General features: G+C 61.3%; 56 protein-coding genes, 1 pseudogene and 1 riboswitch (1 of these 58 cut by a window edge). Of the genes and pseudogenes, 28 read left to right on the top strand and 29 right to left on the bottom strand.

Going from position 1 to position 55237, the window contains the following annotated elements:
- The 3 genes in view from mrcB to hslO are tightly spaced (at most 22 nt apart) and all read left to right on the top strand, a layout consistent with a single transcriptional unit that may run on beyond the window.
- A protein-coding gene (gene mrcB / locus WOB96_RS13825) for a penicillin-binding protein 1B (protein WP_341371887.1) crosses the window boundary here: on the top strand, nucleotides 1–1511 show its 3' portion. It extends 958 nt beyond the left edge of the window; 1511 of the gene's 2469 nt are visible here — the last part of the coding sequence; its start codon lies beyond the left edge, outside the window; its stop codon occupies nucleotides 1509–1511.
- Complete coding sequence (locus WOB96_RS13820; RefSeq protein WP_341371886.1) at nucleotides 1511–2305, top strand: tRNA 2-thiocytidine biosynthesis TtcA family protein; 795 nt, start codon at nucleotides 1511–1513, stop codon at nucleotides 2303–2305. The genes mrcB and WOB96_RS13820 overlap by 1 nt, the downstream gene beginning before the upstream one ends.
- A gap of 22 nt (nucleotides 2306–2327) precedes the next feature.
- Entirely contained in the window at nucleotides 2328–3218 is an 891-nt protein-coding gene (gene hslO / locus WOB96_RS13815) for an Hsp33 family molecular chaperone HslO (RefSeq protein WP_341371885.1), read from the top strand.
- Here the strand turns inward: hslO and WOB96_RS13810 are convergent.
- From WOB96_RS13810 to speD, 8 genes are all read right to left on the bottom strand, one after another.
- Nucleotides 3212–4045: a symmetrical bis(5'-nucleosyl)-tetraphosphatase gene (locus WOB96_RS13810; RefSeq protein WP_341371884.1), complete on the bottom strand. Its 834-nt coding sequence runs from the start codon at nucleotides 4043–4045 to the stop codon at nucleotides 3212–3214. The genes hslO and WOB96_RS13810 overlap by 7 nt on opposite strands.
- A gap of 1 nt (nucleotide 4046) precedes the next feature.
- Nucleotides 4047–4592, bottom strand: coding sequence for a UPF0149 family protein (locus WOB96_RS13805; RefSeq protein WP_341371883.1), 546 nt, complete (start codon nucleotides 4590–4592; stop codon nucleotides 4047–4049).
- Between the two features lie 20 nt (nucleotides 4593–4612).
- Nucleotides 4613–4915: a hypothetical protein gene (locus WOB96_RS13800; RefSeq protein ID WP_341371882.1), complete on the bottom strand. Its 303-nt coding sequence runs from the start codon at nucleotides 4913–4915 to the stop codon at nucleotides 4613–4615.
- A 10-nt stretch (nucleotides 4916–4925) separates the two neighbouring features.
- Nucleotides 4926–5396, bottom strand: a complete 471-nt coding sequence (locus WOB96_RS13795; RefSeq protein ID WP_341371881.1) for a hypothetical protein — start codon at nucleotides 5394–5396, stop codon at nucleotides 4926–4928.
- Nucleotides 5389–6129 carry an RNA polymerase sigma factor gene (locus WOB96_RS13790; protein WP_341371880.1) on the bottom strand — a complete coding sequence of 247 codons (741 nt, stop codon included), beginning with the start codon at nucleotides 6127–6129 and terminating at the stop codon, nucleotides 5389–5391. Before WOB96_RS13790 ends, WOB96_RS13795 begins: the two co-directional genes overlap by 8 nt.
- Before the next feature lie 105 nt (nucleotides 6130–6234).
- Nucleotides 6235–6591, bottom strand: a complete 357-nt coding sequence (locus tag WOB96_RS13785; RefSeq protein ID WP_341371879.1) for a DsrE family protein — start codon at nucleotides 6589–6591, stop codon at nucleotides 6235–6237.
- Between the two features lie 109 nt (nucleotides 6592–6700).
- The gene (speE, locus tag WOB96_RS13780; protein ID WP_341371878.1) at nucleotides 6701–7540 is read right to left on the bottom strand and encodes a polyamine aminopropyltransferase; all 840 of its coding nucleotides are present in this window, start codon (nucleotides 7538–7540) and stop codon (nucleotides 6701–6703) included.
- 102 nt (nucleotides 7541–7642) lie between these two features.
- Nucleotides 7643–8044, bottom strand: coding sequence for an adenosylmethionine decarboxylase (speD, locus tag WOB96_RS13775; protein WP_341371877.1), 402 nt, complete (start codon nucleotides 8042–8044; stop codon nucleotides 7643–7645).
- Nucleotides 8045–8503: 459 nt separating this feature from the next.
- On the opposite strand from speD, the gene WOB96_RS13770 reads away from it, so the two are divergent.
- The 3 genes from WOB96_RS13770 to WOB96_RS13760 all read left to right on the top strand — a co-directional run bounded on the left by WOB96_RS13770 (nucleotide 8504) and on the right by WOB96_RS13760 (nucleotide 9939).
- The gene (locus tag WOB96_RS13770) at nucleotides 8504–8914 is read left to right on the top strand and encodes a hypothetical protein (protein WP_341371876.1); all 411 of its coding nucleotides are present in this window, start codon (nucleotides 8504–8506) and stop codon (nucleotides 8912–8914) included.
- 65 nt (nucleotides 8915–8979) lie between these two features.
- Nucleotides 8980–9375, top strand: coding sequence for a hypothetical protein (locus WOB96_RS13765; RefSeq protein ID WP_341371875.1), 396 nt, complete (start codon nucleotides 8980–8982; stop codon nucleotides 9373–9375).
- An 84-nt stretch (nucleotides 9376–9459) separates the two neighbouring features.
- Nucleotides 9460–9939, top strand: coding sequence for a hypothetical protein (locus WOB96_RS13760; RefSeq protein WP_341371874.1), 480 nt, complete (start codon nucleotides 9460–9462; stop codon nucleotides 9937–9939).
- Between the two features lie 22 nt (nucleotides 9940–9961).
- Here WOB96_RS13760 and WOB96_RS13755 read toward each other — a convergent pair whose 3' ends face one another.
- The gene (locus WOB96_RS13755; RefSeq protein WP_341371873.1) at nucleotides 9962–10933 is read right to left on the bottom strand and encodes a TerC family protein; all 972 of its coding nucleotides are present in this window, start codon (nucleotides 10931–10933) and stop codon (nucleotides 9962–9964) included.
- A gap of 95 nt (nucleotides 10934–11028) precedes the next feature.
- Nucleotides 11029–11913: a protease HtpX gene (gene htpX / locus WOB96_RS13750; RefSeq protein ID WP_341371872.1), complete on the bottom strand. Its 885-nt coding sequence runs from the start codon at nucleotides 11911–11913 to the stop codon at nucleotides 11029–11031.
- Nucleotides 11914–12035: 122 nt separating this feature from the next.
- Between htpX and nhaR the strand changes: the two genes are divergently transcribed.
- Nucleotides 12036–12950: a transcriptional activator NhaR gene (nhaR, locus tag WOB96_RS13745; RefSeq protein ID WP_341371871.1), complete on the top strand. Its 915-nt coding sequence runs from the start codon at nucleotides 12036–12038 to the stop codon at nucleotides 12948–12950.
- An 85-nt stretch (nucleotides 12951–13035) separates the two neighbouring features.
- Here the strand turns inward: nhaR and WOB96_RS13740 are convergent, their stop codons facing one another.
- Entirely contained in the window at nucleotides 13036–13629 is a 594-nt protein-coding gene (locus WOB96_RS13740; protein WP_341371870.1) for an OmpW/AlkL family protein, read from the bottom strand.
- Between the two features lie 190 nt (nucleotides 13630–13819).
- Here WOB96_RS13740 and WOB96_RS13735 point away from each other — a divergent pair, with 190 nt between their 5' ends.
- Nucleotides 13820–16126 (top strand): sensor domain-containing protein, encoded by a 2307-nt coding sequence (locus tag WOB96_RS13735; RefSeq protein ID WP_341371869.1) that lies wholly within the window; start codon nucleotides 13820–13822, stop codon nucleotides 16124–16126.
- Between the two features lie 40 nt (nucleotides 16127–16166).
- Here WOB96_RS13735 and WOB96_RS13730 read toward each other — a convergent pair whose 3' ends face one another.
- Nucleotides 16167–16973, bottom strand: a complete 807-nt coding sequence (locus WOB96_RS13730; protein ID WP_341371868.1) for a carbon-nitrogen hydrolase family protein — start codon at nucleotides 16971–16973, stop codon at nucleotides 16167–16169.
- On the bottom strand, nucleotides 16970–20785 hold the full coding sequence (locus tag WOB96_RS13725) for a YhdP family protein (protein ID WP_423229751.1): 3816 nt from the start codon (nucleotides 20783–20785) through the stop codon (nucleotides 16970–16972). The genes WOB96_RS13730 and WOB96_RS13725 overlap by 4 nt, the downstream gene beginning before the upstream one ends.
- Nucleotides 20786–20877: 92 nt before the next feature.
- Between WOB96_RS13725 and glnE the strand changes: the two genes are divergently transcribed.
- The 4 genes from glnE (at nucleotide 20878) to waaF (ending at nucleotide 26188) form a co-directional block, all read left to right on the top strand.
- Nucleotides 20878–23811: a bifunctional [glutamate--ammonia ligase]-adenylyl-L-tyrosine phosphorylase/[glutamate--ammonia-ligase] adenylyltransferase gene (glnE, locus tag WOB96_RS13720; protein ID WP_341371866.1), complete on the top strand. Its 2934-nt coding sequence runs from the start codon at nucleotides 20878–20880 to the stop codon at nucleotides 23809–23811.
- A gap of 50 nt (nucleotides 23812–23861) precedes the next feature.
- Nucleotides 23862–24812: a branched-chain amino acid transaminase gene (locus WOB96_RS13715; RefSeq protein ID WP_341371865.1), complete on the top strand. Its 951-nt coding sequence runs from the start codon at nucleotides 23862–23864 to the stop codon at nucleotides 24810–24812.
- 13 nt (nucleotides 24813–24825) lie between these two features.
- A complete protein-coding gene (locus WOB96_RS13710) occupies nucleotides 24826–25038 on the top strand; it encodes a zinc-finger domain-containing protein (protein ID WP_341371864.1) in 213 nt (70 codons plus the stop codon).
- A gap of 76 nt (nucleotides 25039–25114) precedes the next feature.
- Nucleotides 25115–26188, top strand: coding sequence for a lipopolysaccharide heptosyltransferase II (gene waaF, locus WOB96_RS13705; RefSeq protein WP_341371863.1), 1074 nt, complete (start codon nucleotides 25115–25117; stop codon nucleotides 26186–26188).
- Nucleotides 26189–26221: 33 nt separating this feature from the next.
- On the opposite strand, the gene WOB96_RS13700 is transcribed toward waaF, so the two are convergent.
- Both WOB96_RS13700 and WOB96_RS13695 read right to left on the bottom strand, forming a co-directional pair.
- Nucleotides 26222–27310 (bottom strand): glycosyltransferase family 9 protein, encoded by a 1089-nt coding sequence (locus WOB96_RS13700; protein WP_341371862.1) that lies wholly within the window; start codon nucleotides 27308–27310, stop codon nucleotides 26222–26224.
- Complete coding sequence (locus WOB96_RS13695; RefSeq protein WP_341371861.1) at nucleotides 27258–27644, bottom strand: DUF6165 family protein; 387 nt, start codon at nucleotides 27642–27644, stop codon at nucleotides 27258–27260. The genes WOB96_RS13700 and WOB96_RS13695 overlap by 53 nt, the downstream gene beginning before the upstream one ends.
- Before the next feature lie 132 nt (nucleotides 27645–27776).
- On the opposite strand from WOB96_RS13695, the gene WOB96_RS13690 reads away from it, so the two are divergent.
- The 9 genes from WOB96_RS13690 to hldE all read left to right on the top strand — a co-directional run bounded on the left by WOB96_RS13690 (nucleotide 27777) and on the right by hldE (nucleotide 36824).
- The gene (locus tag WOB96_RS13690; RefSeq protein ID WP_341371860.1) at nucleotides 27777–28760 is read left to right on the top strand and encodes a glycosyltransferase family 2 protein; all 984 of its coding nucleotides are present in this window, start codon (nucleotides 27777–27779) and stop codon (nucleotides 28758–28760) included.
- Nucleotides 28761–28781: 21 nt separating this feature from the next.
- Nucleotides 28782–29591, top strand: coding sequence for a glycosyltransferase family 2 protein (locus WOB96_RS13685; RefSeq protein WP_341371859.1), 810 nt, complete (start codon nucleotides 28782–28784; stop codon nucleotides 29589–29591).
- Nucleotides 29581–30414, top strand: a complete 834-nt coding sequence (locus tag WOB96_RS13680) for a glycosyltransferase family 2 protein (RefSeq protein ID WP_341371858.1) — start codon at nucleotides 29581–29583, stop codon at nucleotides 30412–30414. Before WOB96_RS13685 ends, WOB96_RS13680 begins: the two co-directional genes overlap by 11 nt.
- Nucleotides 30404–31603: an O-antigen ligase family protein gene (locus WOB96_RS13675; RefSeq protein WP_341371857.1), complete on the top strand. Its 1200-nt coding sequence runs from the start codon at nucleotides 30404–30406 to the stop codon at nucleotides 31601–31603. Before WOB96_RS13680 ends, WOB96_RS13675 begins: the two co-directional genes overlap by 11 nt.
- A 103-nt stretch (nucleotides 31604–31706) precedes the next feature.
- Nucleotides 31707–32495 (top strand): glycosyltransferase family 2 protein, encoded by a 789-nt coding sequence (locus WOB96_RS13670; RefSeq protein WP_341371856.1) that lies wholly within the window; start codon nucleotides 31707–31709, stop codon nucleotides 32493–32495.
- Nucleotides 32476–33522 carry a lipopolysaccharide heptosyltransferase I gene (waaC, locus tag WOB96_RS13665; protein ID WP_341371855.1) on the top strand — a complete coding sequence of 349 codons (1047 nt, stop codon included), beginning with the start codon at nucleotides 32476–32478 and terminating at the stop codon, nucleotides 33520–33522. The genes WOB96_RS13670 and waaC overlap by 20 nt, the downstream gene beginning before the upstream one ends.
- A gap of 4 nt (nucleotides 33523–33526) precedes the next feature.
- A complete protein-coding gene (locus WOB96_RS13660; protein WP_341371854.1) occupies nucleotides 33527–34216 on the top strand; it encodes a tyrosine-protein phosphatase in 690 nt (229 codons plus the stop codon).
- Nucleotides 34217–34311: 95 nt separating this feature from the next.
- Complete coding sequence (gene rfaD / locus WOB96_RS13655) at nucleotides 34312–35310, top strand: ADP-glyceromanno-heptose 6-epimerase (protein ID WP_341371853.1); 999 nt, start codon at nucleotides 34312–34314, stop codon at nucleotides 35308–35310.
- A gap of 41 nt (nucleotides 35311–35351) precedes the next feature.
- Complete coding sequence (gene hldE / locus WOB96_RS13650) at nucleotides 35352–36824, top strand: bifunctional D-glycero-beta-D-manno-heptose-7-phosphate kinase/D-glycero-beta-D-manno-heptose 1-phosphate adenylyltransferase HldE (RefSeq protein WP_341371852.1); 1473 nt, start codon at nucleotides 35352–35354, stop codon at nucleotides 36822–36824.
- Here hldE and WOB96_RS13645 read toward each other — a convergent pair.
- Together WOB96_RS13645 and WOB96_RS13640 are read right to left on the bottom strand one after the other, a co-directional pair.
- The gene (locus tag WOB96_RS13645; protein ID WP_341371851.1) at nucleotides 36821–37195 is read right to left on the bottom strand and encodes a type II toxin-antitoxin system RelE/ParE family toxin; all 375 of its coding nucleotides are present in this window, start codon (nucleotides 37193–37195) and stop codon (nucleotides 36821–36823) included. The two genes, hldE and WOB96_RS13645, sit on opposite strands and share 4 nt — an antisense overlap.
- Nucleotides 37192–37473 carry a type II toxin-antitoxin system Phd/YefM family antitoxin gene (locus tag WOB96_RS13640; protein ID WP_341371850.1) on the bottom strand — a complete coding sequence of 94 codons (282 nt, stop codon included), beginning with the start codon at nucleotides 37471–37473 and terminating at the stop codon, nucleotides 37192–37194. Before WOB96_RS13640 ends, WOB96_RS13645 begins: the two co-directional genes overlap by 4 nt.
- A 199-nt stretch (nucleotides 37474–37672) precedes the next feature.
- Between WOB96_RS13640 and WOB96_RS13635 the strand changes: the two genes are divergently transcribed.
- The 5 genes from WOB96_RS13635 (at nucleotide 37673) to WOB96_RS13615 (ending at nucleotide 42159) form a co-directional block, all read left to right on the top strand.
- On the top strand, nucleotides 37673–37906 hold the full coding sequence (locus WOB96_RS13635; protein ID WP_341371849.1) for a type II toxin-antitoxin system Phd/YefM family antitoxin: 234 nt from the start codon (nucleotides 37673–37675) through the stop codon (nucleotides 37904–37906).
- Nucleotides 37903–38328 (top strand): type II toxin-antitoxin system VapC family toxin, encoded by a 426-nt coding sequence (locus tag WOB96_RS13630; protein ID WP_341371848.1) that lies wholly within the window; start codon nucleotides 37903–37905, stop codon nucleotides 38326–38328. The genes WOB96_RS13635 and WOB96_RS13630 overlap by 4 nt, the downstream gene beginning before the upstream one ends.
- Before the next feature lie 14 nt (nucleotides 38329–38342).
- Nucleotides 38343–39599, top strand: coding sequence for a lipid IV(A) 3-deoxy-D-manno-octulosonic acid transferase (gene waaA / locus WOB96_RS13625; protein WP_341371847.1), 1257 nt, complete (start codon nucleotides 38343–38345; stop codon nucleotides 39597–39599).
- 27 nt (nucleotides 39600–39626) lie between these two features.
- Nucleotides 39627–39725, top strand: a riboswitch (TPP riboswitch).
- Nucleotides 39726–39767: 42 nt separating this feature from the next.
- Nucleotides 39768–41669: a phosphomethylpyrimidine synthase ThiC gene (thiC, locus tag WOB96_RS13620; RefSeq protein WP_341371846.1), complete on the top strand. Its 1902-nt coding sequence runs from the start codon at nucleotides 39768–39770 to the stop codon at nucleotides 41667–41669.
- 64 nt (nucleotides 41670–41733) lie between these two features.
- Nucleotides 41734–42159 carry an ERCC4 domain-containing protein gene (locus WOB96_RS13615; RefSeq protein ID WP_341371845.1) on the top strand — a complete coding sequence of 142 codons (426 nt, stop codon included), beginning with the start codon at nucleotides 41734–41736 and terminating at the stop codon, nucleotides 42157–42159.
- Nucleotides 42160–42194: 35 nt separating this feature from the next.
- Here WOB96_RS13615 and WOB96_RS13610 read toward each other — a convergent pair whose 3' ends face one another.
- The 8 genes from WOB96_RS13610 to WOB96_RS13575 form a co-directional block, all read right to left on the bottom strand.
- Complete coding sequence (locus WOB96_RS13610; protein WP_341371844.1) at nucleotides 42195–42758, bottom strand: class I SAM-dependent methyltransferase; 564 nt, start codon at nucleotides 42756–42758, stop codon at nucleotides 42195–42197.
- Nucleotides 42759–42946: 188 nt separating this feature from the next.
- Nucleotides 42947–44515 carry a bifunctional phosphoribosylaminoimidazolecarboxamide formyltransferase/IMP cyclohydrolase gene (purH, locus tag WOB96_RS13605; RefSeq protein ID WP_341371843.1) on the bottom strand — a complete coding sequence of 523 codons (1569 nt, stop codon included), beginning with the start codon at nucleotides 44513–44515 and terminating at the stop codon, nucleotides 42947–42949.
- Nucleotides 44516–44614: 99 nt separating this feature from the next.
- The gene (locus WOB96_RS13600; RefSeq protein WP_341371842.1) at nucleotides 44615–44920 is read right to left on the bottom strand and encodes a helix-turn-helix domain-containing protein; all 306 of its coding nucleotides are present in this window, start codon (nucleotides 44918–44920) and stop codon (nucleotides 44615–44617) included.
- A gap of 203 nt (nucleotides 44921–45123) precedes the next feature.
- Nucleotides 45124–46026, bottom strand: coding sequence for a 50S ribosomal protein L11 methyltransferase (gene prmA / locus WOB96_RS13595; RefSeq protein WP_341371841.1), 903 nt, complete (start codon nucleotides 46024–46026; stop codon nucleotides 45124–45126).
- Entirely contained in the window at nucleotides 46023–47369 is a 1347-nt protein-coding gene (gene accC / locus WOB96_RS13590) for an acetyl-CoA carboxylase biotin carboxylase subunit (RefSeq protein WP_341371840.1), read from the bottom strand. The genes prmA and accC overlap by 4 nt, the downstream gene beginning before the upstream one ends.
- A 3-nt stretch (nucleotides 47370–47372) precedes the next feature.
- Complete coding sequence (gene accB, locus WOB96_RS13585) at nucleotides 47373–47843, bottom strand: acetyl-CoA carboxylase biotin carboxyl carrier protein (RefSeq protein WP_341371839.1); 471 nt, start codon at nucleotides 47841–47843, stop codon at nucleotides 47373–47375.
- Between the two features lie 22 nt (nucleotides 47844–47865).
- The gene (gene aroQ, locus WOB96_RS13580; protein WP_341371838.1) at nucleotides 47866–48351 is read right to left on the bottom strand and encodes a type II 3-dehydroquinate dehydratase; all 486 of its coding nucleotides are present in this window, start codon (nucleotides 48349–48351) and stop codon (nucleotides 47866–47868) included.
- A gap of 258 nt (nucleotides 48352–48609) precedes the next feature.
- Entirely contained in the window at nucleotides 48610–49371 is a 762-nt protein-coding gene (locus WOB96_RS13575) for a TerC family protein (protein WP_341371837.1), read from the bottom strand.
- 194 nt (nucleotides 49372–49565) lie between these two features.
- On the opposite strand from WOB96_RS13575, the gene WOB96_RS13570 reads away from it, so the two are divergent.
- Nucleotides 49566–51719 carry a SulP family inorganic anion transporter gene (locus tag WOB96_RS13570; RefSeq protein WP_341371836.1) on the top strand — a complete coding sequence of 718 codons (2154 nt, stop codon included), beginning with the start codon at nucleotides 49566–49568 and terminating at the stop codon, nucleotides 51717–51719.
- An 11-nt stretch (nucleotides 51720–51730) separates the two neighbouring features.
- Here WOB96_RS13570 and WOB96_RS13565 read toward each other — a convergent pair whose 3' ends face one another.
- Both WOB96_RS13565 and WOB96_RS13560 read right to left on the bottom strand, forming a co-directional pair.
- Nucleotides 51731–52138, bottom strand: a complete 408-nt coding sequence (locus WOB96_RS13565; RefSeq protein WP_341371835.1) for an SRPBCC family protein — start codon at nucleotides 52136–52138, stop codon at nucleotides 51731–51733.
- Between the two features lie 8 nt (nucleotides 52139–52146).
- Nucleotides 52147–52353, bottom strand: coding sequence for a type II toxin-antitoxin system VapB family antitoxin (locus WOB96_RS13560; protein ID WP_341371834.1), 207 nt, complete (start codon nucleotides 52351–52353; stop codon nucleotides 52147–52149).
- A 344-nt stretch (nucleotides 52354–52697) separates the two neighbouring features.
- Between WOB96_RS13560 and WOB96_RS13555 the strand changes: the two genes are divergently transcribed.
- Nucleotides 52698–52985 (top strand): XRE family transcriptional regulator, encoded by a 288-nt coding sequence (locus WOB96_RS13555; protein ID WP_341371833.1) that lies wholly within the window; start codon nucleotides 52698–52700, stop codon nucleotides 52983–52985.
- 128 nt (nucleotides 52986–53113) lie between these two features.
- Here WOB96_RS13555 and WOB96_RS13550 read toward each other — a convergent pair.
- Together WOB96_RS13550 and WOB96_RS13545 are read right to left on the bottom strand one after the other, a co-directional pair.
- A pseudogene (locus WOB96_RS13550) lies at nucleotides 53114–53701 on the bottom strand (PaeR7I family type II restriction endonuclease); the annotation flags it as partial.
- Nucleotides 53679–55049: an Eco57I restriction-modification methylase domain-containing protein gene (locus WOB96_RS13545; protein WP_423229752.1), complete on the bottom strand. Its 1371-nt coding sequence runs from the start codon at nucleotides 55047–55049 to the stop codon at nucleotides 53679–53681. The pseudogene WOB96_RS13550 and the gene WOB96_RS13545, both read right to left, overlap by 23 nt.
- Nucleotides 55050–55237: the final 188 nt, after the last annotated feature.

Genomic DNA, 55237 nt, shown 5'->3' with positions numbered 1-55237 from the left:
AGCTGGTGGCGGTCGGATATCTCGACAGCGCGCGTGCCGAACGTCTGAAACGCGGCTCCCTGGAAGTGGTGCGGGCCCGCAAGACCCTGGGACCGACACCTGCCTTCCTCGATCTGGTACGGCGCCAGCTGCGCCAGGTCTATGACGAGGATACCCTGACCGCTGACGGCCTGCGCATCTTCACCACCCTCGACCTGCCCACCCAGCGCACCCTGGAGGCGGCCATCGCCAAGGGACTGCCTGACCTGGAGCGGCGCCATCGTCTGCCACGAGGCAGCCTGCAGGGGGCGGGTGCCGTGATCCATCCCGCCACCGGCGAGGTGCTGGCCCTGGTCGGCGACCGCCAACCCGACTACGCTGGCTTCAATCGTGCCCTGGATGCGGTGCGGCCCATCGGCTCCCTGATCAAGCCGGCGGTCTATCTCACGGCGCTCTCGCGCCCGCCCCAGTACACGCTGGCGACCGTGCTGGATGACAGTCCGCTGGTCTGGAAGGTGGCCGATGGCGACTGGAAGCCGGAAAACTACGACCGCCGTTTCCGCGGTCCGGTGCTGCTCGAACGTGCCCTTTACACTTCCTTGAATGTGCCGACCGTACGGCTCGGGCAGGCGCTGGGACTGCCAGCGGTGTTCGATACCCTGCGGGCCCTGGGGGTGCGGCGCAACATGCCCGCTACCCCTTCGCTCCTGCTGGGCGCCCATGGCCTGACGCCCCTGGAGGTCGGCCAGATGTACCAGACCATTGCCAATGGCGGTTATCGCACGGCGGTGCGCAGCATCCAGGCGGTCTATACCGCTGATGGCAAGCTCGTGGGACGCTATCCTGCCAAGACCGTGGAGGCGGTTGACCCACGCGCGGTCTATCTCCTGAATGCCGCGCTCGAGCGGGTGATGCAGGTCGGCACCGGCGCTGCTGCTTCACAGTACATCCCGGTCGGTGCTGGTCTGGCAGGCAAGACGGGCACCACCAATGACATGCGGGACAGCTGGTTTGCCGGTTACAACCGGGACTGGCTGGGCGTGGTCTGGGTCGGTCGGGACGATAACCGGCCTGCCGGTCTCAGTGGCAGTGAAGGGGCGCTGCAGATCTGGGGCCGGATGGCCCGGGATCTTCGCGTACGACCCAAGCCATTGCGCCGTCCTGCCGGCATCGAGGTGCTGCCCATTGACCCGGCCACGGGCTTGCAGCCGGGCCCGAACTGTCTGGAGCAGCCAGCGCAGGTCACCGTCATGCCTGCCTTCAATCCCTTTGACACCCTGTTTGGCGGCCAGCCGGCCCAGCCCGAGGTGCGCGTCATCCATCCGGACTACGTGAACGTGCCCTTCATCACTGGCTCGGCCCCACCCCCGGCTGAACCCTGCCCGATCGTCACCACGGAATCGCAGCTACCTGCGGATGCTGGAGTCCCCGGCAATGAACCGCAGGCACCTGCGCCGGACCAGAACCAGAACCGCGATCCCATGGGCAACGCGATCCAGAATCTCATCCGCGGTCTGGGGAACATGTTCTGATGCATGTAGGGGCAGGCGCTGACGGTTTACCCGAACCCGGGCTGCGGCACCGGCCACCACTACGGCTGGCGCGCCTGGCCAGTCAGGCCATCCGCCATTACCACATGATCGAGCCGGGTGACCGGCTGCTGCTGGGCGTGTCGGGTGGCAAGGATTCGCTGACCCTGTTGCATGTGCTGCTGGATTTCCAGCGGCGCGCGCCGATTCCCTTCGAACTCGCGGCGGTGACCGTCGATCCGCAGAGCGAGGATTTCGATCCCGGCCCCTTGCGTGACTACATACCCCGGCTCGGCATCCCGTATTTCTATATGCAAAAGCCGATCGTGAAGATCGCCGAGCAGCACATGGACAAGCCCTCCTTTTGCAGCTTCTGCTCGCGATTGCGTCGGGGTACGCTGTATGAGTGCGCCCGTCGCGAAGGCTATAATGTGCTGGTGCTCGCGCACCATCTGGATGACCTGGCCGAGAGCTTTATGATGTCGGCCTTTCACAATGGCGAACTGCGCACCATGAAGGCGCACTATCGCATCAAGGATGGCGACCTGCGGGTGATCCGCCCCCTGGTCTACGTACGCGAGCGCCAGACCCGCGCCTTCGCCGAGCATGCCGGCCTGCCGGTGATTGCGGACAACTGCCCGGCCTGCTTCGCCAAGCCTACCGAGCGCGCGCGCATGAAGCAGATTCTGGCCATGCAGGAAACCAATCAGCCCCAACTCTTTCAAAACCTCTTGAGGACCATGCGGCCGCTGATGCAGGATGGGGATCCCCTGGTGGGGCAGCGGTCCAAGGCTTAGTGCCCATCGAGGAGGCCATGTAATGCCAGATTACCGACAGCGATTCACCTTCGAAAATACGCCGATTCGCGGCGAGCTGTGCCAGCTCTCCAGTGTGTACCAGCGAGTCCTGAAGCAGCACGACTACCCGCCCCTGCTCAAGTACTGGCTGGGTGAGATGCTGGCCGCGGTCAGCCTGCTTGGCAGCACCATCAAGTTCGATGGCAGCCTCATCATCCAGGTTCAGAGCGATGGCCCCCTGCGTCTGCTGGTGGGCGAGAGCGATCCAAAGGGCGGCATGCGCGCCTATGCCCGCTGGGATGAGGAGTCTGCCCGGCATTTTGAAGCCGCCGAACCAGACCTGCGGGCGCTCTGCCCTGGTGGGCTGGTCATCATCACCATCGACCCCGGTCCGGACATGGAGCGCTATCAGGGCATCGTGCAGCTCGAATCGACTCTGGCCCGCAGCATCGAGGAGTATTTCGAACGCTCCGAACAGCTGGCGACCCGGCTCTGGCTGAGAGCCGATCCCGAGCAGGGAGAGGCGGCGGGCCTGCTGCTTCAGCGCCTGCCCAACGCCGTGGGCGATTTCGACGACTGGGTGCGCGTCGGCATGCTTGCGGATACCCTGAGCGACGAGGAGCTGCTGCGGGAGGAGAGCAAGACCATTCTGCACCGGCTCTTTCACGAGGATGATCTGCGGCTGTTCACGCCGCAACCGGTTTATTTCGCCTGTCATTGCTCGCGTGAGCGGGTGGAAGGCATGCTGCGCAGCCTGGGAGAGGCGGAATTGCAGGATATCCTGCGCGAGAAGGGATTGATCGAGGTGCTGTGCGAATACTGCCAGGCCCCCTATCAGTTCGACCAGGTGGATGTGGCGGCCCTGCTGGCCAGCGAACACCCCGGCCTGCTGGGGTCCGATCAGGTTCAGTAGCGGGCGCGCGAGCCGGCCGAAGCGCAGTCCACCTGCCAGATGGGGGCGGGCGTGGTTGCGCTGTCCAGTTGGGCGGCAGTCAGTTGCCGGCCCCAGACGCAGCCACTGTCGAGCGCCAGCAGGCGCTCCTCACGCAAGAGCCCCTGGGCTGCCCAGTGGCCGCAGACGATGCGCGCCTGCGGGTGACGTGCGAGATAGAGCTGATGCCAGGGCCGGGACTTGCCTGCCGGGGCTTCCGAGGGCCAGTGAAAACGGTCCTGGGCCGTCATTAGGCGGGCCCGGGTGAAGACCGCCGCCCGGAAGCGCTGGCGCATGTCCTCGTCGCGGCAATCTTCCCAGCGCTCTGGCGCTGGCGCCGCCCAGAGCATGCGCAGGAAGTCCCGCCAGCCGTCCCCGCTCAGGGCATCATGCAGGTATCCTGCCTGCTGCAGCGCCGTATCCTCGTCCCAGTCCGGGTGAATCCCGGCATGCACCACCAGCCAGTCCGTGCCGGGCACCCGCGCCAGCCAGTCCTGCCGGCGCAGCCATTCGATCCACTGAGCGGCCTGCGGATCCGCGAGCACTGCCTCCAGGGTGTCGTCCTTTTTCGGGGGCAAGACGCCGGCGGCGCGGGCGAGCAGATAGATGTCGTGATTGCCGAGCACTAATTGACAGTGCTCGCGCAGGTCATGGATCCGGCGCAGGGTGCCGGCGCTGTCCGGCCCGCGGTTGACCAGGTCCCCCGCGAACACCAGCCGGTCCTGGCCGGGCTCGAAGCCAATTTTTTCCAGCAGGCGGTTTAGCGGGGCGGCACAACCCTGGAGATCACCGAAGGCGTAAACAGCCATTTCAGTGGGTCCCGGGTGGCGGGACTTCCTTCTCGTGGAGTTCCGTGTGAATCAAGGTCACACCCATGCGCACGAATTCCTCCAGCTCGGTAAAATCGGCCTCCTGGGCTTCCTCGGAAAGCTCTGGATCATAGCCTGCCTGGGTGATGGCCTCGAAGTCGCGCAGGATCTCCCGGGCATCGTCCGGTAACTTGCCAGGGGCGCTGAGCCGCAGGCCCATCAGGAATCCCCGGCACCAGTCGGAAAGTGCCGCGACCCGGTCCTGCAAGGGAGCACTGTCAGGCGGTAGCAGAAGCTGGAAGGAGAGGGCATTTTCACCGGCCAGATCCTTGCTGATCTGTATCAGCAGGCCGGCCAGTTGTTTCACCAATGCGGGGTGTTCTTCAGGTGCGCTGTCGCCAATCACGAGCGCCAGCCAGTCCTGTACGGGCGGTAATTGCCTGCCCGCCGCCAGGCCGCTAAGCAGCCCGTGAGTTTCCGCGGGGCCCGCAAGCGCATCCGCCTGCAACAGCAGGGGACTTAGCTTTTCCAGTGTGTCACCGGCCATGCTTGCCTCCCGGGTCTGGCTCAACCCCTTTCCCGCGACTGCCTTGCCCGAAACTCATCACGCAGGCGCTGTTTTTCGGCGGGGTCCAGCCGCTCGTACATCTCGCGTTTTTCCTTGATGCGCTCCCGTTTGTCTGCGGGCATGTCGCGCCATTCCTGCAGGCGGCGCTGCATGTCGGGATCGCGCTCATCGCCCCCGCGGGCGAGCTGCAAGGCAGTGCCTGCCTGGGCAGCGAACTCCGGATCCAGCGTGGAAGCCTGAGCCGGCGGCAGCAGGAGCAACAGGCCAAGCAGGCCGGCAGACAGGGGAAGCCAGTTCAACATCTCATTCTTGTCAGGCATCATGATGATTCTTCTGTAGTACTTCGGGGTGTTCCGCCAGCCACCGGTAGAATTCGAGATCGCTGAGCAGTTCCCGGGTGCCGGGATCCTGCAGGGCTTTCTGATCATCCATGGCGACATTGACCGGGGCCCGCTGCTGCGACTGCATCTGCCAGCCAAGGCCCGCAACCAGCACCAGGGTCGCCAGTGCCGCGCCGAAGCGATATACCGGGGCCATGCCGGGCAGCTTGCGAGGCGCAGCGCGCGGGCGCAGATGCGGGTGCGGCAGGCTGTCCAGGTGTTTCACCCAGAGCGAGGCCTGACTGCTTTGCTGCTGACATTGGCGACATTCCCTGACATGGTCCGCAACCTGCTGCGACAGCGATGGATCGAGGATCTCGGCCCGCCACTGGTCGAGCAGGATCTCGTCCGGGTGTGCGCCATCATGATCGGTATCCAGATGTTCAGATATGCTGCTAATCATGAATATCCTCCTCTCTCCCGTCCAGTTTGGCATTGTACGAGGATCCGGCTTCCTCGTCGCCGTTCCGGGGAGCAAAACCGGCGAGAAGCGTGCGCAGCTTGGCCAGTGCGCGGAAATGATGGGTCTTGACGCTCCCTTCGGAGCACTGCATGGCGATGGCGGTTTCCTTCACCGACAGGCCCTCCCAGTCGCGCAGGATGAAGGCCTGGCGCTGGCGCGGCGGCAGACTGGCCAGGGCGCTGTCGATGGCGACGGCGGTCTGCCGGCCGGATAGCCTGCCTTCCGGATTGGGTGCGGGATCGGGCACTTCGGGATAGAACGGCTCTTCATCCTCGGCGTCGTTGTGCCGCCAGGGCAGGACCAGCCCCAGAATGCGTTCGACCTTGCGGCGGCGCTGCCAGTCCACCATCCGGCGATTGAGGATGGTATAGAACAGCGGCGCCCACTCTTCAGCAGGCTTGTCGCTATATTTCTCGACCAGCTTGAGCATGCTGTCCTGCACCAGGTCCCGGGCGGATTCCTCGTCCCGGATGGCATACCAGACCATGCGATAGGCCCGGTGTTCCACCTGCCTGAAGAAGGCATCCATGTTTGCGGGAGTAGCCAAGGCGTATGTCTGCTTCCTGTTAGCCGGCCTGACCGGGTTGTGATAGGTAGCCAGGGCAAGCGGGGGCAATATCGCCAGGGCCTGTTCCGCCATGCCCGGGGTACGCGTGAAGTTGGAGGCTGTCATTGCCGATACTCCGCAGGTTGCGACCGGGCAATCCGCCCGTTAACCATGCAACGTAAAGGACCTGCAACGGTTTACCGGACAAGGGCGCGCATCCGGCATATCTGCTCAGAACGTCAACACCCGGTCCGAGTTACGAATGCTGGCGACCAGGGTCTTCATCGAGCCCTTGGCCACGCCGGGCAGCAGATCGCCCTCGTTCTTGCATTCGCGCGTCAGACACATGCCGCAGGCCTGCACGTTCATGCCGATCTCAATGTATTCCAACAGCATGTCGCGTTGCGCCTGGAAATGCTCGTCACCCTGGATATCGGGGGACTGCAGCGCCAGTTGCAGCGCCCCCTCGACCAGGAACAGGCAGACCTTCTCGCCGTCCGCCACGGCAGCTCCCGCCAGGCGCAGGGCTGTGAAGGCCGGATTTTGCGGTGCGTCCGGCGACGATTGAATGATGATGGTCCAGTGCATGCTTGCTCCCCTGAATCGGTGCGGGTGGCCCGGTTCCTGATCGGCGCCGACCACCCGCGCTGTTATTATAAACCATGCTTGGGCCGTCCGGGGAGCGGCCGGTTTTTTTCTAGCCGAGCAGGAACTCCGGCATGGCCAGCGCGCCGCGATGCAGGGCGGCGTTGTAATAGCGGGTGGGAAAGGCCTTCGCCTGGGCGGCCTGCTCGCGGAAATCGGCCAGATTCAGGCCCTTGCCCGCTAGGGTGGCGCTCCACCAGCCAGAAGGATAGGTGCACTGCGGGAAATGAATGGTGGCGACGTCGCTGGCCCCGGCTTCGCGCATACGCGCGCGGATACTGCGGATCAGGTCGGCATTGAAGAGTGGTGACTCGCTCTGGCCGACGAGCACGCCCCGATTACCCAGCGCACGCAGACAGTTCTGATAGAATTCGGTGGCGAAGAGGCCCGCTGCGGGCCCGACCGGATCGGTGGAATCCACCATGATCACGTCATAGCTGCCCGCCCTGGCGTCGGCCACCCACTGAATGCCGTCGGTGAAATGAAAGTGGGCGCGCGGGTCCTGGTTGGACTCGCAGAGTTGGGAGAAGTAAATTTCGGCCACGCGGGTGACGCGCTCATCGAGCTCGACCATGTCCACGTGCTCGACGCCGGGGTGCTTCAATACCTCGCGCAGGGTGCCGCAGTCGCCACCACCGATGATGAGCACGCGCTTGGGATCGGGGTGGGAAAACAGGGCCGGGTGGGACATCATCTCGTGATAGACGAAGTTGTCCCGGTCGGTCACCATGACCAGGCCGTCGAGCGTCATCAGGGTACCAAAGCTCTCCGTTTCGAAGATCTCGATGGTCTGGTAGGGGCTCTGCTCGCGGTGCAGGACGTTCAACACCTTCAGGCTGATGCCCGAGCGACCTTCTTCCCAACGCTCCGAATACCATAGTTCCGTGCTCATGCGGTGTCCCTCTGTGTCTGGATGGCGGCTCAGCCGATCTGACTGGTCCTGAAATGGAAAACCCGCCCGCTGGCTGGCGGACGGGTACAGGCTCGCGCGGATCTAGCCGTTGGCGGCCAGCTTGACCGTCACGGAAGCCGGGTCCACGCCCATCATGTCGACCTGGCCACGGTTCATCTCCATGGTGGAGACCTGCTGTGAACGCAGGGCTTCCTTGAGGAAATTCAGCCCCTTTTCCGGGAACACAGTGTCACCGCAGGTGAAGATGTCGACGGCAGCATAGCCGTATTCGGGCCAGGTGTGAATGGCCAGGTGTGATTCGGCGACGATCACTGCGCCGCTGACGCCATAGGGGGAAAAGTGGTGGAAGGTCTGGGTCACGATGGTGCAGCCGGTGCGGCGGGCCGCTTCCAGCATGGCGTCGGTTACCCGTTCAACATCGCTGAGGATGTTTTTGTCACAGTGGTAGAACTCTGCGACGATCTGATGTCCCAAAGAGCGCATCGGTCAAGCCCCCTCTCATTGAGTGCATGTCGGTATTGCGTACATGCGTCCAGTGTGGAAAGTAGCTCCCGTGCACCCCCAGACAGCCCTAGGTTCTGGATTTGGCCTGATCCCGAAGTTTCGCGCCTCTTCTACCGTGCGTGACGGATTTTGCCCCCGGTGCAGCTTTCGGTGCCGTGGAATTCAAGAAGGCGCGTATTCTAGGAAAGTATCGGGGCGAATACAAGCATTTTGCTGATACATGATTACGCACCGGAGCGCTGCCCTGCGACCCCGGCCGGGGGTCTCATTGCCAGAATCCGGAGCGAATCGTCGGGAACCCTGCAGTGCCCGACAGATCTTCCCTCTATCCCATGTTCCCGGTAGCTCCGTCCCGTGGTGGATGGCACTGAACCTTTGCCGCAAATCCGGCTCATTTCCTTATGGGTGCCCTGCAAACGGACCAGAAAAGGAGCGGGTATGAACAGGCACGTGATTGCCTTTTTCGATTCGGCACAAAGCGCGGACCAGGTACTGCCCAGGCTGCAGGCGCTGGGCCTATCATCGCAGGACATGCATGTCTACGGTCAGGATGAGATATTGGGACGCGGCGGCGAGCTGTTGCCGGAAGGGCCAGGGCCCTCGACCCATCTGCCCGATGCCCTGTTCGCTGGCATGCGGAACATGCTTGCCGGCCTCGGTCTGGTGAAGCATGGCCGCGCGCAGCCGGTCAGTGCCGAGGCAGCCGAACCCGAAGCCCCTCAAGCGGCTGGTTCGCGCCAGGGTGGCGTGGTGCTGGCCGTATCGGCCGATGCCGGCCGGGAGGCACAGGTCAGGGACATTCTGCGTGAAGCGGGCGGAATGCCCATGGACATTTCCGGCGAGGGCTGAGGCAGGATTGAACCGCAGTAGAAAACAGGATGTTCGCCCCGGGTACATATACACAGGAGGAAGACGTGGCCAACCGGATCGTCGGATTTTTCAAGGACCCTGGCCAGGCAGGCCAGACAATACTGGCGCTGGTCAATGCGGGCTATGCGCGCGCCGACATCGATCTTTTTTACGATGAGAACTTTTACGTGCCCAATACCGAGATGCATCTGGAGCAGGGCTCGCTGTCCGCCCACTATGGGGGTGCCCGGGTGGATCATCTGCCAAAACTGCTGGAGATTCCGGGTACCCTGGACGCCTATGAGGGCAAGCCCGTCCCGAAGGAGCAGGTCAACGCCTACGTCGCGGGAGTCCATCGGGGTGGTGCGGTGATCAGTATTGGTGTGCCCGAATTCAAGGTGGAACAGACCCTCGACCTGCTGCGTTCCCATGGCCTGTCCGAGGTGGAGCCGAGTCACTGAAACTACTTTCAAGTGGTTCCACCTGTCAGCCAGGGCGGCCAGACTTCGTTATCTATCCGATAACTTCCGTTTTGGAGGTGTGGCATGAACAGGCAATCAGGCGGATATGCGTTTCTGGGCGCCCTGCTGTGCATGGGGACCGTGATACCGGCCCAGGCCGGGGAAAGCCATGGCGGGGTGGTGATTCATCGTGCCGGGGGCTGGCAGACCGGAGGTCCTGCCTTTTCACAGGTGCCACCGGCTTTTCAGGTACCACCCGGTTACGTGGGCCGTATCGGCTGGGGCGGCGGCCTGACGCGTACCCCGGAAAATGCCGAGCGGCAGCATCAGCGATTTCACCAACACCAGCAGTTTCATCACAAGCAGTTTCACGAACACCGGCAGTTCCACGGTGAGCAGTCCGGCTATCTCTACGATTGGTCGGACTCGCAGTTCGCACCGGACTCCCATGCTGGCTGGCCGCATGCCGGTCAGGCCGCACCCGGGCAGGGTTATCAGCAGTTGCAGCGCGCCTGGGATCCGATGAATCAGCGGTCCTACTATTACTACGGACCCTCACGCTGATTTCGTAAGGCGTCGAGGCGGGCTAGGTGTCGCTGTCGGAAGACCTGTTGCGTGCCGGCAGGAGCAGGCTGGCCACCACCGAGGCGCCAATCAGCAGGGCGACTACAATCAACGCGAGCCCGATCGGGATCTTGTAGACTTCCACCAGCAGCATTTTCGCGCCGATAAAGACCAGCACCATGGCCAGGCCATATCTGAGCAGGTGAAAGCGTGCGGCGATGTCGGCGAGCAGGAAGTACATCGCGCGCAAGCCAAGGATGGCAAAGATGTTGGAGGTGAATACAATGAAAGGGTCGGTGGTCACCGCGAAGATGGCCGGGATGCTGTCCACCGCAAAGATGAGGTCACTCAGCTCGATCAGGACTAGGACCAGTACCAACGGCGTGAACCAGCGCCTGCCATCCTGCCGGATGACGAAGCGTTCGCCGTGGTAGCTGTTGGTGATCCGCAGGTGTCCTCGCATCCAGCGTAGCACCAGATTTTGGGACAGATCGGGCGCCTGTTCGGAAAAAGCCAGCATTTTCAGGCCGGTGAACACCAGAAAGGCACCAAAGACGTAAAATATCCAGTGAAACTGCGCGATCAGTACCGCGCCGACAAGGATCAGTACCGCACGCATGACGATTGCGCCGAGAACACCGTAGAGGAGTATCCGTTTCTGATATTCGAGCGGTACCGCGAAATAGCTGAAAACCATCAGAAAAACGAAGATGTTGTCGACGGCGAGTGCTTTCTCGATGAGATAGCCGGTCAGAAACTCCAGTGCTTTTTCGTTTGCCAGCGCGCGACCATGATGGCTGTCGAGGTAAAGCCACAACAGCAGATCAAAGAGCAGCGCCAGCCCGATCCAGAGTGCTGTCCAGGTACCGGCTTCCCGGGCGGAGATCCGGTGTGCCCCGTGGCGGTGCAGGGTAATCATGTCGATGGCGATCATCGCTGCGATAAAGACAATGAAGCCGGACCACATCCACCAGACGGCAATCGTTTGCGGCATGCTGTGTTCCCCGTGCTATCGCGCTCACTCGCTTAGACATTCTGGCAAAAAATAGGGGAGCCTGGGCTCCCCTGAAGTCTGAAGGCGGTTTGCAATCATTGCGCCCGCAGGGCCGCAATTCGCTCTTCCAGCGGCGGATGGGACATGAACAGCTTGTAGAGTCCGTGCGCCACGCCGCCCTTGATGCCGAAGGCTGCCATCTGCGATGGCATGTGTGAAGGCTCGTGGATGCTGCGCAGGCGCTCCAGGGCGGCGATCATCTTGCCGCGCCCGGCCAGGCCCGCGGCGCCAGCATCGGCGCGGAACTCGCGGCGGCGGCTGAACCACATCACGATGGCCGTGGCCAGGAAGCCCAGCAGGATCTCGGCGGCGATGCTGGTCACCCAGTAGCCGATGCCCGGCCCCTGGTATTCCTCGTCGTTGCCGGACAGGGCGCGGTCCACCACGTAGCCGACGATCTTGGCGATGGCGATCACGAAGGTGTTCACCACACCCTGGATCAGCGCCAGCGTCACCATGTCGCCATTGGCCACATGGCTGACCTCATGGGCCAACACGGCCTCGGCCTCCTCGGCGCTCATGGAATGCAGCAGGCCGGTGCTCACCGCCACCAAGGCATTGTTGCGGCTCGGCCCGGTGGCAAAGGCATTGGGCTCGGGCGAGTCATAGATGGCCACTTCAGGCGTCTTGATGCCGGCCTGCCGCGCCTGGCGCTGTACGATCTCCAGCAACCAGGCTTCGGTCTGGTTGCGCGGCTGTTCGATCACCTGGGCGCCGGTGGACTTTTTGGCCACCCACTTCGAAATCGCCAGCGAGATGAAGGAGCCACCCATGCCGAAGATGGCGGCAAAGGCGAACAGACTGCTCAGATCCAGGCCGGCGCTGCTGATGAAGCGTCCGACCCCGAGCAGGCTGACGGTGATGCCGAGCACCACCATGATGGCCAGGTTGGTCGCCAGAAATAGAAAGATGCGTTTCATGGTATTTCTCCTGAACGGCGCGAAGGCGCCTTTTTTTACATCGCCCAGTGTAATGCTGTCATGTCTATAATAAAATTCGATTGTTTGGTGGGCTGATCATCGGATAAACCGAAGGATCTTATATGCGCGGACTGAACTACAACCATCTCCACTATTTCTGGACGGTTGCCAAGGAAGGCAGCATCGTCCGCGCCAGCGAGGTCCTGCATCTGACGCCTCAGACCATCAGCGGCCAGTTGCGCCTGCTGGAGGAGGCCCTGGGCGGCAAGCTCTTCGCCCGCACCGGGCGCAAGCTGGTGCTGACCGACATCGGCCGGCTGGCCTTCAGCTATGCCGATGACATCTTTCGTCTGGGCGCGGAAATGGAGGATGTGCTGCAGGGGCGGGTGGGTGGCCAGCCGCTGGAGTTCGCGGTGGGGATCGTGGACGTGGTACCGAAGCTGGTGGCCTACCGCCTGCTGGAACCGGCGCTGAAGCTGTCCGAGCCGGTGCGCATCGTCTGTCGCGAGGGCAAGCTCGATGCCCTGTTGACGGATATCGCGGTGCACCGGCTCGACATGCTGCTGGCCGATACCCCGATCAGTCCCAGCGCGAACGTGCGGGTCTTCAATCACCTGCTGGGTGAGTGCGGCGTGAGTTTTTTCGCGGCCCGCGACCTGGCTGAACCGTACCAGGCCGGTTTTCCTGGTTCCCTGAGCGGCGCCCCGATGTTGCTGCCGGCCACCAACACGGCGCTACGTGGGGCGCTCATGCAGTGGCTCGACCAGCAGGGTGTTCGACCGCGCATCGTTGGAGAATTCGAGGATAGTGCGCTGATGACGGCGTTTGGGCAGGCCGGGGTGGGGGTGTTCATTGCGCCGAGCGTGATCGAAGCCGATCTTCTGCGAACTGGAGAACTGGCGGTGATCGGCCGCAGCGAGCGGGTGCGTGAAAGATTCTATGCCATTTCCGCCGAGCGCAGGCTGCGCCATCCAGCGGTGGTGGCGGTCAGTCAGGCCGCACGCGCGGCCTTGTTTACCGTTGCCGACACGGCTTGATCTTGATCCGGTGTGGCAAGTACTGGTTTCATGAGGCGGCGACCGGTGATGCTGGCTCACCGGCCACCTGACATGTCGCCGGGTTCTAGAAACGGTATCCCAGGCCGACGCCGATGATCCAGGGATTGATGTCGAGATCGGCGAGCTTGCTGCCGGCGGCGCTGACTTCCGTGCTCAGGCCGACGTATTTGACATCCAGGTTCAGGGACGCGCGTTGGGTGAGCATGTAATCCACGCCCGCCTGCGCCGCCCAGCCAAAGCCGTTCTCCAAATCCAGGTCTTTCATAGGCCCGCTTTGATCATAGAACCAGGTGTAGTTGACGCCCGCGCCGACATAGGGGCGCAACTGGGCTTCCGGCAGGAAATGATATTGCAAGGTGAGTACGGGCGGCAGAATCTTGGTGCTGCCCAGGCTTGCGCCATTGGCAGTCACCTCATGAGCGGCCGTGGCCAGTATCAGTTCAGCGGCAATGTTGGGCGTCAAGAAGCGGGTGATGTCGACTTCCGCAACAGTATCGCTTTTGACATCGATATTGAGTGCGGAAGATGAGGCATCGGGGGCGATATGAATCCCGCGGGCACGTATGATCCAGTCGTCTTCAGCGCCTTGCGCACTGCTGATGACGGCCAGCCCGGAGATCGCCAGGACGGTGGTGGCGGCGAGAATGCGTTTGTGCATGTTGTGTCTCCCTGTCGTGTTAGAAGATAAACAGACAATAATATATTTTTACATCGAAGTGCAAGTATTTCCGGTGTGGCAAGAGCAGGTTTGCGGCAATCTCGATCTGCGCAGGCCCGAAAGCCGCTCAGGGCTTGCGTTCAGGCATGCTTCTTCTGTTATCCTCCCGCAATGTCATCGAGGAAAGTTCGTGAAATTCTCCCCCATGGAACCCAAGTTTGCACAGTCCAGCTTGCTGGAGAGCCCTTATCTGGCCCGGGCCCTGCTCGAAAACAGCCCGGATTGTATCAAGAAGCTGATCCAGTCCGTCCTGGCGGCCAGCGAGGGGCGCTACCAGGCCGCGCTGGACCAGGCCGGGCTTGGGATCTCCCATGTGTCGCTGACCGGGCAGTACCTGCTGGTCAGTGACAGTTTCTGCGCGATGCTGGGGCGTGATCGCGCCAGCCTGTTGCGTCTGAGCTATTCCGAGGTCATCCATCCAGAGGATCTTCCGAGAAGCCTGGAGGTCTTTCCGAAGATGGTGAGCGGTGAACTGCAGAGTTTTGCCGCCGAAAAGCGTCTGCTGCACCAGAATGGCAGCTATTTCTGGGTCTGGAACCATGTCGGTCGGCTATGGGATCCGGTCGCGGAATCGCATTACTTCATCGTCATTTCCGAAAACATCGACCAGCGCAAGCGTCAGGAAACCTTGCTGAAAGCCGAACGCCGCTGTCTGGAGAAGATTGCCGGCGACGTGCCTCTGCCAGCCGTGCTCGCGGATATCGCCCTATCCCTGGAAGTACAGATGCCGCCGCAAAGCAGGATTTCCATCATGCTGCGGGACAGGGAAGGCCTGCGCCTGAGAATGGGGGCCGCTCCCAGCCTGCCGGCCGCCTACAACCAGGCGGCGGACGGCCTGGCGATCGGTCCGGCTTCGGGGTCCTGCGGCACGGCGGCCTTCCGGCGTGAAAACGTGCTGGTCAGCGACATTGCCACGAGCCCGCTGTGGGAGGGCTACCGTGAACTGGCGCTTTCCCATGGTCTGCGGGCCTGCTGGTCGGTACCCATTCTGAATGCCCGGCATGAACTGCTCGGCATCTTCGCCGTCTATTCCCCGCAGTCGGGAACTCCGGGTGTGGAGGTGCTGGACTTGCTGCGACGCGCCACGCATCTGGCGGGCATTGCCATCGAGCGGCGCCAGGCCGAGGAAACCATCACCCGCATGGCCTATTACGATGCGCTGACCGGCTTGCCCAATCGCGTGCTCTGTCAGGACCGTCTGGAGCATGCCCTGAAGCGGGCGCAACGTCAGCACGGTGGACTCACCCTGGTGTTCGTGGATCTGGATCACTTCAAGCTGGTCAATGACTCTCTTGGGCATGCCGCTGGCGATCAGGTGCTGCGCGAGATCAGCCAGCGTCTGCAGAGAAGCGTGCGCGAAGGTGATACCGTGGCGCGCCTCGGCGGGGATGAGTTCCTGCTGCTGGCCGAGGAGAATCTGGACGCATCCGCCCTGACCGCGCTGATTGGCCGCATGCGGCGGCTTTTTGAGCAGCCGATCGAGATCGAGAGCAGGTCCTTCCTGGTGACCGCCAGCTTCGGGGTGAGTCGCTACCCGGACGACGGCGAGGATGCCCAGACCCTGATGCGGCGCGCCGATGTCGCCATGTATCAGGCCAAGCAGCGCGGCCGGGACGGCATGCAGCAGTACAGTCCGGCGATGGAGTCCAATGGCATCGAGCGCCTGGTGCTGCAGCGGGAGCTGCGTCTGGCGCTGGAGCGCGAGGAATTCATCCTGCATTATCAGCCGCAACTGGACCTTGCCAGCGGCAAGATATCGAGCGTGGAAGCCCTGCTGCGCTGGCAGCACCCGGAACGTGGCATGATCCCCCCCTTGTCCTTCATACCGCTACTGGAAGAGAGTGGCCTGATCAATCAGGTGGGGGAATGGGTGTTGCGCAAGGCCTGTGCCCAGGCCCGGCGCTGGCAACTGGCGGGCCTGCCTCTGCGCATGGCCGTCAACCTGTCCCAGCGGCAATGTCAGGAGGGCAATCTCATTCCCATGCTGGAGCGGGTGCTGGTGGACACCGGCCTGGCACCCGAACTGCTCGAGCTGGAGCTGACCGAGGGATTGGTCATGCATGATCCGGAAAAGACCATCAAGGCCCTGAGGGTGCTCAAGGGTATGCATATCAGCCTTGCGGTGGATGATTTTGGCACCGGCTATTCCAGCCTGAGCTATCTGCAGCGGCTGCCACTGGACAGCCTGAAGGTGGACAAGTCCTTCGTGCAGGGTTTGCCCGCCAGTGGCGAGGACGCCGCCATCATTACCGCCATCATCGCCATGGCTCATACCCTCAATATCAAGGTGGTGGCTGAGGGCGTGGAAACGGCGGCCCAGCTCGATTTTCTGCGAAACAAACACTGTGACGGGATGCAGGGATATTTCCTGAGTCGGCCCCTGCCCGCCGGAGAGCTGTTCAACTTTGTTCGCCGGGTGCCTGTCTTGCCGGAATGATCCCCGGTCAGCGGCGTGGCGTCCCAGCTCCGTCCGGTATTTACAGCCGCCGGTGCGACAGGCAGGGCAGGGACTGGCGATGCTGGCGCAACTGGTCGAGATCGATATCCGCCAGCACCACGCCGGTGCCATTTTGCAGGCGCCCCAGCACCTTGCCCCAGGGGTCCACCACCTGACTGGCGCCAAAGGTCATGCGCCCATTGCTGTGCTGGCCACCCTGGTTGGGCGCGATGACATAGGCGAGGTTCTCGATCGCCCGGGCCCTGACCAGCACGTCCCAGTGCGCCAGTCCGGTGGTCTGGGTGAAGGCGCTCGGGATGCTCAGGATCTCGGCGCCTGTCGCGGCATAGTCCCGGTAGAGTTCGGGGAAGCGCAGGTCATAACAGATGCTCAGGCCAATGCGTCCGACTGGTGTATCCACCACGACCGGATTCAGGCCGGGCGCGAGGGTATTGGATTCCCGGTAGGACTCGCCCCCGGGCAGGTCCACGTCAAACAGATGCATCTTGTGATAGCGGGCCTGCTCGTGGCCACTGTCATCAACCACGACGCAGGCGGCAAAGGGCAGCTTGAGGCCGTGATCGAGCAAGGGGATGCTGCCGCCGATGATCCATAGTCCGAACTCGCGTGCCTGCTGCGCCAGCCAGTCCTGAATCAGTCCCCTGCCGGGTGTCTCGGCAATTTCCAGCTTGTCGGTCTCCTTATGCCCCATGAAAGCAAAGTTTTCCGGCAACACCGCCAGAGTCGCGCCACTGGCAGAGGCTTCCTGCAAGAGCTGGCTGGCGCGGGCGAGATTGGCTTGAAGATCATGGCTGGATACCATCTGAATGGCGGCTATTCGGGTCATGGCTGACTGGTGCTCCTTGTGGGTGAGACAAGTGATATGCGGGGGTCATTCCAGGGACCGGTGGCCTCATAGTGCAGCCTGACGACGGCACCCTCCTGGCCGAACAGTGCCCGGCCAAGCACCGGGAAGCGGCCTACCAGCAAATCCACGGTCTGCAGTGGCTCGACCTGCAGGTCGAGATCCAGCAGTTGGTCACGCAGATTGATTTCACCCTGGGCCCTGACGTGCATGGCGCTGCTGTGGAGCTCGATCCGGCGTGCCTGGGCCAGTCCCTGGTTCATATGGAATTCACCCTTGATCTCTTCAAAGAATAAACCCTTGCCCAACAGATCGCGAAAGTCCATGGTGAAGATACGCTGGAACATGCTGGTGATATTGACCAGGCTCAGGAGTTTCACGACGGGGCTGACACCGCTGAAGCGCCCTTCGCGCAGCAGCATGTGAAGATCGCCGCTGAGCTGCCCGGCATCGAGGGCCAGCGGCGAGCCGGGCCAGCGCAGGGTGCCTGTGAACTGCCCGGAACCCGAGCTCAGGCCCGTGTTCAAAGCGAACTTGCGCAGGGTGCCGACCAGGTCATCACTCTGAAATTCGCCCGAGATCTGGGTACTGCCAGCGCCGGCGCCGGACCAGGCAGCTTCACCCATGAAGCGGGCGGCCCCCTGCACGAGCTCCAGCCTGGGGACTTGCCACGATCCCGGGCGACGTTCGGCCCACAGGCCGAGCCGATCGATCTGATAGTTTTCCCAGCGCAGATCCGCTATCTCGGCCTGGACCTGCAAGGGCATGCTGTCCTTGGCGGGCAGCTGCAGGACGTCTGTAGTCGGCTGGGCTGCCATCCCGCCGGGCACGGCAGGTGGCACATACAGGCGGGTCAGCTTCAGATCCAGTGCGTCAGCCTGAGTCCCTCCCTGCGTGTACTGCAGCGAACCGGCAAACTGCGGACTCTGTAGCTGCAGGTTCAGGCGCTCATCTTCAGCATTGTAAAGGCCATTCACCTGCACCTTCGGCCAGTTGCGATCGAGAAACTGCACCTGATCCCAGCAGGCATCGATGGCGATCCGGGGTTGCGGCGTGCTGATATCCTTGCCGGCCTCTGTCCTGGCACTTGCCGGACCCGTAGCACCCAGCGCGCTGATCCATTCGCTCAGGGGCAGTCTGTCTCCCTGGCCCTGCAGACGGAATCCCTGCGAGGGCAGGGCCGGGGGCTGGGCACTGCCGAGCTGCCAGGCGCCCCGGACAGGCTGCCAGCCCTGTGGTTGGTAATCCAGCAAGAGCTGCGTGGCCTGCTGCTGACCGAGTTTGGCGGCGATGCGCAGTGACCGCTTGATCGTGAAGTCGCCCTCGGCATGCAGGTCGCGTCGCTGCGCGGCTGCCTTGTGCAGTGGGTAGGGCAATGCCAGGGCCAGCCCGGTGAGCGGACTGTCGAGGCTGTAATGTCCCTGCTCCTGCTGCAGATCGAACCGGAAGGTATAGGGAAAGGCGCCGGAAGCAAAGCGCAGCCAGTCCTGCTTGAGCTGGGCCTGCAGGGCCTGCGCGCTGGCCTCGCCACGGGCATCGATCTCGATTTTGGGCTCGTGTTGCAGAGGGCTGGCGCGCAGATCGAAGTTCACCGGCCCGCCCAGCCACTCCCCGCTGAGATTTGCCGCCTGGATGTGGTCGCGCGAGAAGTTCACCGGGCCACTCACCTTGTCGACCTGCCAGTCATCCCAGCGCAGGTTCACCGCCTGTAGATCGAGCTTGCCATCCACCTGGGTCTTGCTGTCACGCCCGAGTGCCACTTTCAGCTTGAGGTCCAGAGGACTCATGCCGGTGGCGCTGATGTCCTCACGGCCGAGACTGCTGTTGCCGAGGATGGGGGAGGCGCGCAGGAATCGCAGCCCGGTGTTGAAGGAGGTGTTGATCCGGGTATCCAGGTGCAGGACAGGGTGATGATCAAGGTTCGGAATGCTTGCGCTCAGATGGGCCAGCTGGGCATCCAGGATGCGCCCCTGTCTGGTCTGGATCGTCATCTTCTGTCGGTCGAAGATCAGGTCGCCACGCAGTTGTTGCGCGACCGGCCAGCCTGGGAGATAGCGCAGGGTGACGTCGCGGAACTGGCTTTTCACGCGGAAGATGCCATCGCGGGACTTGGCGAAGGGAAATTTGGACAAGGGCCCGCGCAGGCGCAGTTCGGTGTGTCCGAGCCGCCCATCCTGCAATGCACCGTCGAGCCAGTTCTGAAGCTTCGGGCTCATGATGCGGTAGGGATAATAGCGCGAGGCGGCGTGCGCGTTGCCACCCTCGGCCTGGGCCGTGAGATCCACATAGGGGCGCTGTCCGGGCGTCTGGACGATGCGCGCGTGACCCTGTGCCCGAAAGTCGCCGACGAGGCTGAAATGCGGCAGATCCATCGTGAGCTGCTGGCCATCAAAGTGCCAGTTTGCCTGGGTGCGAAACTTCTGGATGGGGATGGGCTGATGAAAGGCATAGGGCCAGTCGAGCACCAATCCGCGGCTGTCGAGATTGAGTTCACCGCTGTTATTATCCAGCTTCAGTTCGCCAGTCAGGTTGCGAAAACCCGGGTTCTTTGCCACCGGATGGGTGCGCAGCCCGGCAAAGCGCGTGCTGACGGTAAAGCGCTCCGGCTGGCGGGGAGTCTCTGCGTGCCAGAGCAGGCGAAAATCGCTGACCTCACCGGCTGGGTGGGCTTCATGCAGATAGCGCTGCCAGGCTGGCGGCAACAGCTTGATGGGCAGGAGCTTGAGTGTGGGTGCCACCGCCATGTGATCGACCTGCAGGTCCAGCCTGGTGGGCTGATCATCGAGATTGTTGCGCAGGCTCAGGTTGAAGGGCCGCCATTTCTCAGCAGTGCGCTCCACACGGACCTGCTGCAGATCGAGCTGGCCCTCGCCCGAGCGGGCGCGCCAGTCCAGATCCAGCGCCAGAGCGCGGGCTTCAAGGGGCTGGTCATAATACGCCGGCCAGTACAGCCGCGGCTGGCTGACCCGGATGGGGCCCTGGATGCGGGTGACCCAGCCCTTGCCCCAGGCGAAGGCGAGCGTGCCGCTTGCCGTGCCGCCAATGGAAAATGGCAGGGCCTCGTTGAAATAGGCCGCCAGCAGATCGGTGTGTAGCGCCCGGATGGCGACCTTGCCTTCCCCCCAGGATTTCAGCGGGTCGGAGAAGATGTCCTTGGCGGCGAGCTCGATCCGGATGTCCCGGCCCAGCGCCTGGGGCAGGCGCATGTTCACATTGATATGCTGGCGGTAGGCGCTTTTCACCGCCAGGCGCACCTGCTGCAGTCGCAGCCGACCGATGCCCGGATGGTGCGCGTCGCGCCAGTCCAGGGTGCCGCCGCGGATATCCATGTCGGCGTGGTCGAGGGTCACGGAGAGATCATCGCCCTTGCCCCCGAGCACCTTGCCGCCGATCTTGAGGCGCCCGTCAGCCAGACGCTCCAGGGCGAGATAAGGACGGTCGAGATAGAGATGACGCACCGCGAAGCGGCCCCAGAGCAGCGGCAACGGGTGTAACTCCAGGTCCGCGCGAGGCAGATAGATTTGTGGATCGGTGGCTTCCCCGACCCGTACACCGCGCAGGCGCAGCCAGGGCCCGACATGCCAGTCGGCTTCTATCTGGCCGATCCGCACCGGCTGTGCCAATATTTCCGACAGGCGGGCCTCGATGTCCGGACGAAAGCGGTCCACCTCCGGCAGTGCCAGACGGACGGCAAGCACCAGCAGCAGAATTGCCAACAGGACGCTGACGCCGCTCCAGAGCAAAAGTAGCCGCAGGCACCGTTGAAGCCTTGGAATGTGGGAAAGAAGTTGCAAGTTGGAAGAAGCCGGTGGCCGTAGGAACTGGTACCTAAATATAGCCTTAAAGCGCGGGTGGGGGAATCAGGAAACCCGCGCCAGGAGTAAAAATGACAGTCTCCCCGCAGGATATGCAGCGCCGGATAGCCGCGGCCTGCGCCAGCCTGGCAGTCGATGCCGCAGCGGTCGGCCAGTCCATGTACCAGAGCCTGGAACAATTGGACTCCCAAAACCGGGAAAAGGTGCTCCAGGCCAGTGAAAAACACTGGCGGCACTGGGCGCATGCGCTCTGCGCCAGCAGGTTCCTGCGCGAGCAGCTGCGCGGCCATCCCGACTGGCTGCCCGCTCTGCTGGAGCAGCAAGCCCCGGCGGTGTTGCCGGATCTCACCCAGGTAACGGATTTCGCCAGCCTGCAGTCCGTTCTACGTGCCTTCCGCCAGCGCTGGATGACGCACATCATCTGGCGCGAGATCAGCCTGCCGGACGCCTTCGAGCAGACCGTCGCCGATCTCAGCCGGCTTGCCGAAACCTGCCTGCAGGTTGCCCTGGACTGGCTCATGCCACAGCTCCAGGCCCGCCATGGCCAGCCGCGCGATGCCGACGGGCATCTGGTCCCCTTCGTGGTGCTTGGCATGGGCAAGCTCGGCGGGCGCGAGCTGAACCTGTCCTCGGATATCGACCTGATTCTTGCCTACGGCGCCCCCGGCGAGACCGATGGTGATCGTGCGCTGGACAATGGCGAGTTCTTCGCGCGTCTGGGCAGACAACTGATCCAGGCCCTCAATGAGCGCACCGAGGCGGGATTCGTGTTCCGGGTGGACATGCGTCTGCGCCCCTTCGGCGAATCCGGGCCGCTGGCCATGTCCGCCGAGGGCCTGGAGCAGTATTATCAGTTGCATGGCCGTGAGTGGGAGCGTTACGCCCTGATCAAGGCCCGCCCGGTGGCGGGTGACATCGGCTTTGGCGAACAGCTCCTGAGTACCCTGCAGCCTTTCATCTATCGCCGCTATCTCGACTTCACCGCCTTCGCCTCGCTGCGCGAGATCAAGACGATGATCGATGCCGAGATCCGGCGCAAGGAGATGCAGGACAATATCAAACTCGGCCCTGGCGGCATTCGCGAAATCGAGTTCATCGTCCAGGCCTTTCAACTGATTCGCGGCGGTCAGATTCCGGCCCTGCGTGGCCGCAGCACCCTGGCGATGCTGCAGGTGCTGGTGGAAAAGGGCCTGATCCCGGCGCGCGAAGCCGACGAGCTGCACGCCGCCTATCGTTTTCTGCGCGACGTCGAGCACCGCCTGCAGATGTTCGACGACCGCCAGACGCATGTGCTTCCCCGCGATGCCCTGGACCGCGAACGTCTGGCCTGCGCCATGAATCATGCCACCTGGGCGGATCTCGAACCTGTTCTGCAGCATCATCGCCAGCTCGTCGCCCAGCATTTCGACCTGACATTTGCCGCACCCCAGATGACCCCGGCCCAGCCGGACGACCCGGCGCGCAGGCTCTGGGACATTGCCAGCGGCACTCCGGATGCCGATGACCGGGCGACTGCCTGCCTGCAGGCGCTTGGTTTCGTCGATGTGGACGCTGTCTGGCCCGGTTTGCGGGATTTCGCCCGCAGCCCCGGTATCCAGCGGCGCCTGACCGCCGAGGCGCGGGCCCGGCTGGACCTTCTGATGCCGCTGGTGCTGGGCTACGCGGGCCGCAGCGCGCAACCCGACATCCTGCTGCCGCGCTTTCTGCGCCTGATCGAGGCGATGGCCGGGCGCAGTGCCTATCTGGCCCTGCTGGTGGAAAACCCGCTGGCCTTGTCGCGCCTTGGACGCCTGCTGCTGCAGAGCCCCTGGATCGCCAGCGAGATCGGCCGCTATCCGAGCCTGCTGGATGAAGTGCTGGATGCTGGCGAGCAGCAGCTCTTGCCGGATATCGCCAGCCTGCGCGGGAATCTCGGCGAACAGCTCGCGGGCGAGCTCGATGCCGAGGGCCGCATGGACCGGCTGCGTCATTTCAAGCGGGCCGAGCTGTTTCGCATCGCGCGCGCGGATCTGGTGGGCCGCCTGCCGGTGGAACAAATCCTCCAGGGCCTGAGCCAGCTTGCCGAGGTTCTGGTCGAGGCGGTGCTGTCGCTTGCCTGGACGGATCTGGTTACCCGTCATGGCCTGCCCCTGCAAGCAGCCGGCGGGCCGGCGCGTTTCTGCATCGTCGGCTTTGGCAAGCTCGGTTCCGCGGAAATGAGCTATCGCTCCGATCTCGATCTGCTGTTCCTGCACGACAGCGATGCCGATGGCATGAGTGACGGCACGCGCAGCGTACCCAACGAAGTCTTTTTCGCCCGGCTCGGGCAGCGCATCATTTATTACCTGAGCACATTGACGCCCGCCGGGACGCTCTATAGCATAGACATGCGCTTGCGCCCCAGTGGCCGTTCCGGCCCGCTGGTCACCTCCCTTGCTCATCTGGACCGATACCAGCATCAGGAAGCCTGGACCTGGGAGCATCAGGCCCTTACCCGCGCGCGCGCGATTGCGGGTGATCCGGACTTGATGGCGGCCTTCGATGCCCTGCGTCGGGACGTGCTGAAGAGGCCGCGCGAGCCCGCGCGCCTGCGGCAAGATGTGCGTGACATGCGCAAGCGTCTGCTGGCGGAGTTTGCACCCGCAGCGGATAAGTTCGATCTGAAGCACAGCCCGGGTGGCCTGCTGGATCTCGAATTTCTGGTGCAGTATGGCCGCCTGCTTTACGGTAGCGTCTCGCGGGATCTGCTGGAAGGGCGTGATACCCTGAGCGCCTTTCCGGTCCTCGCGGGTCTTGGGCTCTGGTCCGAGGCGGATGCCGACGCGCTTGCCGGCGCCTGGCGCTTCTATCGCTTCCTGGAGCTGCGCCTGCAGTTGCAGGAGCGCCCCGGTGCCTTTGATGAGAGCGAGGCAGTGGTGATCGAGGCCCTGCTGCCATCGGGCTGCGGGCCGCTTTGGCGCCGGCTCGGCAGCCTGGGCGATGAGGTCCGGCAAGTCTGGCATGCTTGCCTGGAGCCTGCACACTAGCTGGGCCCCGTGTTTTGTTCATATGCATTGATTGATTAGGAGAGCTTGCCATGTCCATGGCTGATCGTGACGGTTTTATCTGGTTTGACGGCGAGCTACGCCCCTGGCGCGAAGTCACCATTCACGGGCTGACCCACAGCCTGCACTATGGCATGGGTGTCTTCGAGGGCGAACGCGCCTATGAAACCGCGCGCGGCCCGGCCATCTTCCGTCTGCGGGAACACACCAAGCGGCTTTTCAACAGCGCCAAGATCCTGCAGATGGACATGCCTTATTCGCCCGAGCAGATCGACGCGGCGACCATGGAAGTCATCTGCGCCAATGATCTCTCTTCCGCCTACATCCGCCCGCTGGTGTTCTATGGCGCCGAAGGCATGGGGCTGTCCGCCAAGGGCCTCAAATCCCACGTGCTGATCGCCGCCTGGTCCTGGGGCGCCTATCTGGGCAAGGAAGCGCTGGAGCAGGGCATTCGCGTCAAGACCAGCTCCTACAGCCGCCATCATGTCAACATCCATATGGTCAAGGCCAAGGCCACCGGCAATTATCTCAACTCCATGCTGGCCCAGCGCGAGGCCTCCGCCATCGGCTATGACGAGGCCCTGCTGCTGGATCGAGAGGGTTACGTGGCCGAGGGTTCCGGCGAGAATGTCTTCATGGTGCGCGATGGCGTGCTCTACACCCCGACCCTGACCTCCGCGCTGGAAGGCATCACCCGCGACACGGTGATCCGCCTGGCCGGCGAGCTGAACATCCCGGTCGTGGAAAAGCAGCTCACCCGCGACGAGTTCTATATCGCCGACGAGGCCTTCTTCACCGGCACCGCCGCCGAGGTCACGCCGATTCGCGAGCTCGATGGCCGGGTGGTCGGCGCCGGCAGTCGCGGACCCATCACCGAAAAGCTGCAGTCCCTGTATTTCGATCAGGTCAGCGGCCGGCGCGAGCAGCATCCCGAATGGCTGAGCTATGTCAATGATGCGCCCAGGTCCGGCGCCAGCAAGTAAGCGAGGAATCATCGTGGCCGAGAACATCACCTGCTGCGACAAGCGTTACTACGAGATTGACGCATCCGAACTGCCGCTGCGCTGCCCGCTGCCGAGCATGAGCCAGTGGAACGCGCATCCCCGGGTTTTTCTGCCCATCGAGGAAACCGGCGAGTACCGTTGCCCTTATTGCGGAACCCTCTATATTCTCAAGGGCGGGCCAGTGAAGGCCGGCGCGCACTACTAGAGTTCTGATGTGAGCCGCATGACATGGCCCCCGGCCCTGACAGGTCGGGGGCTTTTCCCTTTTAAATTGTGATGGTATGGATTATTCGGTTGCCTCCCCGCTGCGGATCAACTATCGCGACCCCCGGCAGATTCTCGTCGTAGCACCTGCCTGGGTCGGCGACATGGTCATGGCCCATGTCTTGTTTCGCCTGCTCCACCGCCGCTATCCGGGCGCCGCCATCGATCTGGTGGCCCCACCCTGGACCGCGCCACTGGGCGAGCGCATGGCCGAGATCCGCACGGCCTACACCCTGGAAAGCGCCCACGGGCGTCTGGACCTGAAGCTGCGTCACCGCTTCGCCCAGGAAATCCGCAAGGTCGGGCATGACTGGGCCATTGTGCTTCCCAGCAGCTTCAAGTCCGCCCTGCTGCCTTACTGGGCCGACATTCCCTGTCGCACCGGCTATTTCGGCGAGTGGCGTTTGAAGGTGCTCAACGACCGGCGCAAGCTCGACACCAAACGCCTGCCGCGCACCATCGACCGCTTTGCCGCGCTGGGCTTGCCCCCGCGCATGCCCGTGCCTAGTGATCTCCCCATGCCACAACTGCTGCTCGACCCGATCGCCCAGCGCGGCACCCTGCTGCGGCTGGGGCTTGCGACGCCTACCCGGCCGCTGCTGGCCCTGGCGCCCGGCGCCGAGTTTGGGCCCGCCAAGCGCTGGCCCCTGCGCCACTTCATCGAACTCGCCCGGCGCGAAATCGCTGCGGGCTGGGCGGTCTGGGTATTCGGCAGTCCCAAGGATGCGGAAATCACCCAGGCCATTGCCGAGGCCGTGCCCGAGGTGGTGGATCTCGGTGGCAAGACCACCCTGCTCGAAGCGCTGGATCTGCTGGGGCTGGCGCAGGTCACGGTCAGCAATGACTCGGGGCTCATGCACGTGGCCGGCGCGGTCGGCAGCCGGGTGGTGGGGCTGTTCGGCTCCAGCAGTCCGGCCATGACCCCGCCGCTGGGCGCACAGGCACAGGTGCTCTCCACCGGCATCAAATGCAGCCCCTGCGGCAAGCGCGAGTGTCCACGCCGGCATCATCGTTGCATGGAGGATTTGCAGCCCGAGGTCGTGGCACAGGCCCTGAATGGACACGTCACGCCCGTCGGCAAGCCTTGGTGAGCAAAAAAACTCCGAGATGGCCCGAATGGCCGCTCAGCGCGGATTGTTTTTGGCGGATTTCTGGATCTGTAACAGACAGGTTTCGAAAACCGCTTCGGGCTTGATGGCGGCAAGGCCTAGATGCGGCTGGCTCGTATCCTCGGCCCGAAGCACAGAAAACTTCTCAAAGGCTGTAAATGGAGCGTTGTCCTCAACGGACTGGCTGGAATACAGAGCGACTACAGGCGTTCCCACCGCCGCGGCCATGTGCATGGGGCCAGTATTCGGCACCACCAACAGATCACAGCGTTGTAGATAGGCTTTGTACCGCTCGATATTGGGTGGTGGTATCAGCAGTCGCAAGGCTCCATTGCTGGCTTCTCGCACGGCCTGACCGATCTTTTGTTCTGAGGGCAGGAGATTTGCGACCACTTGGACCGGTCGGCCTTGCACATGGCCATGCATGGCCAGCATCTTTCCCAGACGGCCAAAGTACTCTGCCGGCCAGATATGGTGGCGCCCACGCTTGAGGCGTTGCCAGGGATTGTCGATACCGCTGAACGTGGGGTGCAGACCAATCAAAAAGGTATCGTCATCAATTCCTTGCGTCCGCAGATATTCAGTCATCTCGGCCTTCGCCTGGGTACTGACGGGCAAGTGCAGGGGATAATTGTCCCGATTCAGGGTAACCCGTCCCCCAAGCGCTTCCATGACCGCATCGAGCAATTGCTGTGATGAGTGACCGCGGGCCTTGCGCAGCATGTATTTCGGGCAGGAGTAATCCTTGAAGAAGTTCTGGATTTTCGGGTTATTCTCAAAGCAGAACACCGCACCATAGTTGCCGGATCTCACCTCGCGGAGTGTCCGGTGTTTGTGCCAGAAATAAAGCGGGTCCTTGCGATTACAAAGATGAAAGGTGCGGACACGCGCATCGAAGCCGGTCAGCATCCGTTTACCATCGGCCGAGGTCAGCAAGGCCACTTCGCTGTCGGGGAAGTGGTCCAGAATGGCGCGCAGGGCAGGGGTGATCATCACCATGTCCCCGGCCGCACCTATGCGCACTACGAGGATCTTGTCTGGCGCCTTGGCATCAATAGGCATGATAGCTCTTCTCCTCGATGATCTCGGCGCGAAGAAGATCATTGATCTGGCGCTTGAGCCGGGCCCGGCGATCATTGGTGATATACACGCTACGCGCCAGCTGTATGAATGCCTCGTCAAAACACTGTTGGTGCTCGTGATCGCGGATGGCATCCTCGATATCCCAGAGGGCCATGTTGACAGCCTTCAGGGCCTCTGAGAGTTCGAGGGTCTCGGGTGTATCTGGAATCTGCGCTGCCCGGACAACTCGCAGGGCGTCCAGCTCCTTAGCGACATTGGCTTGTTTGCTCTGGTCCGGAATGCGTTCCAGCTTGATTTCGAGAATGCTGATCTTGTCCAGCAGTTCGCCAGGAGATCCGGGTATGAGGATAGACATGCTTCAATAGGCTCCTGATCGTGACCCTGGCTCATTATACTCGGCAACTGATCCTGTGTGCACCTGATTCGTAGCGGACAAGGCCAGAGTGATCTGCTAAGCTACGCGCGAAACCTTCAGCGAAGCACCCTGATGAATACACTTGCTCTCTCTCTGGTCATTCCACTTTACAACGAAGTGGAGAACGTCGAAGCCCTCTTCTCGGCCCTGGAAAACGCGCTTCAAGGCCTGGAATTCGAGGCCATTCTGGTGGACGACGGCAGCCTCGATGGCACTGCCGAGGCTCTGGATGCTGGCGCCCAGCGCCTGGGCTCCCGCTACAAGGTCATCCACCTGCAGCGCAATTTCGGCCAGACGGCCGCCATGCAGGCCGGCATCGACGCCGCCGAAGGCGAGATCATCGTCACGCTGGACGGAGACCTGCAGAACGATCCCGTCGACATCCCCATGCTGGTGAAGCTCCTGCATGAGCGCGACATGGACGTGGTCGCCGGCTGGCGCAAGAATCGTCAGGACGGCCTGGTGCTGCGCAAGATCCCCTCGCGCATCGCCAACTGGCTCATCGGCAGCATGACCGGCGTGCGCCTGCATGATTACGGCTGCACCCTGAAGGCCTATCGCGCCAATGTCCTCAAGCCCATCCGCCTGTATGGCGAGATGCACCGCTTCATTCCGGCCTGGCTGGCGACCCAGACCTATACCAACCGCATCATCGAAGTGCCAGTGCGCCACCATCCGCGCGTGGCCGGCCAGAGCAAATACGGCATCTCGCGCACCCTGCGGGTGGTGGTGGATCTGCTGTTCGTAAAATTCTTCATGCGCTTCAATCAGCGTCCCATGCACTTCTTCGGTGCCATCGGCCTGCTGTTTCTCCTGCTTGGTACGCTGATGCTCAGCTATCTCTTCATGCTCAAGCTCTTTACCGGTGCCGATATTGGTGGGCGACCCATGCTGATCGGTGGTGTGCTGTTTGTCATCGCAGGCTTTCAGTGGCTCAGTACCGGGCTCATGGGCGAGATGCTCTCGCGCGTCTATTATGAGTCACAGGGCAAGCGCAGCTATGTGGTCAGACGGGTGGTGAATATAGATCCAGACCGGACAAAGTGCGGGATCTGATAGTCCCTCCAAGGATATCTGATGAGCAGTAACAAACTTCTATCCATAGCAGTGGTTATTTCAACATATAACCGCCCGGAAGCGCTGGACGAAGTGCTTAAAGCGTTATCTATGCAGTCTCGCCTACCAGATGAAGTAATCATTGCGGATGATGGTTCTGGCCCAGCTACGCGCAATCTGGTGGAACAGTTTCCGGCTCCCTTTCTTTTGAAGCATGTGTGGCATCCTGATGAAGGTTTCCGGTTGGCTGCAATTCGTAATCGAGCGATTGAGGTTGCTCAAGCTGAGTATCTGATCTTTTTGGATGGAGATTGTCTGCCACTACACCATTTTGTAGAAGATCATGCTCGTTATGCTCGCAAAGGCCGGTGGTCTCAAGGGAAACGGATTCTAACCACGCCGAAAGGGGTGGAGAAAATAAACGCAGAAACAATTGATAGCAAATTTCATCTTTTGCTATTAGGAGCGAGAGGATTTTTTAATCACCCTCATAGATTGCTCCACATACCCGAATTTCCGGCTCATGTAAAAAAAAGCGAGCGCGGAGTTCGTGGCTGCAACATGGGTATGTGGTATGAGGATGTCCTGAAGGTGAAAGGGTTTGATGAAGCGTATGTGGGTTGGGGATTGGAAGATTCTGATCTTGCCGTCAGGCTAAGCAAGATTGATATCGTTCGCCAAGATTTACCCTTTGCAGGTCAAGTGATTCATCTGTGGCATCCTGAGCATCCGCGGCACAACCTGGAGGAAAAAAAGGTTATGCTCAATGAAATCAGGAGGAGTGACCGAGTCGAGGCTCGCCAAGGAGTAAGATCTTCCAATGATGTATAAGCTGCTTACCCGCTTTGGGGGTTGTGACCAAACATCGAAACTGAAGATATCAGTTATTGTGAGTACTTACAATTGGCCAGAGGCACTGGAGCAGGTTCTCTGCGGGTTGCGTGATCAAACATTAAAGCCTTTTGAAGTGATTGTAGCAGATGATGGTTCTGGACCAGAAACAGCTGAACTGATTAAAAACTTCGCTATGCCATTCCCACTGCATCATGTTTGGCATGAGGATCGCGGATTCCGGCTGGCTGCCATTAGAAACGTGGGGATTAGAAAGTCGAGTGGTGACTACTTGATATTCATGGATGGAGATTGTATCCCATCTCCTACGTATATTCAGGACCACGCCATTCTTGCGCGTAGAGGTTACTGGACAGCCGCGAAACGTATTCTCATCACCAAGAAAGGTAAACGTGCGGGCGTTGGCTGGGATGATGTCCGTAAAGGGGCTGGACACTGGTTGGCTTTGTGGAAGAAAGGGTACATAAATAGACCTCGCAGGTTCATACATATTCCAGGTTTAGCCCTTGCTAGCCAGAATCGCATTGGCTCAGTTTATGGTTGCAACATGGCTGTCTGGTATAGCGATGTATTCAGGGTCAATGGATTTGAAGAAAGCTTCACCAGTTACGGAGGAGAGGATGGTGACTTTTCTATTCGCCTGCTCAAGGCTGGGATACAATCGCAACACCCGCCTTTTTCTGCGATGTGCTTTCATATCTGGCACCCGGAGAGATCCGGAAACAACGACTTTCTGCTGAGCAACACTAAGAAATCTGATTCCTGTTTGGCTGTCCGCGGGTTGTCCTGCTATGAAGATTGAAGAGCTTCGTATTGAAGCGCCGTTTTACGCTCTTTTTCTGACCGCTGCATCTATCCCTATTTCAACGGCGGCTTCCAGTATATTTGGTGGGATTTTCTTTGCAGCTTATCTGTGGTCTGGGTTCTGGAGAAGAAGGGGTGCTATATTTGGGTGCGAATGGGCAATCCCAGTACTTTTCCTCATTGTTGTTAATCTCGCTGGTCTGTTTTGGACTGAGGATCTGCCTAGAGGTTTTGAACTGGTTTCAAAGCTGCATTTCTTTTTGTATGCTTTGCTGGGAATAACGTTGCCTTGGAACAGGATGCTGTTGCGTAAGTTTGTAATGTTTCTGCTCTTAGGCTGGCTTCTTAACGCAGCGGTCGGGCTGTTGCAGATTCTTCACTTGTTTCCTTGGCGCCCCATGAATCCTGAACTCGGGCCTATCGGATATCCTCATCATGGTACACTTGGGCTTTATTTGAGCTTCATTCTGATATGGCTTTTGTTTGAGATTAAAACTCCAGATCTTCTGCAAAGAAAACATTCGATAGCTTTAGCCGTAATCTTCTTTGCCCAGTTGGCTATGACAGGCGGGCGTATAGGGCAGGTTTTGTTCTTGTTGGCTTTGCCACTCTCCGTGTGGATATTATTCCCTAATAAAATGCGACTTTATGCGGCAGCCACTGGTTTGCTTGCGATGATTGCAATCGGGCTTTCTCCTCAGGTCGAGTCGAGATTCAAGGTTGGTGTCGATGATGTTAAGGAGTACATGCGCGGAAATCCTGTATCAAGTATTGGACTTAGGTTCGTGATGTGGGATGGTGCATTTGTAATGGGGATGAATAATCCCTTATTTGGGGTTGGCACGGGAGACTATGGGGAGGAAATGGAGAATCTGCAACGTGCCGGTGCCATCCCACAAACTGGTGGCGTTCCTTTTGATAACCCGCATAGCAATTTGCTGGCCTATTTTTCAGCTCTTGGTCTGATCGGACTACTAGTTTTTTTGATCTTTAACTTGTCTTTGTTCAAAGATGCTTGGAAATCCAGGGGTAGCTCACTGGGTTGGTTTAAGCTGAGTTACTACTTTCATTTCACCGTTGCTGGCGTGCTCGCAGCTACATCGATGTGGGATTTTGCTTCTGTTCTGGGCTTGGGGCTAGTTATGTCTCTCCCCGCCTCAGTCGCGGTTACTTCAGACTCTGCATAGTTTTGTTTGGCTCCTAATTATATTGTCACAGCTTGTGTTATTTTGATTGGTGGATTTTTGATGTTGGATAAATTTTTACTCCTCATTTTGGCCTGGTTCTTCTATGACGGGATTTGAAGCTCCTAATATAAGTATAGTTCTGATTGCTTTTAATGAAGAGAAACAAATTGGATCTGGCCTTCGTAGCATACTCTCTTTGTCACGGGACATTGTTGTGGTGGATTCTGGCAGTTGCGACGGTACAGTGTCGATTGCAAGGAACTTGGGAGCACGCGTATTTCAGCGCGAGTGGCCGGGCTTCGGCTTGCAGAAACAGTTCGCGGTGGAACAAGCACGTCATGATTGGGTTCTGGTGATGGATGCTGATGAAATTTTATTACCAGAATCTTTGTCCACAATACGGAAGGCACTTGCAGATAAGTCCTTGCCGGCGGGTTTCCGGCTGCCCCGGCGCAACTATCTTCATGACAAGCACATCCAATTCGGCGATTGGGGCCGCGATCGGGTACTTCGATTGGTAAATAGGCGGCAAGGGCATTTCACACCTGATCTCGTACACGAGCGTTGGGAGACTTCTGGCCGCGTGGCAGATCTGAACGCTCCGCTGGCCCATTATTCCTTTGAGAACTACAAAGCGATGCTGGCCAAACTCGATCACTATTCCGATCTGAATGCCGCCAGGCTGCTGGCCTGCGGCCGCCGAGTGCGCGCCCACGAACCGCTGGCCCATGCTGCGGCAGCTTTTCTCAAAGGGTATGTGGCGCGATTGGGTTTCCTGGATGGTACGGAAGGTGCAGCCATCGCGCTTACCTCGGCCTTGGGTTCCTTCATGAAATACGCCAAGGCCTTGGAAATGCAGAATCAACAGACTGATGAACGTGCTGCTCGTTAAGCTCTCCTCGCTTGGCGATGTCTTGCACCTTCTGCCGGCCTTGACCGATCTGCACCGCCGGATGCCGGGGCAACAGGTGGACTGGCTGGTGGAACCGGCTTTCGCCGAGATCCCTGCCTGGCACCCGGTGGTGCGGCATGTAATTCCTGTCGGCTTGCGCCGACTCAAGAAAACCTGGTGGGGTGCCCCTTCCATGCTTTTGCAACTGCGCAGAACCCTCGGCGCCCAAGATTACACGTATGTTGTCGATGCCCAAGGGCTGGTCAAGAGTGCGGTGCTGGCGCGTCTGGCCGGAGTGCCGGTGTTCGGGCTCGATGCTTCCAGTGCCCGCGAGTCGCTGGCCAGCCGATTCTACCAGCGCGGCTTTGCTGTCGAGCGCCATGAGCATGCCATTACGCGGAACCGGCAGCTTCTGGCGCAGGTATTTGACTACTCCCTGGATGACTTGCCGCTGGACTATGGTCTGGGTGCCTTCCGGAGGCAGTTGCGCGCCGGGCAGCGGGAAGATCTGGCAGGCTTTGTTGGTGAGCCCTTCATTGTGGGCCTGCATGGCACGACTTGGGACACCAAACACTGGCCAGAGCCGTACTGGCAGCAACTGGCCCGGCTTTGTGCCCAGGAAGGTTTGCGCTTACTCCTGCCCTGGGGCAATGCAGCCGAGCAGGCGCGCGCCCAACGGATCCAGCAGGTGAATCCTGGTAGCGTGATGGTCCTCCCGAGTCTGGATCTGCACAGGCTGGCCTGGTTGCTGGTTCGCGCTGAAGGGTTCGTTGGCGTGGATACCGGCCTGGCGCATCTGGCCGCCGCCCTGGATGTGCCTGGTGTATCTCTGTACGGCCCGACTGATCCTGTGCGCACCGGTGTGATGGGCCTTTCCCAGCATGTGCTGGCGGGGGCCACCCCCTGTGCGCCCTGTCTCAAGCGCCACTGCAATCAGCCCCGGACTGCCGAGGGTCTGGTTGCCTGTCAGGCGAGCCTTATGCCCGAAGCGGCCATGGCAGCGCTCAAGCAAGTTCGCGTAAACTAGGTACATGTCCATCAGACCTGAACTCAAACCCCTATCCGTTGTGCAGCGTCTGCGTGCCCATCTGCGCGTTTTCTTTGTGGATCACGGCATCTTTCGCAGCCTTTTCTACGCCAATCTGCATCGCTTTGGTCAGCATGCCTTTCGCTCCGCCCAGCCTTCACCCCGGCAGATTCAGAAGTGGTCACGCCGGCATGGTCTACGCAGCGTGGTCAGCATTCGCGGTAGCGGCTGGCATGAGGCACACATGCGCCTGGAGGCCGATGTCTGTGATCGGCTGGGGCTGCGGATGGAGTCCCTGCACGGTTTCGGCTCGCGTGACCTGCCGACCCGCGAGGACCTGAACCGACTTCAGCAGTTTTTTCAGAGCCTGGATCATCCGGTCCTGTTTCATTGCAAGTCCGGCGCGGACCGGGCCGGCTTTCTGAGCGTGCTCTATCTGCATCTGCACGAGGGCGTGCCACTGGAGCTGGCAATGCGGCAACTGCGGCTCTGGCCCTTTGGCCATATCCGGCAGGCCAATACCGGCATTCTGGATCACTTTTTTGATGCCTATCTCCAGTACCAAACGCGCCATCCCGAGGTCGATTTCATGACTTGGGTCAATACCGTGTATGATCGCGAGGCCCTGATGCGCGCTTTCCGGCCCCGCTTCAGCTTCAGTTGGATCACGGATCGTTTGCTACGCCGGGAGTGAGTGATTTCCGGTCTTGCCATAGTCCCGGCAACGGGTTGTAGCGCGAGGCATTGAGGGCAATTCTGGCTTTTCTTCAGCAATAGCAAGGATATTCCATGTACATAGTCACAGGCGGAGCCGGTTTCATCGGGGCCAATATCGTCAAGGGTCTGAACGCGCGCGGTGAACGCGACATCCTGGTGGTGGATGATCTGAGCAGCGGGGACAAATTCCGCAACCTGATGGACTGCGAAATCAGCGACTACGTCGACAAGGACCTTTTCCTGCAATGGCTGGAGAAGGGAAAGCTGCCCAATGCTGCGGCGGTGTTTCACGAAGGGGCCTGCTCCGACACCATGGAGCCGGACGGCCGCTACATGATGAACAACAACTATGAGTACTCCAAGACCCTGCTGGCCTGGTGTCAGGCGCAACGTGTGCCGCTGCTGTATGCCTCCAGTGCCTCGGTCTATGGCGCGGGAAGGATATTCGAGGAACGGCGTGAGCACGAGGCGCCGCTGAACGTGTACGGCTACAGCAAGTTCCAGTTCGATCAGTTCGTGCGCCGTGTGCTGCCAGTGGCCACTGCGCCCATTGTGGGCTTTCGATACTTCAACGTTTACGGCCCCCGCGAGCAGCACAAGGGCCGCATGGCCTCGGTGGCCTTTCATTTTTTCAACCAGATGCGTGAGCACGGGCGGGTGCGCCTGTTCCAGGGCAGCGATGGCTACGCCGATGGCGAGCAGCGCCGGGATTTCGTCTACATTGACGATGTGGTGAAGGTCAACTTCCACTTTCTGGAGAGGCCGGACCTGTCGGGTATATTCAACCTGGGCACCGGCCAGGCACAGAGTTTCAATGAAGTGGCGGTAGCGGTAGTCAACGCGGTCGATGCGCTCAGAAATCCTTCGAGCGGGTCGCGCGAATTGCAGGCCCTGCAGCAGGAAAAAATCATCGAATACATTCCCATGCCTGTCGCCCTGCATGGCAAATATCAGAGTTTTACCCAGGCCAGCATCTCGGCCCTGCGCGCAGCCGGTTATCAGGACAGTTTTCATCCCGTCCAGGAGGGTGTGATGCAATATGTCCGCTGGATGGATGCCCAGGCGCAATAAAGCTGGCGCAAGGCGCCGTATCGGCGTAGGTGGGAGATAACATGTTTGCCGATTACGAATCCGTGCTGAAGGTGGTCGATAGCGGTTTTGAACACCGGCGGGTACTGGTGGTGGGCGATCTGCTGCTCGATCGCTATATCTGGGGCGAGGTGCAACGCATCTCACCCGAAGCGCCGGTACCTGTGGTCAAGCTGAAACGCGAGACGGAGGCCGCCGGTGGCGCGGGCAACGTCGCTTTGAATCTGGCCCGCCTGGGCCTGCGCGTTAGTCTCGCGGGCTATGTCGGCGATGATCAGGAACGCCGCATGCTGATCCGCCTGCTGGAATCCGAGGGCGTGAATACCCAAGGTGTCGTGGTGCTCGACGATCGGCCCACCATCACCAAGACGCGCATCATTGGCGGCCACCAGCAGATGATCCGCTTCGACAAGGAAGAATGCCATCCGGTTGCAAGTGCCGCCGAGGCGATCCTGCTCGGCCGCATCGCAGAACAAATGGCCAATACAGACGGCGTGATCATCTCCGATTATGCCAAGGGCGTGCTGAGCCAGCATGTCTGCCGCGAGGTGATCGATCTTGCCCGTGCACGGGGCCTTCCCGTGCTGGTGGACCCCAAGGGGCAGGATTATGGCAAATACCGGGGTGCCACGGCCCTGACCCCCAATCTCAAGGAGCTGTCGGAAATCACCGGTGTTGCGGTCCAGGACAAGGAGACGCTGCTGCAAGCCGGCGATCGCCTCAGGATGGATCTGGGGCTCGATTTTCTGATTGCGACTCGCGGCGAGGAGGGGGCAAGCCTGTTGCAGCCCGATGGCGCCGTGCATGTCCCGGCTCAGGCCCGGGATGTCTTCGACGTCTCGGGCGCGGGCGACACCCTGATCTCCACGACCATGGCCGGCCTGCTGGCGGGGCTTGGCCGGGTCGATGCCCTGCATCTGGCTAATATCGCGGCCGGCGTGGTGGTCGGCAAGGTGGGCACGGTGCCGATCACCCGCGCGGAACTGGTCCAGGCCCTGCGTGTCGAGCAGAGTCTCGAGCATTCGAGCAAGCTGTATACGCTGGAACAACTGCAAAGACAGGTGGAGGAGTGGCGTGCCAAAGGCGAGCGGATCGTCTTCACCAATGGCTGCTTTGATCTGCTGCATGCAGGGCACGTGCTGCTGCTGCAGCGGGCGCGGCAGGAAGGGCATCGCCTGATCGTGGGGCTGAACAGCGATACCTGGGTGCGAACGCTGAAAGGCGAGGGGCGGCCCATCCTGCATCAGGATGACCGGGCCCATTTGCTGGCGGCGCTCGCCTCGGTGGACGCCGTCATTGTCTTTGATGAGGAAACCCCGACCAGCCTCATTCGCGCCCTGAAACCGGACATTCTGGTCAAGGGCGGCAACTATGCCGAGGATCAGGTCGTGGGTGCCCAGGAAATGCGGAACTGGAATGGCCGGGTGGTGATCATACCCTTGCTCGAAAACCTGAGCTCCAGCGACATCATCCGCAGAATACGGGGAGGGGCCTAGCGCCAGAAAGCCTGGAAATCGAAGGACAACTGGCGATGATGCTTGAGGGATAACAGGTATAGGTCGTGGCCGCGCAAGGCGTAAAGAAGCAAATAATCGTCGAAGGGGTATTCCCTGATCTCATCGACTGGAAAACTGGCAACCAGACCGCGCAACCTTGCCAGACCCTCGACGGAGAGCGGTTCGTGGGCCAGGAAGTCGCGACCCATTCTAGGAAACCTCTCCAGATTGGGTACCAGCTGCTCAAAAAGCAGGTCCAGCAGGTGGTCGAACCTTTTGGGCAAGTCTTTTTCAAGCAGGAAGGTTCTGATTTGCTCGAGATTCGTCTCCAGGTTACGGGTGACGTGAATGGTGACCTGGCTTCCCATCATTCACGCCCGTATTTGGCACGCAGCGACTCTATGCTGCTTAGCCGCCCTGCCTGTATGTCCGTCAACGCGGTGCTGACTTCCTGCAGTAATAGTAAATGGATGTGCTCTCGTTCGAGCCGATGGTAATAATCCAGACGGCTGGCATCGATCAGGGCGACGTATGCCTCGCCATTGCGGGTCACGATCTTTTCCCGGCCAGACTTTGCGGCTTCGGCAAGCTCCGTCAATCGAGAGCGCACTTGGCTGAAAGGCACGATATCAGAGGTGTCGATGCTCATGCTTACCTCCTTTTGTGAATAAATATGTAAATGAATACGTTAACGTAGCTTTCCGCCTGGGTCAAATACACCATTCCTCATGGCACCTTGATATCGGGCTGAGGACATGAGCTTTGGTGGGCGGGCAGCACATGCGCTATCAATAAGTGGTTTGTCCAGCCCCTTGGGTGTACAATGAATATGTACATAAGGAGCTGATATGGAAACCAGTATCAAGGAGGCGCGTGAGCATTTCCGAACCATGCTGGAACAGGTTGCCAGTGGGGAAGAGGTCATCATCACGCGACGAGGCAAGGCCGTAGCCCGCATCCTGCCACCCCTGTCCGGGCGACCGGCAGTGCCGGATCTGAGTGCTTTCCGGGAATCCCTGGAAATCCAGGGAGAAAGTCTGCGGACCGCGTTGCAGCGCAATCGGGCGGAGGAGCGCTATTGATCTATCTGGATACCAGCGCGCTCGTGCCCTACTACTATCCGGAACCGCTCAGCGCGCGGGTGCAACAGATACTGCAGGCGCAATCGCAGCGGGTGATCAGCGAAGCTGTGGAGGTCGAGCTGCATTCCGCCCTGGCTCGCAAGGTACGGGAGCATGCTCTGACCCCATCTGGCGCGCAACGCATTGCGACCTTGTTCCTCCGCCATGTCGAGGATGGCATCTTCTCACGCCTGAGTCTCCGTTCCGCGCATTACCGCCTGGCCCGGGAGTGGATCGGGCGCTTTGACTTGCCACTGCGTACGCTGGATGCCTTGCATCTGGCGACTGCGGCTTTCGAGAGCCTGCCGCTGGTGACCGCCGATGAGCAGCTCGCGCGTTCGGCCAGTATTTTGGGCATCGAAACCATTTTTCTTGTCGAATAAGTGATCTTGCCCGCGTGAACCGCACCCCCTACGCCTGGCTGCTGCGCCTGATCACCCCCCTGCTGCTGATCTATCTTGCCGGCCGGGCGCTGCTGGACCGCCGCTACCGCGACCGCTGGTGGCAGCGCTTCGGTTTCGTGCCGCGTGCCAGTGAGCCACCCATCTGGGTGCATGCCGTGAGCGTCGGCGAGTCCCTGGCGGCGGTCCCGCTGGTGCAGGCGCTGCGGGCGCGCTACCCGGAGCATCCCATCCTGATGACGACCGTCACGCCCACCGGCGCCGAAGTCGTGCAGCAGCGGCTCAAGGGTTTGGTGCGGCACGTCTATGCCCCCTATGACCTGCCCTTTGCCGTCAGGCGCTTTTTGAAGCGCAACCGCCCGCTGCTCGGCATCGTCATGGAGACCGAGGTCTGGCCCAACCTCTATCATGCGGCGGCCTGCCTGCGGGTGCCGATGGCGCTGGTGAACGCGCGCTTGTCGGACCGTTCGTCCAAGGGCTATCGGCGCTTTATCAAGTTGATCGGCCCGGCGCTCAGGGATCTGGCCCTGATTGCCGCCCAGAGCGAGGATGATGCCGCCCGTTTCCGCGCCCTGGGCGCCGGGAATGTCTACGTCACCGGCAATCTCAAGTTCGACCTGCCGGACCAGAGCGAGTCCTTCGTGCAGGGCCGCGCCCTGCGCCGGGCCTGGGGCGGACGACAGGTCTGGGTGTTCGGCTCCACCCATGAGGGCGAGGAGGCGCTGGCTCTGGATGTGCTGGACGGCTTGCGTACCCGTTTTCCGGATCTGCTGCTGGTGCTGGTGCCGCGCCATCCGCAGCGCTTCGAGGCCGTGGCGGCGCTGATCGAAGCACGCGGCCTGTCCTTCGTGCGCCATGGCCGCAAGGAGGTCCCGCAATCGCATCATGCCGTGCTGCTGGGCGATACCCTGGGCGAGCTGTCCGGTTTTTATGCCGCAGCCGACGTGGTGACTGTGGGTGGCAGCTTCGTGCCCGTGGGCGGGCATAACGTGCTGGAGCCCGCGGCCCTGGGCAAGCCGGTCAGCTTCGGTCCCTACATGCACAACTTTCGCGAGATCCGCGCCAAGCTGCTTGCGGCCGATGCCGGTATCGAGGTCCCGGATGCCCAGGCCCTGCAAAGACGCTTGCAGGACTGGCTGGCACAGCCGCAGGCCGCGCAGGCGGTGGGCGCGAACGGCATGGCCGTGGTGGACGCCAACCGCGGCGCCCTGGCCTGGACTCTGAAGCTCTTGCCCTTTCCTGATCGCGGTTGACAGCCTCCGCCCGCTTGGATACTTTGTCGGGTACGTTAGGGGAGCTCTTTGGGGCTGAGAGGCGCGAGCCGACCCTTTGAACCTGATCCGGGTCATGCCGGCGGAGGGAAACGGTCCAGTATCCTGGCTCGCCGGCATCCCTGCTTATCCATTCAGAAGGAGGCCGCGATGGCCACGCAACCCAATTATCTCCAGGTCGACGATCAGAAGCTTCACGCCATCAGTACCGGCCCGATGCCGGGCTCGCGCAAGGTCTATGTCCCCGGCAGCATCCATCCCGACATACGCGTGCCCATGCGCGAAATCGCGCAGAACCCGACCCGCGCCGGACATGGCGCCCAGGGGACGGCGGATGAGCCCAACCCCGCCATCACCGTGTATGACCCAAGCGGCCCCTATACCGATCCCGATGCCCGCGTCGATGTGCGCCAGGGGCTCGAAGCCGTGCGCGCGAGCTGGATCGAGGCGCGCAACGATACCGAGGTTCTGCCCGGCATCAGCTCCGATTACGGCCGCAGTCGGCTGGAAGATCCGGCCCTGGCCGCCCTGCGCCTGAGCCGCGCGCATCCGGTGCGCCGCGCCAGGGCTGGTGCCAATGTCACGCAGATGCACTATGCCCGCCAGGGCATCATCACGCCCGAGATGGAGTACGTCGCCATCCGCGAGAACCAGCGCATGGAGGCCCTGGCGGCGACCGCGCCGGAGCTTTTGAAGCAGCACGCCGGCAATCCCTGGGGCGCGAGCATCCCCAAAGTGATCACGCCCGAGTTCGTGCGCGACGAGATCGCCCGCGGGCGCGCCATCATTCCGGCCAACATCAATCACACCGAACTCGAACCGATGATCATCGGCCGCAACTTCCTGGTGAAAATCAACGCCAACATCGGCAACTCGGCGGTGGGATCGAGCATCGAGGAAGAGGTCGAGAAGCTGGTCTGGGCCATCCGCTGGGGCACGGACACGGTGATGGATCTTTCCACCGGCAAGAACATCCACGAGACGCGCGAGTGGATCATCCGCAATTCGCCGGTGCCGATCGGCACCGTGCCCATCTATCAGGCGCTTGAGAAGGTCAACGGCAAGGCCGAGGACCTGACCTGGGAGCTGTTCCGCGACACGCTCATCGAGCAGGCCGAGCAGGGCGTGGACTACTTCACCATCCATGCCGGCGTGCTGCTGCGTTACGTGCCCCTGACCGCCAAGCGCGTGACCGGCATCGTCTCGCGTGGTGGCTCGATCATGGCCAAGTGGTGTCTCGCGCATCACCAGGAGAATTTCCTCTACACCCATTTCGCCGAAATCTGCGAGATCATGAAGGCCTATGACGTGAGCTTCTCGCTGGGTGATGGCCTGCGGCCCGGCTCGATTGCCGATGCCAATGACGCCGCCCAGTTCGGCGAGCTGGAAACGCTGGGTGAGCTGACCAGGATCGCCTGGCAGCACGACGTGCAGGTCATGATCGAGGGGCCGGGCCACGTGCCCATGCACATGATCCACGAGAACATGACCAAGCAGCTCGAGCACTGCGAGGAAGCGCCTTTCTATACGCTCGGGCCACTGACCACCGACATCGCGCCCGGCTATGACCACATCACCAGCGCGATTGGCGCGGCCATGATCGGCTGGTACGGCACCGCCATGCTCTGCTACGTCACGCCCAAGGAGCACCTGGGCTTGCCCGATAAAAACGACGTGCGCGAAGGCGTGATCACCTACAAGCTCGCCGCCCACGCCGCCGATCTCGCCAAGGGACACCCCGGCGCGCAGATCCGCGACAACGCGCTCTCCAAGGCGCGCTTCGAGTTCCGCTGGGAAGATCAGTTCAATCTGGGGCTCGATCCCGAGAAGGCGCGTGAGTTCCATGACGCCACCCTGCCGCAGGAGGGCGCCAAGGTGGCGCATTTCTGTTCCATGTGCGGCCCGCACTTCTGCTCCATGAAGATCACCCAGGACGTGCGCGATTTCGCTGCCAGCCAGGGCGTGGCCGAGGCCGAGGCTCTGCAAAAGGGCATGGAGACCAAGGCGGTGGAGTTCGTGAAAACCGGCGCCGAGATCTACCGCAAGGTCTGATCTGGCGGCACACTGCGCTCAGGGCCGCCCCGGCGGCCCCGGAGCCCCCAGCATCGGAGACAAAATGAGCACGCCTGAATTCAGCATCCGTGTCGATACCCGCGAGCGCGGCAAGATCATCAAGAGCCTGGAAGCCATCGAGGGCCTGAGCCTGGCATTCGAGGAGATGGAGGTCGGGGACTACATATTGCCCAATGGCGTGGCCATCGAGCGCAAGTCATCCACCGATCTGATTTTGAGCGTGGTCGACAAGAGCATCTGGGGCAAGGTCGCGAAACTGCGCGAACAATATGCCAAGGTGATTTACATCATCGAGGGCGATCTCTATACCGCCCGTTTCCATCAGCAACCGATGGACATTCACCGGGCGCTGGCGCACATGGTGATTGCGCATGATGTCGCGGTGCTGCCCAGCCCGGATGCCGAGAACAGCGCCATGATGATATATCTGCTGGCGCTGGCGGCCCTGGAGCAGCCGCCGGGGGCCTGACAGAGCGGACAGGGTGCCCGCGCCTCAACGATCGTTCAGGCGCTCAGGGTCTTTGGTTCGCAGAAAAAGAGATGCGCCGGCGGGATGTTGAAGGGCTCGAAACTGCGTTGCACGCAGGCGAAGGTGCGCTCAAGATCCTGCAGCACCTTGGGCGAGAACTGATACACCAGGAAGCAGCCCCCCGGCGCCAGCACGGCATGTGTCGTGTACACGATGTTTTCGCGCACTTCGCGCGGCATGGTGCTGAAGGGAATGCCGGAAATCACATAATCCGCCTGCTGGTGGCCAAAACGCGCCAGAATCTCAGGCGTGTCCGCGGCCGAACCATGCACCACCTTCAGGCGTGGGTCCGGGAAGGCCGTCTGCAGATAGCGGACGAAGTCCGGATTGGTCTCGATCACGATCAGTTGGGCATCGGGCCGCATGCGCCGGAGAACCTCCGCGCTGATGTTTCCCACCCCGGGCCCATATTCTACCATCACACGCATGCGCGCCCAGTCCACGGGCTCGAGAATCTTGTTGATCAAAAAATTCGAACTGGGGATGAATGAGCCGAGCATCTTGGGATGCTTGACGAAATTACGTGCGAAAAGAAGCATTTGCTCACTGCGGGACGGTTGCTTTTCCAGCACGGACTAATCCTCATTAAGATCATGCGCGTTATCATTCACTTTTAGCGTGCGTGATCCAGCTTGTAAATACGGCTTGGGACAGTGGCGGATACAGGGCTGACGTGCAGGAAAAACGCCCGGCGGAGGCCGGGCGCAGAGAGTTGAAAGATCGGATTTCAGTGCTTGAAGTGGCGAACGCCGGTAAAGACCATGGCAATGCCGTGTTCGTTGGCTGCCTGGATCACTTCCTCGTCGCGGATTGAGCCGCCGGGCTGGATGATGGCCTTGACCCCGGCCTTGGCGGCGGCATCCACGCCATCGCGGAAGGGAAAGAAGGCGTCCGAAGCCAGGGCGCAGCCAGCGAGTTCATGACCGGCATCCTGGGCCTTCAGGGCGCCAAAGCGGGCGGCATCCACCCGGCTCATCTGTCCCGCGCCGATTCCTAGCGTCTGACCACCCCTGGCGTAGACAATGGCATTGGAGCGCACGTGCTTGACCACCGCCCAGGCAAAGCGCAGGTCTTCCAGTTCCTCGGCGGTCGGCTGGCGTTCGGTGACGACCTGAATGTCGGCATCACAAAGCCGGCGCAGGTCCATTTCCTGCACCAGCATCCCGCCGCGCACCCGTTTGAAGTCCCAGCCATTGCTGCCGGCTGCCCGCATGGCGCCGCTGGCCAGTACCCGCACATTCTTCTTGCTGCCGAGGATGGCGGCGGCCTCCGGGCTGATATCGGGCGCGATCACGGCTTCCATGAACTGTCGCAGCAAACCCTCGGCGGTGGCGCCATCGAGCGGCCGGTTGAAGGCGATGATGCCGCCGAAGGCGGACACCGGGTCGCCGGCGAAGGCGCGTTCATAGGCCTCCGCAAGATCCTTGCCAGTGGCCGCGCCGCAGGGATTGGCGTGCTTGATGATGGCGCAGGCCGGTTCCTCGAACTCCTGCACCAGGGCCAGGGCGGCGTCGAGATCGGCGACGTTGTTGTAGGAGAGTTCCTTGCCCTGGCGCTGATCGGCATTGGCGATGCTTGGGCCGTCGTAGGACGCCTCGCGGTAGAAGGCGGCGTCCTGATGCGGATTTTCGCCGTAGCGCATGGCCTGCACCCGCTCGAACTGCAGGTTCAGGGTATGCGGGAACTTGTCCGCGCTGCCATCGTTGCGGATGGTGCCGAGATAATTGGCGATGGCGCCGTCATAATGGGCGGTGTGCTCAAACACCTTGCGCGCCAGCTCGAAGCGCAGGGCCGCGCCGACGCCGCCACCCGATTTGCGCATCTCCTCGAGCACGCGCGCGTAGTCGCTGGCGTCCACCACCACGGTCACGGCCTGATGATTCTTGGCCGCCGCGCGCAGCATGGTGGGTCCGCCGATGTCGATCTGCTCGATGGCTTCCGCCAGGGTGCAGTCCGGTTTGGCGATGGTGGCCTCGAAGGGATAGAGATTGACCACCAGCAGGTCGATGTTGGGGATATCGTGCTCGGCCATCTGCGCCACGTGCTCGGGCAGATCGCGCCGGCCAAGCAGGCCGCCATGGATCTTCGGGTGCAGGGTCTTGAGCCGGCCATCCATCATCTCCGGCGAGCCGGTGTAATCGGCCACCTCGATGACCGGAATGCCGGCATCATTCAGCAGCTTCGCAGTGCCGCCGGTGCTCAGGATCTCGACCCCGAAACCCTGCAGGGCGCGGGCAAGTTCGACCACGCCGGTCTTGTCGGACACGCTGATCAGCGCGCGTTTGATCTCAGCCATTGTTCTTCCAGTAAAAAGCAAACGCCCGCAGGGGCGCGGGCAAAACGGGAAGTTTATTGCGAAGTGGGCAGGGGGGCAAGCCGGCCCGGCGTTCCGGCGCTAGGGGATTTGCTCGGGCATATGCAGATCGCTGTCGTCCAGGCCGTGTTCCTGCAGCTTCTTGCGCAGGGTGTTGCGGTTGATGCCGAGCCACTGCGCCGCCATGCCACGATGACCATTGCAGCGGCGCAGCACTTCCAACAGCAGGGGGCGCTCGACTTCCTGCAGGGTCAGGGCGTAGAGATTGCTCGGTGTCGTCTCGCCAAGATCAGCCAGATAACGGGCGATGGCCTGCTGGACGCATTCCGCGAGGCTGGGCGTCCGGTTATCCGCATCTTCGGTGGACAGTTCGATGATATTGAGCATGTCTGACTGCCTCTGACTGGTCTTTGGCGAACTAAGCAGGGCTGAAATTGCCGGTGATAGTCACCAGCAGGTGTGCATACCCAGTAGGGTAGCAATATAGGACCGAGCTCACCAGAGGAGCGGGATCTTCAGGGATACTCATGGCCAGAGTTCAACGGCAAACAGCGTCTGACACTGGGGCAACTGACTTCCATGCGACACTCTCAGGACTTGCGTGTTCCTTCCAGCCGGATCCACTCTTCCTGCTGGACGGGCGGGACCAAGGCAAAGCTTTTTTCATACGCGGCGGCGACCCAGTCAGCCTGTTCGGCGAGGATACCCGACAGCGCGAGTTGTCCGCCCGGGCGGCAGTGGCTGGCGAGTTCGGGCGCCAGTTCGCGCAGGGGGCCTGCCAGGATGTTGGCGACCAGCAGGTCCGGCTCCAGGTTGCCATGTTGTGCCATGAATTCCGCCGGCAGGCCCAGCCAGAGCCGGTCTTCAACGCCATTCATGCGCGCGTTTTCCCGCGCCACTTCCAGTGCCACCGGATCGGTGTCCACCCCAAAGGCTTCTTTTGCGCCCAGGAGCAGGGCGGCAATGGCGAGAATCCCCGAGCCACAGCCGTAATCAAGGACCAGCTCGCCACCTTGTACCTGCTGATCCAGCCACTCCAGGCAAAGCGTGGTGGTCGGATGGGCGCCGGTACCGAAGGCCTGCCCCGGGTCCAGGCGCAGCAGGATCTCTGCATTGGCGGGCGCATCCGACCAGGTCGGCAGCACCCAGAGCCGCTTGCCAAATTGCCTTGGCTGAAACTGCGCCTGGGTCAGGGCCACCCAGTCCTGTTCCTGCAGGATCTCAAAGCTCGGTGTGCCCTCGAAACCGGGGATGGCTTCCCGCAGGCAGGCAAGCACCTCGGCTTGCTGGTGCTCCGCCGGATCAAACAGGGCCACGAGAATGCCGCGGGTCCAGGTCTCACCCTCCTCGAACACCGGCTCGTCACCGGCGTCCTCAAGACTCACCGCCAGGGCGCCGCAGTCAAACAGGGCGCCTTCCAGCGCCTCCTGTTCTGCCTTGCCGATCTCCAGCCGGAGCTGGAGCCACTGCCGCGGACCCTCTGTTGCGCTCACAGGGACAGCAATCCTTCCAGGTAGTGGATGTTCACTCCTCCCTGAATATAGCCGGTTTCGTTCAGAATGCGACGATGCAGGGGGATGGTGGTCTTGATGCCGTCTACCACGAGTTCCTGCAGGGCGCTGCGCATCCGTGCCAGGGCCTCGTTGCGATCCTTGCCGTGGGCAATGAGCTTGCCGATCATGGAATCATAGTAGGGCGGGACCGAGTAGCCGGCATAGATATGCGAATCCACCCGGATGCCCGGCCCTCCCGGCGTATGATAGCCAGTGATGCGCCCCGGCGAGGGGACGAACTTCTCCGGGTCCTCGGCATTGATGCGGCATTCGATGGCATGGCCCTGAAAGCGCACATCATCCTGGCGCACCGAGAGCGGCAGGCCAGCGGCAATGCGGATCTGTTCCTTGACGATGTCGATGCCGGTGATCATCTCGGTGACCGGATGCTCGACCTGCACGCGGGTATTCATCTCGATGAAGTAGAACTTGCCGTCGCGGGTATCCATCAGGAACTCGAAGGTGCCCACGCCGCGATAATTGATGCGCTTGCAGGCCTTGACCACCACCTCGCCCATCTGCCGGCGCACCTTTTCCGTGATGCCGGGAGCGGGCGCTTCCTCGATCACCTTCTGGTGGCGGCGCTGCACCGAGCAGTCACGCTCGCCCAGGTGAATGACATTGCCGTGCTCGTCGGCCAGCACCTGGAACTCGATGTGGCGCGGCGTCTCCAGGAACTTCTCCATATACAGCATGGGATTGCCGAAGGCCTTGCTGGCCTCGGCGCGGGTGAGGTTCACCGAGCTGATGAGGTTGGCCTCGGTATGCACCACGCGCATGCCGCGTCCACCGCCGCCACCGGCGGCCTTGATGATGACCGGATAGCCGACCTCGCGGCCCAGCCGGCGGATTTCATTCTCGTCATCGGGAAGCGCCCCGTCCGAGCCCGGCACGCAGGGCACGCCGGCGGCCTTCATGGCGGCCTTGGCGGCGACCTTGTCGCCCATCAGCCGAATGGTTTCGGGGCGCGGTCCGATGAACACGAAGCCGCTTTTCTCCACGCGCTCGGCGAAATCGGCGTTTTCACTCAGAAAGCCGTAGCCAGGGTGGATGGCCTCGGCATCGGTGACCTCGGCTGCGGCAATCACCGAAGGTACGTTGAGGTAACTCTTGTCGGAAGGGCCGGGGCCGATGCAGACGGACTCGTTGGCGAGCTTGACATGGGTCAGGTCGCGGTCGGCCTCGGAATGTATGGCCACGGTCTTGATGCCCAGCTCGCGGCAGGCACGCTGGATGCGCAGGGCGATTTCGCCCCGGTTGGCGATGACGATCTTGTCAAACATGATTCAACCGTTGACGTCGATGACGAACAGCGGCTCGCCGTATTCCACCGGCTGGCCGTTTTCCGCGAGGACCTTGACGATGCGGCCACTCACGTCGGCTTCGATTTCGTTGAGGAGTTTCATGGCCTCGATGATGCAAAGCGCCTGGCCGCTCTTGACCAGATCGCCTTCCTGCACGAAGGGCTCGGCCTCGGGCGAGGGAGAACGATAGAAGGTGCCGACCATGGGGGATTTGACCACGTGTCCGGTGATGTCGATGCTGGCCGAAGCAACGCCTGCGGCCGGCTGTACGGCAGCGGGCACCACGCCCTGCACCGGTCCCGGCATGGGTGCGTAGACCGGCGCTGCCTGCATCGGCGCGGCCGGCGTGCCGCGGCAGATGCGGATACGCTGCTCACCTTCGCTGAACTCGAACTCGGTCACGTCCGAATCTTGGAGAATTTCCACCAGGCGCTGAATCTTGCGAATGTCCATGATTTTCTCGGATTAAGGATAATTATTGGGGAGATCGTGCCTGGAGCCAGTGTCTGGCGGCATCCAGGGCCAAAACATAACTATGGGCGCCGAAGCCGCTGATCACGCCCAGGGCGAGATCCGAAAAGTACGACTGGCGGCGGAAGGGCTCCCGCGCGTGTACGTTCGACAGGTGCACCTCGATGAAGGGAATGGCCACGCCGGCCAGGGCATCTCGCAGGGCCACGCTGGTATGCGTAAAGGCCGCGGGATTGATGATGATGCAATCGGTGTTTTCACGCGCGGCATGAATGCGCTCGATCAGGGCATGCTCGGCATTGCTCTGGAAGCTGCTCAGCGACAATTGCCAAGCCGCGGCCTGGCGCTGCAGCATCTCATCGATCTCCGCAAGCGTCTGCCGGCCATAGTGGCCAGGCTCGCGGATACCGAGGAGATTGAGGTTGGGACCATGCAGGACCAGGATGCTGCCCCTGTCCGCGCGATTCGCCTGTTGTGCCTCGTGCGCCAATGCCTCTCCCATCCGTGCCCGACCCGCCCGGCACCAAGCTCGGCCGTGCCGGCCCCCCTTGCCACCGCATGAGCGAATCCCGTTGTTCAAAAAGTACTTTATAGCAGATATTGACGTGGCTGCTGATCAGCGACGCCTAGCTGTCGGCAAGTCTGCCGTAATGGCCGGGAAAGGTCCAGCACCTGACCGTTTTGGCTTAACGAATCGCCCTGGCCAAGGTGATGAAGCGGGCCGGGGGGTCCAGCCTGCCCGGTGCGATCATTCCCCCTGATCCAGCCTGTTGGCGTCATGCATCTGCACGGGAACCGACTTTTTCCTGAGCCGGATGTTCAATAGCTCGACCACGGTCGCAAAGGCGATGGCTGAATAGACGTAGCCCTTGGGAATATGAAAATCAAAGCCATCGGCGATCAGCACCGTGCCGATCAGCAGCAGAAAGCTCAGGGCCAGCATCTGGATGGTCGGATGCTTCTCGACAAAGTTGCCGACTGGATTGGCAAAGATCACCATCACGCCCACTGCCACCAGCACGGCCAGGATCATGACCTCCAGGCGATCCACCATGCCAATGGCGGTGATCACCGAATCCAGCGAGAACACCACATCCAGCATGAGAATCTGCAGGATGGCACCGGCAAAGCCGATCTGGGCGGCCACGCTGCGCTCGCCGTGACCCGGTCCTTCCAGCTTGTCGTGCATCTCCATCGCGCTTTTCACGATCAGGAATGCGCCACCGGCAATGAGGATGATGTCGCGCCAGGAAATGGCATTGCCGAAGACCTCGAACAAGGTCGCGGTCAACCCGATGATCCAGGCCAGCGAAAAGAGCAGCATGATGCGGGTGATCGCGGCGAGTGCAATGCCGAGGCGCCGGGCCGAAACCCTTTGATTTTCCGGAAGCTTGCCGGTGACGATCGAGATGAAGATGATGTTGTCGATGCCGAGCACGATCTCGAGCGCGGCAAGGGTTGCCAGCGCGAGCAACAGCTCCGGGCTGGTGAAGATATCCATAAATTCCATGGTTTGTACCCTTTCTGTTTTCTTGTCAGTACAGCGTCCAGGTCCGGGAAGATTGTGGAGTGCCGGCAAGACGAAGTAAAGTCCGGAAAGTCTGGCAAAAGTATGGGCAGTCTGGCCGCATCCTCGGCGTGTCTGACCTATAATTGCATGCAGTTTTTACTTTTTGAAATGCAACACGGAATTTCTGGATAACAATGAAGGTATTGCAAACCGCGTTTCCTTTCCTGGCATGGCTGCCCCAGATGCGCAGCTCCCTGCGCGTTGACCTCGTGGCTGGCATTACCGTCGCGCTCATCCTGGTGCCGCAGTCCATGGCCTACGCGCAGCTTGCGGGTCTGCCCGTCGTCTACGGTCTCTACGCCTCCTTCGTGCCGGTGATCGTCGGGGCGCTCTGGGGCTCCTGTCCGCAGTTGCACACGGGCCCGGTCGCCATGCTGTCCCTGCTGTCCGCTGCCGCCGTGATTCCGCTGGCCGCGCCCGGTAGCGTCACTTACATCGAAATCTCGATCCTGCTTGCGCTCATGGTGGGCATCCTGCGCCTGGGACTCGGACTGGCCCGCCTGGGGCTGCTGGTCAACTTCGTGTCGAGCCCGGTCATGGTCGGCTTTACCAATGCCGCGGCGCTGATCATCGGCTTGTCGCTGCTCAACCAGATCATCGGCGTGCCGATGCCGCGCAGCGACTTCTATCTGGCCGACCTCTGGGGCGTCATCTCGCAGCTGCCGCAGACGCACCTGCCCACCCTGGCGTTCGCCGCTGGGACCTGGGCCTTGATCTGGTGGCTCGGTCGGGTCGCCCCGCGCCTGCCCGTGCTCCTGATCGCGGTGGTCCTGGCGACGGCGGTGAGTGCCTTCATCGGTTTTGAGCGCCGGGTCGAGGTGCCGTCCACGGCCATTATGGACAGGCAGGCTGCGGCGCTGATCGAAGGATATCGCCAGACAGCAGCGAAGATAGATGCCCTCAACGCGGCAGCAGCGGCCAAGGGCGCGGAGCTCACGGCCTTGCTGAAAGCCGGTGACGAGCTTCGGGATCCAATGCATGCCATGCGGGTCGAGAATGAAATCGAGTTGCTGCGTGCGCAAGCCAAGCTGCTGCGCGGCGACAACGATCAGCGGCGGGTACGCCTCCACGCCATTCCGCTCGAACGCGTCGATGCCGGCGGGGTGATGCGTTTCCATCGCGCCGGCAGCCTCCCCGAGGGCGCGCCCAAGCTTGGCCGTAACTGGCACTTCGACGGGGTCAAGCAGGGCGGCATCGTGCTTTCCGCGGGCGGTGTCGTGGTGGGCGATATCCCCCAGGGGCTGCCGACCTTCGATGCACCGAAGATTCACTGGGATGTGCTGCTGCCGCTCCTGCCATCCGCCCTGGTGATGGCGCTGATCGGTCTGATGGAAGCGGTTTCCATCTCCAAGGCGATTGCCGCCAAGACCCGGCAGCGCGTCGACATCAATAAGGAGATCATCGGCCAGGGGCTGGCAAACACCGTGGGCAGCTTTTTCGGGGCCTATGCCGTGAGCGGTTCCTTCTCGCGTTCCGCCGTGGCCGCCCGCGCCGGGGCGCGCACCGGGTTCTACGCCATCATCAGCGCCATGGCCGTCGTTCTGGTACTGCTGTTCTTTACGCCGCTGCTGCACCACCTGCCCCAGGCAGTGCTGGCGGTGATCGTGATGATGGCGGTATTCGGACTGATCCGGGTCAAGCCACTGATCCATGCCTGGCGCGTGGACCGCAGTGGTGCTGTGATTGGCATTGCGACTTTTGTGGCCACCCTGTTCATGGCGCCATCCATTGCCAATGGCATCCTGCTTGGCGTGCTGCTGACAGCAGTCGCCTTCCTCTTCAAGACCATGAAGCCGCGCGCCGAAATCCTCGGCAGGCGTGAGGATGGCGTGCTTGCCGGCCTAGATACGCACGGCCTTGAGCCTCTGAGCGAGCGGGTGGTGCCCATCCGCTTCGATGGTTCCCTGGTGTTCGCCAACGTGGCCTACTTTGACGACATCGTTCTGGAAGCAAGAGCACGTTTCCCGAAGGCCGACACCCTGCTGATCGTCGGCAGCGGCATCAACCACATCGATGCCACGGGCGAGGAGAAGATTCGGGAAGTCGCGCAGATCTTGCGCGAGTCGGGAGTGACGCTCGCTTTCAGCGGACTCAAGAAGCAGGTACGCGTTGCTTTCCAGGCTGGCGGGCTTGAGGAACTGCTGGGCAAGGAAAATCTCTACGACAGCAAGGACCAGGCCCTGCGCGTGCTGCTGGCGCGTGCGGATCGGGAAGCGTCTGTGGCGGATGGAGGGTTGCCGGCAGTCGGGCAGCCAGTTAGTAGCGCGGGCTGCCGGCGTCTAGTTTGAGCGCCAGGCGGTTACCGCATGGCCTCAACGTAACGCGCGAAGTTGTTGAGAATGGCCTGCCAGCCTTGCTGTTGCTGCTCGGTGGAAAACGTCGTTTCGCTGTCGAAGGTGACGCGCACCCTGACACCTTCCGGGCTATCGGCAAATTCGACTTGCGCCGTCCGATCGCCAAAGGAATACTCAATCAGCTCGTGCTCTACGATTCTGGTATAGGTTCCGGCGAAATCAAACCCCATGCTGCCGTCCTTTGCCTCCATGCGCGAGCAGAAGGCACCCCCAACGCGCAGATCCACACTGGCCGCGGTCGTGTGCCAATCTTCGGACGCGGTATTCCACTGCTTGATGTGCTCGGGTGTCGTGTAGGCACGCCAGACTTGCTCGATGGGTGCTGCGACAGTGGTTTCAACGCTGATTTTCATGGAATGCCTCAATAGCTGTCCTGCCGCTGATTTTTCCGCCGGGATACTGGTTTCAGTCGCGGCTCACTGCCGCCCAGCCGCGCCAGTCGCCGGGCACTCTCGCGTTCGATCAGGGCGCGCAATCCTTCCTGTACCAAAGCGGTTTTCTCGGTCATACCGGTGATGCGTTGAGCTTCGTTCAGCAACTGGTCATCGATATTCAGGGTCGTACGCATGGGAAGGGGCCTCTCTCCGGGAGGGGATACCTCAAGGATATATCAGATGTTGTTTTCGTGCCTACAGATCGGGAGCCTGGCTTAGCCCTTGTGAAGACACAGGCCGGTATTGCGTCGCTCCGCCCGCCATGCTGGCTACCTTCTTTGGATGTGTTGATGTCGTGTACCAAAGATGGTACATTCATACCCATGAACCCGCCTATCCTGGATGTCCGATTCTACCGCACAGAAGTAGGCGCCGAACCGGTACGTGAGTGGCTGAAGGCACTGCCCGCTGCCGACCGCAAAATCATTGGTGAGGATATCAAGACGGTACAATTCGGCTGGCTGCGGAGGAACCAACGATGAGCGAGCAGCACATCGGCAGTAGCTTTGACGACTTTCTGGCAGAAGAGGCCATGCTCGAAGAGGTGACCGCGGTGGCGGTCAAGCGGGTGATCGCCTGGCAGATCGCCCAGGAGATGAAGGCGCAGCACCTGACCAAAACCGAGCTGGCTGCCAAGATGCACACCAGCCGGGCAGCACTCAACCGCCTGCTGGATGAAAAGGACACCAGCCTGACCTTGACCACACTGGCCGGCGCGGCGGCAGCGCTCGGCAAAAAGCTGAAGATCGAACTGGAACCCGCCTGAACAGGCTCCAACTCATGCCGCCCGATCGCGCCCCGGCGCATGGCGGTCGGTGCAGCCACCCTGCTTGAGCCGTTTTTGCAGAGCGTGTTGTCCTGTGCTTAGCGCTGATTGAAGTGTCTCAGCTTGAGCTATCCCAGACGTGCCGCTTCGGCCGCTATGTGGCCCGCAAGCGCAGTGACAAAGGTCTTGAGGCCCGTCATCGGCGATAGCTCCGTAAACTCTCCCGTTTTTACTGCGCTCCTGGGTGAAGCTATAACCGCCGCTGTCGTATACAACTGTTCCTGGATGAGCCGTTGGCACAACAGTTCGTACCGCTTGAGGTATGATGCGCCCTTGAACTCCTCGAAGACTGGAAAATGAGGAGAACTGTCCCTGACCGGTGATCGGGATTGCGGGGCATCTTCAACAAGCATCAGCCAGCCGGCGAAGGGGCGGGGTTGTTTACCGAAAGCGCGCTCGCGGTAAGCGGTCCAGAAATCGTGTGCGGTGCCTATGGCTTCTTCCGTTCGGTTGTTGAAATTATTGCCGAAGGACGGGCCTACCTGACTCTTCAGCTCGATGGCGGCAATCAGCTCCCCTTGATGGATCACGAGCAGATCCCACAATTTTGTCGGCCGGAAGTAGCCTGGCAGGGTTAAGACGGTACGACTTTGGTGGATCTGCGCATGCGCAAGCCCGTTTGCCCGCACGAGATCAAGCACCAGGGCAATAAAGCCCCTCGGGAGTCAGGTCGTAGAGCCTGAATACAGCTTTATTGCAGGCTTGCAAGTCCCGGCTCTCGGCTGCTTCCTTGAGCGCCTGCCGCAATGCCTCGGGGACCGCCTGCCAGTGGGGAATGCGGATGCGCCGCAGGTATTGGGCCTGAAAGCGCAAGTATCCCCCGCGCATCTTTGTCGAGTAGCTGGTAATGAAAAGGCGGGCGATATCGGACAGGAGTACGGCCTGCAAGGCGCGCAGCTCCCAAGTGTGCGAGATGACATAGTATAGATTATGATGCGGATACAATTCGCCACGCTCGAACACGATATGCGCCTCACCCTTGATGTCCGGGATCAGAAGCTTCGGCATGGATGCGAGGGCCGGGTGGATGCGGTCGATAGTGCGATACCAATTGGCCGGGTTCTTTTGGGCGCAATGGCGGCCCGCAATGATATCCTTGCGTGCTTCAAGGTAACGATGCAGGCGTGGATAGGCCCGCAGATCGACCAAGCCGCCATCCTCCGCAAACGGGTTGATAACCCCCTGGCCGCGCCACCGTACCTCGCCGCTCATGATGTCCCGCGTGGTGACCAGTGGCAGTTTGCGATCCGACTCGACATCCAGCGCATCGTAGTTCCCAATGAACGCCTGATCCGCCCCGGTTGCCACACCAATACCGACCTTGCAGGATGCCTCCTCCAGCGTGGGAAACTGCTGTTCCAGCCGTCGGATCAACGCCATCTGATCCGATGATTCGAGTATCCAGGGCTCGGCCTTGCGGGCAACGCAGACCTGCTCCCGCACGGGGCCGTCCTGGAGGAGCTGATGCGCCTTCAGGTCTTTTGCCAGATCGGCCAATGTTCCACGATCCAGTGAGGGACGATGCGCAATGCGGGTAGGGCCGGATTTTTCGCGGCTGATGACGGTAATCGCCGGGTAGGCACTGACTTCACTATGAAATGCGTCCGTACCTACCATGTCCACATATACTTTCAGATGGAACTGATCGGCGACGAGCTCGCGCAAGGGCCCGCCGTAACGGTTCTTCATCCAGCGGTCGGCACAGATGAAGCTCAGGTTGCCGCTCTCCGCAAGCAGCCGCAGCGAACGTTCGATGAATGGAATGTAAAGGTCCGCCCGGTCATACAAGGTCCGATAACGACGTCGATACTCGACCAGCAAGGGCGCGGGAATCAGCTCCTGCCGCACATAGGGCGGGTTGCCGACCACAAAGTCGAAATTCCCTTCCAGCGCGGTGAGCAGGAAATCGTCCTGAATCAACCATTGATCAGCGAGAGCAGTGGCATCCTCTGTGGTGATGCTTTCTTGCCTTAAGCGCTGGATTACGGCTGACCGGGTGTTCACGAAGCTCTCTCGGTGCAACTCGACTGCCCGAATAGCTGGCCCTAGATCATCCAGTGCCGCTCCTGGATGACCGCCAGCGGCCTGCCATGCTGCCAAAAGCCGTCCAATGGCCGGCAACAGGAAGTCGCCGTCCCCAAAGGACGGCTCCAGCAGCCGCTTTTGATGCAGGGGCTGGTCCTCGGTATAGC

The sequence above is a fragment of the Thermithiobacillus plumbiphilus genome (assembly GCF_038070005.1).
Taxonomy (GTDB): Bacteria; Pseudomonadota; Gammaproteobacteria; order Acidithiobacillales; family Thermithiobacillaceae; genus JBBPCO01.
Note: the sequence above shows the minus strand (reverse complement) of the source record. Positions and strands in the feature narration are given on the sequence as shown.

Bases quoted from the DNA above. Each gene is read 5' to 3' on its own strand.
- WOB96_RS13820 (WP_341371886.1), top strand. From the start codon at position 1,511: ATGCATGTAGGGGCAGGCGCTGACGGTTTACCCGAACCCGGGCTGCGG.
- hslO (WP_341371885.1), top strand. From the start codon at position 2,328: ATGCCAGATTACCGACAGCGATTCACCTTCGAAAATACGCCGATTCGC.
- WOB96_RS13810 (WP_341371884.1), bottom strand. From the start codon at position 4,045: ATGGCTGTTTACGCCTTCGGTGATCTCCAGGGTTGTGCCGCCCCGCTA.
- WOB96_RS13805 (WP_341371883.1), bottom strand. From the start codon at position 4,592: ATGGCCGGTGACACACTGGAAAAGCTAAGTCCCCTGCTGTTGCAGGCG.
- WOB96_RS13800 (WP_341371882.1), bottom strand. From the start codon at position 4,915: ATGTTGAACTGGCTTCCCCTGTCTGCCGGCCTGCTTGGCCTGTTGCTC.
- WOB96_RS13795 (WP_341371881.1), bottom strand. From the start codon at position 5,396: ATGATTAGCAGCATATCTGAACATCTGGATACCGATCATGATGGCGCA.
- WOB96_RS13790 (WP_341371880.1), bottom strand. From the start codon at position 6,129: ATGACAGCCTCCAACTTCACGCGTACCCCGGGCATGGCGGAACAGGCC.
- WOB96_RS13785 (WP_341371879.1), bottom strand. From the start codon at position 6,591: ATGCACTGGACCATCATCATTCAATCGTCGCCGGACGCACCGCAAAAT.
- speE (WP_341371878.1), bottom strand. From the start codon at position 7,540: ATGAGCACGGAACTATGGTATTCGGAGCGTTGGGAAGAAGGTCGCTCG.
- speD (WP_341371877.1), bottom strand. From the start codon at position 8,044: ATGCGCTCTTTGGGACATCAGATCGTCGCAGAGTTCTACCACTGTGAC.
- WOB96_RS13770 (WP_341371876.1), top strand. From the start codon at position 8,504: ATGAACAGGCACGTGATTGCCTTTTTCGATTCGGCACAAAGCGCGGAC.
- WOB96_RS13760 (WP_341371874.1), top strand. From the start codon at position 9,460: ATGAACAGGCAATCAGGCGGATATGCGTTTCTGGGCGCCCTGCTGTGC.
- WOB96_RS13755 (WP_341371873.1), bottom strand. From the start codon at position 10,933: ATGCCGCAAACGATTGCCGTCTGGTGGATGTGGTCCGGCTTCATTGTC.
- htpX (WP_341371872.1), bottom strand. From the start codon at position 11,913: ATGAAACGCATCTTTCTATTTCTGGCGACCAACCTGGCCATCATGGTG.
- nhaR (WP_341371871.1), top strand. From the start codon at position 12,036: ATGCGCGGACTGAACTACAACCATCTCCACTATTTCTGGACGGTTGCC.
- WOB96_RS13740 (WP_341371870.1), bottom strand. From the start codon at position 13,629: ATGCACAAACGCATTCTCGCCGCCACCACCGTCCTGGCGATCTCCGGG.
- WOB96_RS13730 (WP_341371868.1), bottom strand. From the start codon at position 16,973: ATGACCCGAATAGCCGCCATTCAGATGGTATCCAGCCATGATCTTCAA.
- glnE (WP_341371866.1), top strand. From the start codon at position 20,878: ATGACAGTCTCCCCGCAGGATATGCAGCGCCGGATAGCCGCGGCCTGC.
- WOB96_RS13715 (WP_341371865.1), top strand. From the start codon at position 23,862: ATGTCCATGGCTGATCGTGACGGTTTTATCTGGTTTGACGGCGAGCTA.
- waaF (WP_341371863.1), top strand. From the start codon at position 25,115: ATGGATTATTCGGTTGCCTCCCCGCTGCGGATCAACTATCGCGACCCC.
- WOB96_RS13700 (WP_341371862.1), bottom strand. From the start codon at position 27,310: ATGATCTTCTTCGCGCCGAGATCATCGAGGAGAAGAGCTATCATGCCT.
- WOB96_RS13695 (WP_341371861.1), bottom strand. From the start codon at position 27,644: ATGTCTATCCTCATACCCGGATCTCCTGGCGAACTGCTGGACAAGATC.
- WOB96_RS13690 (WP_341371860.1), top strand. From the start codon at position 27,777: ATGAATACACTTGCTCTCTCTCTGGTCATTCCACTTTACAACGAAGTG.
- WOB96_RS13685 (WP_341371859.1), top strand. From the start codon at position 28,782: ATGAGCAGTAACAAACTTCTATCCATAGCAGTGGTTATTTCAACATAT.
- WOB96_RS13680 (WP_341371858.1), top strand. From the start codon at position 29,581: ATGATGTATAAGCTGCTTACCCGCTTTGGGGGTTGTGACCAAACATCG.
- WOB96_RS13675 (WP_341371857.1), top strand. From the start codon at position 30,404: ATGAAGATTGAAGAGCTTCGTATTGAAGCGCCGTTTTACGCTCTTTTT.
- WOB96_RS13670 (WP_341371856.1), top strand. From the start codon at position 31,707: ATGACGGGATTTGAAGCTCCTAATATAAGTATAGTTCTGATTGCTTTT.
- waaC (WP_341371855.1), top strand. From the start codon at position 32,476: ATGAACGTGCTGCTCGTTAAGCTCTCCTCGCTTGGCGATGTCTTGCAC.
- WOB96_RS13660 (WP_341371854.1), top strand. From the start codon at position 33,527: ATGTCCATCAGACCTGAACTCAAACCCCTATCCGTTGTGCAGCGTCTG.
- rfaD (WP_341371853.1), top strand. From the start codon at position 34,312: ATGTACATAGTCACAGGCGGAGCCGGTTTCATCGGGGCCAATATCGTC.
- hldE (WP_341371852.1), top strand. From the start codon at position 35,352: ATGTTTGCCGATTACGAATCCGTGCTGAAGGTGGTCGATAGCGGTTTT.
- WOB96_RS13645 (WP_341371851.1), bottom strand. From the start codon at position 37,195: ATGATGGGAAGCCAGGTCACCATTCACGTCACCCGTAACCTGGAGACG.
- WOB96_RS13640 (WP_341371850.1), bottom strand. From the start codon at position 37,473: ATGAGCATCGACACCTCTGATATCGTGCCTTTCAGCCAAGTGCGCTCT.
- WOB96_RS13635 (WP_341371849.1), top strand. From the start codon at position 37,673: ATGGAAACCAGTATCAAGGAGGCGCGTGAGCATTTCCGAACCATGCTG.
- thiC (WP_341371846.1), top strand. From the start codon at position 39,768: ATGGCCACGCAACCCAATTATCTCCAGGTCGACGATCAGAAGCTTCAC.
- WOB96_RS13615 (WP_341371845.1), top strand. From the start codon at position 41,734: ATGAGCACGCCTGAATTCAGCATCCGTGTCGATACCCGCGAGCGCGGC.
- WOB96_RS13610 (WP_341371844.1), bottom strand. From the start codon at position 42,758: ATGCTTCTTTTCGCACGTAATTTCGTCAAGCATCCCAAGATGCTCGGC.
- purH (WP_341371843.1), bottom strand. From the start codon at position 44,515: ATGGCTGAGATCAAACGCGCGCTGATCAGCGTGTCCGACAAGACCGGC.
- WOB96_RS13600 (WP_341371842.1), bottom strand. From the start codon at position 44,920: ATGCTCAATATCATCGAACTGTCCACCGAAGATGCGGATAACCGGACG.
- accC (WP_341371840.1), bottom strand. From the start codon at position 47,369: ATGTTTGACAAGATCGTCATCGCCAACCGGGGCGAAATCGCCCTGCGC.
- accB (WP_341371839.1), bottom strand. From the start codon at position 47,843: ATGGACATTCGCAAGATTCAGCGCCTGGTGGAAATTCTCCAAGATTCG.
- WOB96_RS13575 (WP_341371837.1), bottom strand. From the start codon at position 49,371: ATGGAATTTATGGATATCTTCACCAGCCCGGAGCTGTTGCTCGCGCTG.
- WOB96_RS13570 (WP_341371836.1), top strand. From the start codon at position 49,566: ATGAAGGTATTGCAAACCGCGTTTCCTTTCCTGGCATGGCTGCCCCAG.
- WOB96_RS13565 (WP_341371835.1), bottom strand. From the start codon at position 52,138: ATGAAAATCAGCGTTGAAACCACTGTCGCAGCACCCATCGAGCAAGTC.
- WOB96_RS13560 (WP_341371834.1), bottom strand. From the start codon at position 52,353: ATGCGTACGACCCTGAATATCGATGACCAGTTGCTGAACGAAGCTCAA.
- WOB96_RS13555 (WP_341371833.1), top strand. From the start codon at position 52,698: ATGAGCGAGCAGCACATCGGCAGTAGCTTTGACGACTTTCTGGCAGAA.